The 55,584-nt window shown below is 73.3% G+C and carries 57 protein-coding genes (2 of these 57 only partly in view); 14 read left to right on the top strand and 43 right to left on the bottom strand.

What is annotated here, in order from left to right; translation table 11 throughout:
- The 8 genes in view from hisF to hisD are tightly spaced (at most 43 nt apart) and all read right to left on the bottom strand, a layout consistent with a single transcriptional unit that may run on beyond the window.
- Positions 1–134 carry the 5' end (the start) of an imidazole glycerol phosphate synthase subunit HisF gene (hisF, locus tag AB0N04_RS04810; protein WP_360207203.1) on the bottom strand. 637 nt of this gene lie to the left of the window's left edge, so only the first 134 of its 771 coding nucleotides appear in the window; its start codon is at positions 132–134; the stop codon falls past the left edge of the window.
- On the bottom strand, positions 131–562 hold the full coding sequence (locus AB0N04_RS04805) for a RidA family protein (protein WP_360207206.1): 432 nt from the start codon (positions 560–562) through the stop codon (positions 131–133). The genes hisF and AB0N04_RS04805 overlap by 4 nt, the downstream gene beginning before the upstream one ends.
- A complete protein-coding gene (gene priA / locus AB0N04_RS04800) occupies positions 559–1,281 on the bottom strand; it encodes a bifunctional 1-(5-phosphoribosyl)-5-((5-phosphoribosylamino)methylideneamino)imidazole-4-carboxamide isomerase/phosphoribosylanthranilate isomerase PriA (protein ID WP_360207208.1) in 723 nt (240 codons plus the stop codon). Before priA ends, AB0N04_RS04805 begins: the two co-directional genes overlap by 4 nt.
- A 30-nt stretch (positions 1,282–1,311) precedes the next feature.
- Entirely contained in the window at positions 1,312–1,947 is a 636-nt protein-coding gene (gene hisH, locus AB0N04_RS04795) for an imidazole glycerol phosphate synthase subunit HisH (RefSeq protein WP_360207210.1), read from the bottom strand.
- Positions 1,948–1,990: 43 nt separating this feature from the next.
- Entirely contained in the window at positions 1,991–2,143 is a 153-nt protein-coding gene (locus AB0N04_RS04790) for a hypothetical protein (protein ID WP_360207213.1), read from the bottom strand.
- Positions 2,140–2,733: an imidazoleglycerol-phosphate dehydratase HisB gene (gene hisB, locus AB0N04_RS04785; protein ID WP_360207215.1), complete on the bottom strand. Its 594-nt coding sequence runs from the start codon at positions 2,731–2,733 to the stop codon at positions 2,140–2,142. The genes AB0N04_RS04790 and hisB overlap by 4 nt, the downstream gene beginning before the upstream one ends.
- A gap of 6 nt (positions 2,734–2,739) precedes the next feature.
- Positions 2,740–3,891, bottom strand: coding sequence for a histidinol-phosphate transaminase (locus tag AB0N04_RS04780; protein WP_360207218.1), 1,152 nt, complete (start codon positions 3,889–3,891; stop codon positions 2,740–2,742).
- Positions 3,888–5,195, bottom strand: a complete 1,308-nt coding sequence (gene hisD, locus AB0N04_RS04775) for a histidinol dehydrogenase (RefSeq protein WP_360207221.1) — start codon at positions 5,193–5,195, stop codon at positions 3,888–3,890. The genes AB0N04_RS04780 and hisD overlap by 4 nt, the downstream gene beginning before the upstream one ends.
- A 91-nt stretch (positions 5,196–5,286) precedes the next feature.
- Between hisD and AB0N04_RS04770 the strand changes: the two genes are divergently transcribed.
- The 3 genes from AB0N04_RS04770 to ybaK all read left to right on the top strand — a co-directional run bounded on the left by AB0N04_RS04770 (position 5,287) and on the right by ybaK (position 8,223).
- Positions 5,287–6,864, top strand: a complete 1,578-nt coding sequence (locus AB0N04_RS04770) for an oxidoreductase (protein ID WP_360207224.1) — start codon at positions 5,287–5,289, stop codon at positions 6,862–6,864.
- A gap of 106 nt (positions 6,865–6,970) precedes the next feature.
- Complete coding sequence (locus tag AB0N04_RS04765; RefSeq protein WP_360207226.1) at positions 6,971–7,699, top strand: LON peptidase substrate-binding domain-containing protein; 729 nt, start codon at positions 6,971–6,973, stop codon at positions 7,697–7,699.
- A gap of 29 nt (positions 7,700–7,728) precedes the next feature.
- Entirely contained in the window at positions 7,729–8,223 is a 495-nt protein-coding gene (gene ybaK / locus AB0N04_RS04760) for a Cys-tRNA(Pro) deacylase (RefSeq protein WP_360207229.1), read from the top strand.
- 54 nt (positions 8,224–8,277) lie between these two features.
- On the opposite strand, the gene AB0N04_RS04755 is transcribed toward ybaK, so the two are convergent.
- From AB0N04_RS04755 to AB0N04_RS04730, 6 genes are all read right to left on the bottom strand, one after another.
- A complete protein-coding gene (locus AB0N04_RS04755) occupies positions 8,278–9,111 on the bottom strand; it encodes a hypothetical protein (RefSeq protein ID WP_360207232.1) in 834 nt (277 codons plus the stop codon).
- A 97-nt stretch (positions 9,112–9,208) separates the two neighbouring features.
- The gene (locus tag AB0N04_RS04750) at positions 9,209–10,024 is read right to left on the bottom strand and encodes an ABC transporter permease (protein ID WP_360207235.1); all 816 of its coding nucleotides are present in this window, start codon (positions 10,022–10,024) and stop codon (positions 9,209–9,211) included.
- A complete protein-coding gene (locus AB0N04_RS04745) occupies positions 10,021–11,019 on the bottom strand; it encodes an ABC transporter ATP-binding protein (protein WP_360207238.1) in 999 nt (332 codons plus the stop codon). Before AB0N04_RS04745 ends, AB0N04_RS04750 begins: the two co-directional genes overlap by 4 nt.
- Positions 11,020–11,192: 173 nt before the next feature.
- Positions 11,193–12,548 carry an NYN domain-containing protein gene (locus tag AB0N04_RS04740; RefSeq protein ID WP_360207241.1) on the bottom strand — a complete coding sequence of 452 codons (1,356 nt, stop codon included), beginning with the start codon at positions 12,546–12,548 and terminating at the stop codon, positions 11,193–11,195.
- Between the two features lie 330 nt (positions 12,549–12,878).
- The gene (locus tag AB0N04_RS04735) at positions 12,879–13,925 is read right to left on the bottom strand and encodes an aspartate-semialdehyde dehydrogenase (RefSeq protein WP_360207244.1); all 1,047 of its coding nucleotides are present in this window, start codon (positions 13,923–13,925) and stop codon (positions 12,879–12,881) included.
- Positions 13,926–14,038: 113 nt separating this feature from the next.
- The gene (locus tag AB0N04_RS04730; RefSeq protein ID WP_360207246.1) at positions 14,039–14,929 is read right to left on the bottom strand and encodes a dihydrodipicolinate synthase family protein; all 891 of its coding nucleotides are present in this window, start codon (positions 14,927–14,929) and stop codon (positions 14,039–14,041) included.
- A gap of 72 nt (positions 14,930–15,001) precedes the next feature.
- Between AB0N04_RS04730 and AB0N04_RS04725 the strand changes: the two genes are divergently transcribed.
- The gene (locus tag AB0N04_RS04725) at positions 15,002–15,889 is read left to right on the top strand and encodes a LysR family transcriptional regulator (protein ID WP_360207249.1); all 888 of its coding nucleotides are present in this window, start codon (positions 15,002–15,004) and stop codon (positions 15,887–15,889) included.
- Positions 15,890–15,968: 79 nt separating this feature from the next.
- Here the strand turns inward: AB0N04_RS04725 and dnaE are convergent, their stop codons facing one another.
- The 5 genes from dnaE to AB0N04_RS04700 all read right to left on the bottom strand — a co-directional run bounded on the left by dnaE (position 15,969) and on the right by AB0N04_RS04700 (position 21,654).
- A complete protein-coding gene (gene dnaE, locus AB0N04_RS04720; RefSeq protein ID WP_360207251.1) occupies positions 15,969–19,502 on the bottom strand; it encodes a DNA polymerase III subunit alpha in 3,534 nt (1,177 codons plus the stop codon).
- A 157-nt stretch (positions 19,503–19,659) separates the two neighbouring features.
- On the bottom strand, positions 19,660–20,889 hold the full coding sequence (locus tag AB0N04_RS04715; RefSeq protein ID WP_360207254.1) for a hypothetical protein: 1,230 nt from the start codon (positions 20,887–20,889) through the stop codon (positions 19,660–19,662).
- A gap of 14 nt (positions 20,890–20,903) precedes the next feature.
- Positions 20,904–21,026 carry a hypothetical protein gene (locus tag AB0N04_RS04710; RefSeq protein ID WP_360207257.1) on the bottom strand — a complete coding sequence of 41 codons (123 nt, stop codon included), beginning with the start codon at positions 21,024–21,026 and terminating at the stop codon, positions 20,904–20,906.
- The gene (locus AB0N04_RS04705; protein ID WP_360207259.1) at positions 21,014–21,295 is read right to left on the bottom strand and encodes a hypothetical protein; all 282 of its coding nucleotides are present in this window, start codon (positions 21,293–21,295) and stop codon (positions 21,014–21,016) included. Before AB0N04_RS04705 ends, AB0N04_RS04710 begins: the two co-directional genes overlap by 13 nt.
- Positions 21,292–21,654 carry an ATP-binding protein gene (locus tag AB0N04_RS04700; RefSeq protein WP_360207261.1) on the bottom strand — a complete coding sequence of 121 codons (363 nt, stop codon included), beginning with the start codon at positions 21,652–21,654 and terminating at the stop codon, positions 21,292–21,294. Before AB0N04_RS04700 ends, AB0N04_RS04705 begins: the two co-directional genes overlap by 4 nt.
- 193 nt (positions 21,655–21,847) lie before the next feature.
- On the opposite strand from AB0N04_RS04700, the gene AB0N04_RS04695 reads away from it, so the two are divergent.
- The 4 genes from AB0N04_RS04695 (at position 21,848) to AB0N04_RS04680 (ending at position 23,399) form a co-directional block, all read left to right on the top strand.
- Entirely contained in the window at positions 21,848–22,696 is an 849-nt protein-coding gene (locus tag AB0N04_RS04695; protein ID WP_360207264.1) for a helix-turn-helix transcriptional regulator, read from the top strand.
- Positions 22,697–22,706: 10 nt separating this feature from the next.
- Positions 22,707–22,895: a DUF397 domain-containing protein gene (locus AB0N04_RS04690; RefSeq protein ID WP_360207266.1), complete on the top strand. Its 189-nt coding sequence runs from the start codon at positions 22,707–22,709 to the stop codon at positions 22,893–22,895.
- 56 nt (positions 22,896–22,951) lie between these two features.
- Positions 22,952–23,140 (top strand): DUF397 domain-containing protein, encoded by a 189-nt coding sequence (locus AB0N04_RS04685; RefSeq protein ID WP_360207268.1) that lies wholly within the window; start codon positions 22,952–22,954, stop codon positions 23,138–23,140.
- A gap of 70 nt (positions 23,141–23,210) precedes the next feature.
- Positions 23,211–23,399 (top strand): DUF397 domain-containing protein, encoded by a 189-nt coding sequence (locus AB0N04_RS04680; protein ID WP_360207271.1) that lies wholly within the window; start codon positions 23,211–23,213, stop codon positions 23,397–23,399.
- Between the two features lie 70 nt (positions 23,400–23,469).
- Here the strand turns inward: AB0N04_RS04680 and AB0N04_RS04675 are convergent, their stop codons facing one another.
- The gene (locus tag AB0N04_RS04675) at positions 23,470–25,554 is read right to left on the bottom strand and encodes a transglycosylase domain-containing protein (RefSeq protein ID WP_360207274.1); all 2,085 of its coding nucleotides are present in this window, start codon (positions 25,552–25,554) and stop codon (positions 23,470–23,472) included.
- 585 nt (positions 25,555–26,139) lie between these two features.
- Between AB0N04_RS04675 and AB0N04_RS04670 the strand changes: the two genes are divergently transcribed.
- A complete protein-coding gene (locus AB0N04_RS04670; RefSeq protein ID WP_360207276.1) occupies positions 26,140–26,352 on the top strand; it encodes a cold-shock protein in 213 nt (70 codons plus the stop codon).
- A gap of 80 nt (positions 26,353–26,432) precedes the next feature.
- Here AB0N04_RS04670 and AB0N04_RS04665 read toward each other — a convergent pair whose 3' ends face one another.
- The 3 genes from AB0N04_RS04665 to AB0N04_RS04655 all read right to left on the bottom strand — a co-directional run bounded on the left by AB0N04_RS04665 (position 26,433) and on the right by AB0N04_RS04655 (position 28,302).
- Positions 26,433–27,242, bottom strand: coding sequence for a DUF6193 family natural product biosynthesis protein (locus tag AB0N04_RS04665; protein ID WP_360207279.1), 810 nt, complete (start codon positions 27,240–27,242; stop codon positions 26,433–26,435).
- A gap of 77 nt (positions 27,243–27,319) precedes the next feature.
- Positions 27,320–27,799, bottom strand: coding sequence for a hypothetical protein (locus AB0N04_RS04660; protein ID WP_360207282.1), 480 nt, complete (start codon positions 27,797–27,799; stop codon positions 27,320–27,322).
- Complete coding sequence (locus AB0N04_RS04655; RefSeq protein WP_360207285.1) at positions 27,796–28,302, bottom strand: RNA polymerase sigma factor; 507 nt, start codon at positions 28,300–28,302, stop codon at positions 27,796–27,798. Before AB0N04_RS04655 ends, AB0N04_RS04660 begins: the two co-directional genes overlap by 4 nt.
- Positions 28,303–28,557: 255 nt before the next feature.
- Here AB0N04_RS04655 and AB0N04_RS04650 point away from each other — a divergent pair, with 255 nt between their 5' ends.
- Positions 28,558–29,025: a DUF3995 domain-containing protein gene (locus AB0N04_RS04650; protein WP_360207287.1), complete on the top strand. Its 468-nt coding sequence runs from the start codon at positions 28,558–28,560 to the stop codon at positions 29,023–29,025.
- A 113-nt stretch (positions 29,026–29,138) separates the two neighbouring features.
- Here AB0N04_RS04650 and AB0N04_RS04645 read toward each other — a convergent pair whose 3' ends face one another.
- Positions 29,139–29,528 (bottom strand): RidA family protein, encoded by a 390-nt coding sequence (locus AB0N04_RS04645; protein ID WP_360207290.1) that lies wholly within the window; start codon positions 29,526–29,528, stop codon positions 29,139–29,141.
- 72 nt (positions 29,529–29,600) lie between these two features.
- Between AB0N04_RS04645 and AB0N04_RS04640 the strand changes: the two genes are divergently transcribed.
- Positions 29,601–30,509 (top strand): LysR substrate-binding domain-containing protein, encoded by a 909-nt coding sequence (locus AB0N04_RS04640; protein ID WP_360207293.1) that lies wholly within the window; start codon positions 29,601–29,603, stop codon positions 30,507–30,509.
- Positions 30,510–30,820: 311 nt separating this feature from the next.
- Positions 30,821–31,906 (top strand): serine hydrolase domain-containing protein, encoded by a 1,086-nt coding sequence (locus AB0N04_RS04635; RefSeq protein WP_360207662.1) that lies wholly within the window; start codon positions 30,821–30,823, stop codon positions 31,904–31,906.
- Positions 31,907–31,979: 73 nt separating this feature from the next.
- Here the strand turns inward: AB0N04_RS04635 and AB0N04_RS04630 are convergent, their stop codons facing one another.
- The 4 genes from AB0N04_RS04630 to AB0N04_RS04615 form a co-directional block, all read right to left on the bottom strand.
- Positions 31,980–32,621 (bottom strand): response regulator transcription factor, encoded by a 642-nt coding sequence (locus tag AB0N04_RS04630; RefSeq protein WP_360207665.1) that lies wholly within the window; start codon positions 32,619–32,621, stop codon positions 31,980–31,982.
- Positions 32,622–32,749: 128 nt separating this feature from the next.
- Positions 32,750–34,027, bottom strand: a complete 1,278-nt coding sequence (locus tag AB0N04_RS04625) for a histidine kinase (RefSeq protein ID WP_360207296.1) — start codon at positions 34,025–34,027, stop codon at positions 32,750–32,752.
- 87 nt (positions 34,028–34,114) lie between these two features.
- Positions 34,115–34,510, bottom strand: a complete 396-nt coding sequence (locus tag AB0N04_RS04620) for a DUF3052 domain-containing protein (RefSeq protein ID WP_360207299.1) — start codon at positions 34,508–34,510, stop codon at positions 34,115–34,117.
- A 43-nt stretch (positions 34,511–34,553) separates the two neighbouring features.
- Complete coding sequence (locus AB0N04_RS04615; protein ID WP_360207302.1) at positions 34,554–35,132, bottom strand: dienelactone hydrolase family protein; 579 nt, start codon at positions 35,130–35,132, stop codon at positions 34,554–34,556.
- A gap of 266 nt (positions 35,133–35,398) precedes the next feature.
- Here AB0N04_RS04615 and AB0N04_RS04610 point away from each other — a divergent pair, with 266 nt between their 5' ends.
- Entirely contained in the window at positions 35,399–37,096 is a 1,698-nt protein-coding gene (locus AB0N04_RS04610; RefSeq protein ID WP_360207668.1) for an alkaline phosphatase D family protein, read from the top strand.
- A gap of 143 nt (positions 37,097–37,239) precedes the next feature.
- Here the strand turns inward: AB0N04_RS04610 and AB0N04_RS04605 are convergent, their stop codons facing one another.
- The 6 genes from AB0N04_RS04605 to AB0N04_RS04580 form a co-directional block, all read right to left on the bottom strand.
- Complete coding sequence (locus AB0N04_RS04605) at positions 37,240–38,022, bottom strand: ABC transporter permease (protein ID WP_360207671.1); 783 nt, start codon at positions 38,020–38,022, stop codon at positions 37,240–37,242.
- An 89-nt stretch (positions 38,023–38,111) separates the two neighbouring features.
- On the bottom strand, positions 38,112–40,928 hold the full coding sequence (locus AB0N04_RS04600; protein WP_360207304.1) for an alpha/beta fold hydrolase: 2,817 nt from the start codon (positions 40,926–40,928) through the stop codon (positions 38,112–38,114).
- Positions 40,929–41,091: 163 nt separating this feature from the next.
- The gene (locus AB0N04_RS04595) at positions 41,092–41,553 is read right to left on the bottom strand and encodes a GNAT family N-acetyltransferase (protein WP_360207306.1); all 462 of its coding nucleotides are present in this window, start codon (positions 41,551–41,553) and stop codon (positions 41,092–41,094) included.
- 1 nt (position 41,554) lies between these two features.
- Positions 41,555–42,493, bottom strand: coding sequence for an RluA family pseudouridine synthase (locus AB0N04_RS04590; RefSeq protein WP_360207309.1), 939 nt, complete (start codon positions 42,491–42,493; stop codon positions 41,555–41,557).
- Between the two features lie 72 nt (positions 42,494–42,565).
- On the bottom strand, positions 42,566–43,135 hold the full coding sequence (lspA, locus tag AB0N04_RS04585; RefSeq protein ID WP_360207311.1) for a signal peptidase II: 570 nt from the start codon (positions 43,133–43,135) through the stop codon (positions 42,566–42,568).
- A gap of 237 nt (positions 43,136–43,372) precedes the next feature.
- Entirely contained in the window at positions 43,373–43,840 is a 468-nt protein-coding gene (locus AB0N04_RS04580; RefSeq protein WP_360207314.1) for a TraR/DksA family transcriptional regulator, read from the bottom strand.
- Positions 43,841–44,462: 622 nt separating this feature from the next.
- Between AB0N04_RS04580 and ileS the strand changes: the two genes are divergently transcribed.
- Entirely contained in the window at positions 44,463–47,591 is a 3,129-nt protein-coding gene (gene ileS / locus AB0N04_RS04575) for an isoleucine--tRNA ligase (RefSeq protein WP_360207317.1), read from the top strand.
- A gap of 145 nt (positions 47,592–47,736) precedes the next feature.
- Here the strand turns inward: ileS and AB0N04_RS04570 are convergent, their stop codons facing one another.
- From AB0N04_RS04570 to ftsW, 9 genes are all read right to left on the bottom strand, one after another.
- The gene (locus AB0N04_RS04570) at positions 47,737–49,065 is read right to left on the bottom strand and encodes a DivIVA domain-containing protein (protein WP_360207320.1); all 1,329 of its coding nucleotides are present in this window, start codon (positions 49,063–49,065) and stop codon (positions 47,737–47,739) included.
- A gap of 59 nt (positions 49,066–49,124) precedes the next feature.
- Positions 49,125–49,406 (bottom strand): YggT family protein, encoded by a 282-nt coding sequence (locus AB0N04_RS04565; RefSeq protein WP_360207322.1) that lies wholly within the window; start codon positions 49,404–49,406, stop codon positions 49,125–49,127.
- Positions 49,407–49,504: 98 nt separating this feature from the next.
- Positions 49,505–50,107, bottom strand: coding sequence for a cell division protein SepF (gene sepF, locus AB0N04_RS04560; protein ID WP_360207325.1), 603 nt, complete (start codon positions 50,105–50,107; stop codon positions 49,505–49,507).
- A 295-nt stretch (positions 50,108–50,402) separates the two neighbouring features.
- On the bottom strand, positions 50,403–51,191 hold the full coding sequence (locus AB0N04_RS04555) for a YggS family pyridoxal phosphate-dependent enzyme (RefSeq protein WP_360207328.1): 789 nt from the start codon (positions 51,189–51,191) through the stop codon (positions 50,403–50,405).
- The gene (pgeF, locus tag AB0N04_RS04550) at positions 51,191–51,922 is read right to left on the bottom strand and encodes a peptidoglycan editing factor PgeF (RefSeq protein WP_360207331.1); all 732 of its coding nucleotides are present in this window, start codon (positions 51,920–51,922) and stop codon (positions 51,191–51,193) included. The genes AB0N04_RS04555 and pgeF overlap by 1 nt, the downstream gene beginning before the upstream one ends.
- Positions 51,919–53,142 carry a cell division protein FtsZ gene (gene ftsZ / locus AB0N04_RS04545; RefSeq protein WP_360207333.1) on the bottom strand — a complete coding sequence of 408 codons (1,224 nt, stop codon included), beginning with the start codon at positions 53,140–53,142 and terminating at the stop codon, positions 51,919–51,921. Before ftsZ ends, pgeF begins: the two co-directional genes overlap by 4 nt.
- Positions 53,143–53,503: 361 nt before the next feature.
- Positions 53,504–54,280 (bottom strand): FtsQ-type POTRA domain-containing protein, encoded by a 777-nt coding sequence (locus AB0N04_RS04540; RefSeq protein ID WP_360207336.1) that lies wholly within the window; start codon positions 54,278–54,280, stop codon positions 53,504–53,506.
- A complete protein-coding gene (gene murG, locus AB0N04_RS04535; protein ID WP_360207338.1) occupies positions 54,273–55,379 on the bottom strand; it encodes an undecaprenyldiphospho-muramoylpentapeptide beta-N-acetylglucosaminyltransferase in 1,107 nt (368 codons plus the stop codon). Before murG ends, AB0N04_RS04540 begins: the two co-directional genes overlap by 8 nt.
- Before the next feature lie 6 nt (positions 55,380–55,385).
- Positions 55,386–55,584 carry the 3' end of a putative lipid II flippase FtsW gene (gene ftsW, locus AB0N04_RS04530; RefSeq protein ID WP_360207674.1) on the bottom strand. The gene runs 1,067 nt beyond the window's last position, so the window shows 199 of its 1,266 coding nt (coding positions 1,068–1,266); the start codon falls outside the window, past its right edge; its stop codon occupies positions 55,386–55,388.

Genomic DNA, 55,584 nt, shown 5'->3' with positions numbered 1-55,584 from the left:
GCGCCCTCGGCGTCGTAGAGCTTGGCCATCTCCACCGGGTCACCGGCGTCGCGCAGGTTCTGGAAGTTGACGCCCTTGACCACCCGCCCGGCGTCGACGTCCAGGCAGGGGATGACACGTACGGCGAGGGTCACGGCTGTTTGCCTTCCAGGGTCTTTGCCAGCCCGGTACGGTGGGCGTCGAGCTCGACCTCGACCATCATCCGGGAGTCGATCAGGCCCTCGACCACCACCATGGTGGCCACCGGGCGGGCGGCGTCGAAGAGTTCGCGGTGGGCGCGGCCCACCTCGTCGGCGTCGCGGACGTGGGTGATGTACATCCGGGTGCGGACCACGTCGTCCGCCGTCAGACCGTACGCGGCGAGGGCCTGCAGCCCGACGCCGAACGCGGCGAGGGTCTGCCGGTACGGGTCGCCCTCGTGCTCGATCCGGCCGTCCACCCAGGCGGTGGTGCCGGCCACGTGCACGTAATCCCCGGCGGCGACGGCCCGCGAGTAGCCGAAGGCGTCCTCCCAGGGGGAGCATCCGGCGACCCTGCCGCGTACGATCCGACGTTCCGTCATCCTGAAACCGCCTCCAGGGCCTCTTCGAGGGTGAACTTCTGCTCGTAGAGTGCCTTGCCCACGATGGCGCCCTCGACACCCTCGCCGACCAGGCCGGCGATGGCGCGCAGGTCGTCCAGGGAGGAGACGCCGCCGGAGGCGACGACCGGGCGGTCGGTGGCGGCGCAGACGTCGCGCAGCAGCTGCAGGTTGGGGCCGGTCAGGGTGCCGTCCCGGTTGACGTCGGTGACGACGTAGCGGGCGCAGCCCTCCTGGTCGAGCCGGGCGAGGACGTCGAAGAGCTCGCCGCCGTCGCGGGTCCAGCCGCGGCCGCGCAGGGTGGTGCCGACGACGTCCAGGCCGACGGCGATCTTGTCGCCGTGCTCGGCGATGGCCTTGGCGACCCACTCGGGGGCCTCCAGGGCGGCGGTGCCGAGGTTGACGCGGGTACAGCCGGTGGCGAGCGCGTTGGCGAGCGACTCGTCGTCGCGGATGCCGCCGGACAGCTCGACCTTGATGTCGAGGCGGCCGGTGACCTCCTTGAGCAGCGCGTAGTTGGTGCCGGTGCCGAAGGCGGCGTCGAGGTCCACCAGGTGCAGCCACTCGGCGCCGGCGTTCTGCCAGGCGAGGGCGGCGGCCAGCGGCTCGCCGAAGGAGGTCTCGGTGCCGGAGGCGCCCTTGACCAGGCGGACGGCCTGGCCGTCGCGGACGTCGACGGCGGGAAGCAGTTCGAGGCTCATTGTCAGGACTCTTCTGTCGTCAGAGGGTCGTCAGAGGGTGTCGACCCAGTTGGTCAGGAGGGCGGCGCCGGCGTCGCCGGACTTCTCGGGGTGGAACTGGGTGGCCCAGAGCGGGCCGTTCTCGACGGCCGCGACGAACGGCTGTCCGTGCGTGGCCCAGGTGACGAGCGGGGCGTTGATCCGCTCGCTGTGGATCTCCAGCTCCCAGTGCCGCACCCCGTAGGAGTGGACGAAGTAGAAGCGGGTCTGCGGGTCCAGGCCGGCGAACATCCGGCTGCCGGCGGGCGCGTCCACGGTGTTCCAGCCCATGTGCGGGACGACGGGGGCGTCCAGCGGCTCGACGGTGCCGGGCCACTCGTCGCAGCCGGCGGTCTCGACGCCGTGTTCGACGCCCCGCTCGAAGAGGATCTGCATGCCGACGCAGATGCCCATGACGGGGCGGCCCCCGGCGAGGCGGCGCCCGACGATCCAGTCGCCGCGGACGGACTTCAGGCCGCGCATGCAGGCCTCGAAGGCGCCGACGCCGGGGACGAGCAGGCCGTCCGCGTTCATCGCGGCGTCGTAGTCGGAGGTGACGGTGACGTCCGCTCCGGTCCGTTCGAGCGCGCGCTGCGCCGAGCGGAGGTTGCCCGATCCGTAGTCGAGGACGACGACGTTCTTGCCCATGTTCAGGTGTCCAGTCTCTCTGCGTGTCCGGAGGGCGGCGTGCCTACAGGCGCATGGCGCCGGCGGCCAGGCACATCACCGAGCCGAGCGCGAGCACCAGGATGACGCCCTTGGGCAGCTTCTGCTTCCAGAACGAGATCACGCCGCCGGCCAGGAAGAGGCCGACGAACAGGAGGGCGACGGCGGTCTTGCTCACAGGGCCCCCTTGGTGGACGGGAGGATGCCGGCCGCGCGCACGTCGCGCTCGGAGGCGTAGCGCAGGGCCCGGGCCAGGGCCTTGAACTGGCACTCCACGATGTGGTGGGCGTTGCGCCCGTACGGGACGTGGACGTGCAGGGCTATCTGCGCCTGGGCGACGAAGGACTCCAGGATGTGGCGGGTCATCGTGGTGTCGTAGCTGCCGATCATCGGCGCCATGTTCTCGGGCTCGGTGTGCACCAGGTAGGGCCGGCCGGACAGGTCGACGGTGACCTGGGCGAGCGACTCGTCCAGCGGCACCGTGCAGTTGCCGAAGCGGTAGATGCCGACCTTGTCGCCGAGGGCCTGCTTGAAGGCGGCACCGAGCGCGAGGGCGGTGTCCTCGATGGTGTGGTGGGTGTCGATGTGCAGGTCGCCGTCGGTCTTGACGGTGAGGTCGAACAGACCGTGGCGGCCGAGCTGGTCGAGCATGTGGTCGTAGAACCCGACGCCCGTCGAGATGTCGGTCCTTCCGGTGCCGTCGAGATCGATCTCGACCAGGACCGAGGTCTCCTTCGTGGTGCGCTCAACGCGTCCGATGCGGGACATTCGGGGTTACAGCTCCTGACTGGCTGCGCGCGCGGAGCGCGCACGATCAAGGGTGGGGGCGGGAGACTGGACGGCCTTGGCGACGGCCTCCAGGAAGGCGTCGTTCTCGGCCGGGGTGCCGGCGGTGACGCGCAGCCACCCGGGAACGCCGTTGTCGCGGACCAGGACGCCCTGGTCGAGGATGGCCTGCCAGACCGCGTGGGTGTCGGCGAAGCGGCCGAACTGGACGAAGTTGGCGTCCGAGTCGGTGACCTCCAGGCCGAGGCCGCGCAGCGCGTCCACCAGCCGGTCGCGTTCGGCCTTGAGCCGGCCGACGTAGCCGAGCAGGGTGTCGGTGTGTTCCAGGCAGGCCAGCGCGGTGGCCTGGGTGACGGCCGACAGGTGGTAGGGCAGGCGGACCAGCTGGACGGCGTCCACCACCGCGGCGTCGGCGGCCAGGTAGCCCAGGCGCAGCCCGGCCGCGCCGAAGGCCTTGGACATGGTGCGGGTGACGACCAGGTTGGGGCGGCCCTCGATCAGAGGCAGCAGCGAGGCCCGGTGCGAGAACTCGACGTACGCCTCGTCGACGACGACCAGGCTGGGCCGGGCGGCCTGCGCGGCCTCGTAGAGCCGCAGCACGGTGTCGGCGGCGACGGCGGTGCCGGTCGGGTTGTTCGGCGAGCAGACGAAGACCACGTTGGGCCGGTGCTCGGCGATCGCGGCGACGGCGGCGTCCACGTCGATGGTGAAGTCGTCGTTGCGCGGGCCGGAGGTCCAGGCGGTGCCGGTGCCCCGGGAGATCAGCGCGTGCATCGAGTAGGAGGGCTCGAAGCCGAGTGCGCTGCGGCCGGGGCCGCCGAAGGTCTGCAGCAGCTGCTGGAGCACCTCGTTGGAGCCGTTGGCGGCCCAGACCTGCTCGCGGGCGACGGTGAACCCGGTGGTGCGGCCGAGGTAGGCGGCGAGCCCTTCGCGCAGTTCGACCGCGTCCCGGTCGGGGTAGCGGTTGAGGTCGCGGGCGGCCTCGGCGACGCGCTCGGCGATCCGGGCGACCAGCTCCTCGGGCAGCCGGTACGGGTTCTCGTTGGTGTTCAGCTGGACGGGCACGTCGAGCTGCGGTGCGCCGTACGGGGACTGTCCGCGCAGTTCGTCGCGGATGGGGAGGTCGTCGATGGCGGTCACGAGCCGGGTACCGTCCAATCGAAGCGGGCCTTGATGGCGTCGCCGTGACCGGGCAGGTCCTCGGCGTCGGCGAGGTTGACGACGTGCGCGGCGACGTCCGCGAGCGCGTCCCGGTCGTACTCGACGACCTGGACGCCGCGCAGGAAGGTCTGGACGGACAGGCCGGCCGAGTGGCAGGCGCAGCCGCCGGTGGGCAGCACGTGGTTGGAGCCGGCCGCGTAGTCGCCCAGCGAGACCGGGGTCCAGCGGCCGATGAAGACGGCGCCGGCGTTGACGACCCGGTCGGCGACCGCGTGCGGGTCCCGGGTCTGGATCTCCAGGTGCTCGGCCGCGTAGGCGTTGACGACGGCGAGGCCCTGGTCCAGGTCGTCGACCAGGATGATGCCGGACTGCTTGCCGCCGAGCGCCTCGGCGACCCGCTCGGCGTGCTTGGTCCGGGCGACCTGCTCGGCCAGCTCGGCCTCGACCGCGTCGGCCAGCGCCACCGAGTCGGTGACCAGCACCGAGCCGGAGGTCGGGCCGTGCTCGGCCTGGCTGATCAGGTCGGCGGCCACGTCGGAGGCCAGCGCGCTGTCGTCGGCGAGGACGGCGATCTCGGTCGGGCCGGCCTCCGAGTCGATGCCGATCCGGCCGGCGAAGAGGCGCTTGGCGGCGGCCACGTAGATGTTGCCGGGGCCGGTGACCATGGTGACGGGGGCGCACTCCTCGGTGCCCAGCGCGAACATCGCGACGGCCTGGGCGCCGCCGACCGCGTAGACCTCGTCCACGCCGAGCAGCGCGCAGGCCGCCAGGATCGTCGGGTGCACCCGGCCGCCGAACTCGCGCTGCGGCGGGGAGGTGACGGCGATGGCGCGCACGCCGGCCTCCTGGGCCGGGACGACGTTCATCACCACGGAGGACGGGTAGACCGCCAGGCCGCCCGGCACGTACAGGCCGACCCGCTCCACCGGCACCCACCGCTGGGTGACGGTGCCACCGGGCACCACCTGCGTGGTGTGCCCGGTGCGGCGCTGGTCGGCGTGCACGGTGCGGGCCCGGCGGATGGACTCCTCCAGGGCGGCCCGCACCTTCGGGTCCAGCGTCTCCAGGGCCTCGGCCAGCTGCCCGGCCGGGACGCGGGTGGACTCCAGCCGGACGCCGTCGAAGCGTTCGGTGATCTCGATGACGGCCGCGACCCCGCGATGGCGTACGTCCTCGGCGATCGGTCGCACCTTCTCCAGGGCGGCCGCGACGTCGAACTCGGCACGGGGCAGCAGGTCACGCGGGTCGTCCAGCGAGCCGCGGAGGTCGATTCGAGAGATCACGCCACCCAGTGTAAGGAGTGGCCGGAATCGCTGGTCCCGTATTTCAGTCCGTGATACGAAAGGCGAGACGACCGGGGGGACGGGGGAAACCATGGCGGAGCACGCTCCGGAGGGCTGGACCGACACCGAGCAGGAGCTCTGGGAGGCCTTCCGCCAGGGTGACGTGTACGACCGGCGGTGCGGGGTCCACGCCACCGACGACCCCTTCGGCGACGCCGTCTGGGGCGCCGGGCGCACCGTCCGGGCCGAGGTCCTCGCCCACCTGCTGCTGGCCGGCCCGGCCGCCGCGCCGGGCCGGGTGTCCTCGCTGCGGATGACGGGCGTGCGGGTGACCGGGGCGCTCAACCTGGCGGGCGGCGCCATCCGCCAGTACGTCGAGCTGCGCGAGTGCCGCTTCGAGCAGAAGATCCTGATCTCCGAGGCGGAGGCCAGCACCCTGCGCTTCGTCGACTGCCTGGCCCCGCGGATGGAGGCCTCCCGGCTGGCCACCACCGGGGACCTCCACCTGGCCCGGTGCCGAATACGCGAGGGCGTCCGGCTGACGGACGCCAGGATCGGCACCGACCTGCTGCTCAACCAGACGTGGCTCGGCTGCGACCGCTTCGGCCGCGCGCTCTCCGCCGACGGCATGACCGTCCACCAGGACTTCGAGGCCGACCGGATCGAGGTCCACGGCGAGCTGAGCCTGCGCACCGCCCGGATCGGCGGCCGGCTCTCGCTGCGCGGCGCCCAGCTGCACGCCGTCCCGGACAACCGCATCTGCCTCAACGCCGTCCGCATCACCGTCGGCCACACCTGCTACCTGACCAGCTCCCTCGACGGCGGCTGGTTCGGCTCCCGCAGCTACTACGGCTCCGGCTACGGGCAGACGCCGCCGCCCGACGCACCGGGCCTGCCGTTCCGCGCCCACGGCCAGGTCCGGCTCTCCGACGCCCGCTTCGACGGCGCCTGCCTGATCTCCGGGGAATTCCACCTGGAGGGTGACGACGAGCTGTCGCTGCGCCGCATCCACACCCCCGAGTTGCGGTTCACCTGCCGGATGCGCCCCACCGGCACCGTCTCGCTCTCCCGGGCCCGGGTCGGCAACCTGGTCGACGACCCGGACGCCTGGCCGCTCGGCCGGCACCTCGGCCTCAACGGTTTCGTCTACGAGAACCTGCGCCCGGCCGCGCCCTTCACCGTCCAGCAGCGGATCGCCTGGCTGGAGGGGTCCACCACCGAGTTCCAGCCGGAGTCCTACGAGCAGCTCGCCGCCGCGCTGCGCCGCGACGGCGCCGACGACGACGCCCGCGAGGTGCTCTACGCCAAGCAGCGCCGCCGCCGCCGGACCCTGCCGCTGCCGGCCCGGATCTGGGGCCTGGTCCAGGACGTCGGCGTCGGCTACGGTTACCGGCCCGGCCGGGCGGGCCTGTGGCTGCTGCTCGCCTGGGCGCTCGGCAGCGTCTGGTTCGCCACCCACCGGTTGGCCCCGCTGAAGGCCGACGAGAGCCCGCACTGGAACCCGGTGCTGTACACGCTGAGCCAGCTGGTCCCCGTCGTCGACCTCGGCCAGCAGGGCTGGAACCCGGGCGGCCTCAGCCAGTACGTCTCGGCGGGGCTGGTCATCGTGGGCTGGTTGCTGGCCACCACGGTCGTCGCCGGCGCCTCGCGGATGCTCCAGCGGGGATAGCGGGTGCTCGGGCGGGGGTGGCGGACGCTCCGACGGGGGGTGGCGGACGCTCCGGCGGGGCCGACCGCGGGGCGCCGGGGGCGTGCGGGGAACTACGCTGTCCGCCGTGACAGAACGGCTGCCGCTCTTCCCGCTGAACAACGTGCTCTACCCGGGCCTCGTGCTGCCCCTGAACGTCTTCGAGGAGCGCTACCGCCGTCTCGTCGCCGACCTGCTCGAACTCCCGGCCGACACCCCGCGCCGCTTCGGCGTGCTCGCCATCAAGGACGGCCGGGAGGTCGCCCCGGTCCGCCCGGGGGACGGCCCGGCGGGGCCGCTGGACGGCCTGGGCACCGTCACCGGGGATCCGCTGGAAGCGGTCTTCCCCGTCGGCTGCGTCGCCGACGTCGCCTCCGTCCAGGAGCAGCCGGACGGCCGGTACGAGCTGCTGGTCACCGGCACGACCCGGTTCCGGCTCCGCTCGGTGGACGTCTCCGGCCCGTACCTGACCGGCGAGGCCGAGCTGGTCGAGGAGGCCCCCGGCGAGGGCTCCGGCGCGCTCGCGGCCGAGGTGGAGCGGGCCTTCCGGGTCTACCAGAAGCGCCTCGCCGGCGCCCGCGAGGCGAGCACCGTCGGCCGCCAGGAGCTCCCCGACGACCCGCAGGTGCTGTCCTACCTGGTCGCCGCGGCCTCGGTGTTCGAGACCCCGGTCAAGCAGCAGCTGCTGGCCTGCCCGGACACCGCCCAGCGGCTGCGCGCCGAACTCGACCTGCTGCGCCGGGAGACCTCGGTGCTCAGCTGGCTGCCGTCGCTGCCCGCGGTCGACCTCACCCGCCAGTCCTTCAGCCCCAACTAGCACAGCCCCGACGACCCAGGGATCCCGTGATGGCGAGGAAAGCGAAGAAGGGCGGGCAGGGAACGCCCGCGACCGTGGCCCTGGAGGGCGCCGCGGTCCCGTTCACCGTGCACGCCTACGAGCACGACCCGGCCGCAGCCTCCTACGGCGGCGAGGCCGCCGAGGCGCTGGGCGTGACCGCCGAGCGGGTCTTCAAGACCCTGGTCGCCGACGTGGACGGCGTGCTCACCGTCGGCGTGGTCCCGGTGGCCGGGCAGCTCGACCTCAAGGCCCTGGCCGCCGCCGTCGGCGGCAAGCGCGCCGCGATGGCCGATCCGGCGGCCGCCGAGCGCAGCAGCGGCTACGTCCGCGGCGGCATCTCCCCGCTGGGCCAGCGCCGCCCGCTGCGCACCGTGGTCGACGACAGCGCCCTCGCCCACCCGACCGTCTACGTCTCGGCGGGCCGCCGCGGTCTGGAGGTCGAGCTCGCCCCCGCCGACCTGGTGGCACTGACGGGGGCCGCCACCGCCGCGATCGCCCGCTGAGCCCGGCGGGAACCCCCCCCCCCGGGCCGCCGCGGCCCGGCGTCGACGCAAGCCCTACGCCCGGTCCTCCGGCCCCGTGGTGCCGCCGCCCGGGAAACCGCCCGCCGGCCCCTGCGGCTGCCCGTAGGACTGCCCGTACGGCTGTCCCTGCGGCTGCCCGGGGTACGGCTCCGGGTGCTGCCCCTGCGGCTGCTGTCCGTGCGGGGCCGGCCCGGCCCAGTACGGCGGCGGGTCCTCCTCCCGCTTCCCGAAGGCCGCCGAGAGCGCCAGCAGCACCACCATGGCCGCCATCGGCCAGGCCAGCAGCGCCCCCATCGCCCCCAGGTCGATGCCCGCGTCGAAGTGTCCGCCGTTGCCGACCCGGCGGGCCTCGCCGATCAGGTTGTCGCTGGGCCCGAGCCACCGCCCCAGCCGCCAGGCGCCGACGGAGCCGAGCAGTCCGCCGATCACGAGCCCGAGGGTGACCCCGATGCCGCCGCCGCGCCGCCGGGTGACGAGGAAGGCCCCGAGCGCGGTGAGGATGCCGGCGCCGAGCCCGGCGAGCACGAAGACGGCGTCGGCGCCGGCCCGCTGCTCGCCCTCGGGGTCGGCGTAGAGGATCCGGTCACCGTCCACGACCAGCGGCACCTTGGGCGCCAGCCAGGCCCACACGCCGGCCATGACCAGCCCGACCAGGATGCAGACGAGCACGGTGCCCGCGCCGATCCGCAGTTCCGGCAGCAGCCGTTCCATGAGCCGGGGCCCCGCGGGGGGCTCCGCGGCCGGTCCGGCCGGGGGCTCCTGGGTCCCGGCGTCCGGGGCCGGCGGCGCGAACGGGTCGGGGGTGGCGCCCGGCACCGCGTCCACGTCGGCGCGGGTGGGATCCGGAGGTGTGTTCGGTACGGTCACGGGCCCCATCGTTTCACGACGGCTGCTCCGGCGGGCCCTGCACCCGCTCCCCCGGGGCCGGGGAGGGCCAGGCGGGGCGGCCGGTGCCCGGCGGTGTTCAGCGGGCGACGGCGCGCCGGTAGGCCCAGGTGGCGACCGCCAGGGAGACCACGCCGACGCCCGCGCAGACCGCCAGGTCGCCCGCGACCAGCGCCCAGTCGGGGTCCGGGGTGAAGGTCCGGGCGAAGGCCTCGACGCCGTACGTGGACGGCAGCAGGTCGCGCAGCCACAGCACCGGCTGCGGCAGGTGGTCGACGGGCAGCACGCCGAGCAGCAGCGCCGCCGACATGCCCAGCTGCCCGAGCATGGTGGCGATCTCCTGCCGGGGCGCGAGCAGCCCGCAGGCGGCGCCGAGCCCGGACAGGGCGGCCCCGGCGAGCGGGACGACGGCGAGCAGCACCCAGATCTGCCCGAGCGGCAGCCCGAACATCACCGCGCCGACGACGGCGGTGGCGACGGTCCCGGGCAGCGTGAAGGAGGCGTAGGCGGCGGCCGCGCCGAGGACCACGGAGGCGGCGGGCACCGGCAGGGTGGCGTAGTGGTCGAGGCCGCCGGTGGCCCGCAGCCGGCCGAAGTACTGGGCGAGCAGGTTGAGCGCGACGAAGGCGACGACGAGCACGCTGGAGCCGGCCACCACGGACCGCGCCTCGGAGGTCTGCCCGGCGTCCACCACGCCGCGCATCATCACCAGGATGCCGACGGACTGGAAGGTGGCGACGAACAGCAGCGGGATCCGCGCGACCTTGGCCCGGGCGAGCTGGGCCCGGTAGACGGCGGCGAGGGCGGGCAGCAGGCGGGCCGGCGGGGCGAGCGGGGCGGGGGTGCCGTCCGCGGCGGGGGCGGCGGCCTGGGGCGGCACGGAGAGCAGGGTCACTTGGCCAGTCCTCCGTGGCGGCCGCCGAGCTCGAGGTAGGCGTCCTCGAGGCTCGGGGTGGCGAGGGTGAAGTCGTCGAGGGCGGCGAAGGCCGGGCCGGTGGTGACGGCGGCGACCAGTTCGCGGGCCTGTTCGGGGGTGGTGCGGATGGTCCAGCGGCGGCCCGCGCGTTCGGCCCGGCCGGCGAGTTCGGCGACGGCGGGGACGGCGAGCGGCGCCTCGTCCCGCCAGACCAGGTCGAGCCGGACGTGCCCGTCGACGAGGGCCTTGAGGCCGCCGGGGGTGTCGCAGGCGATGATCCGTCCGTCGTCGACGACGGCGACCCGGTCGAGCACGGTCTCCGCCTCGATGACGTTGTGGGTGACGAGCAGCACGGTCGCACCGCGTTCGCCGCGGCGCCGGTCGACGGCGCTCCAGACGGCCCGCCGGGCGACGGGGTCCATGCCGGTGGTGGGTTCGTCGAGGACGAGCAGCGGCCGGTCGCCGACGAGGGCGGCGGCGAAGCAGGCGAGCCGGCGCTGGCCGCCGGAGAGCTTGGCGAGCGGGCGCCGGGCGATCGGTTCGAGGCCGAGTTCGGTGAGCACGTCGGCGGCCTCGGCGCGGGCCCGGCTCCGGGTGAGGCCGCGCAGGCGCCCGGTGGTCTCGGCGGCGAGGGCGACGGTCAGCTCGTCGAGGGCGCTGGACTCCTGGCCGAGGTAGCCGAGCAGCCGGGCGGCCCGTTCGGGGTGGCGGACGACGTCGTGGCCGAGGAGTTCGATGCTGCCGGAGTCGGGGCGCAGCAGTCCGGTGAGCTGCCGGACGAGGGTGGACTTGCCGGCGCCGTTGGGCCCGAGCAGTCCGAAGATCTCGCCCTGCCGGACGGTGAGGCTGATCCCGTCGTTGGCCCGGATCTCGGTGGCGGCGTCGCCGCGGCCGGTGCGGTAGGTCCTGACCAGGTCGCGCACGGCGACGCACGGCGGGGTGTCGTGGGGTGCTCGCCCGGCCGTCTCGTTCACGACCGGAGACTCTACGCGCTCACACGGGCGAACCGGACAAGGGGGCCGGATCACCACGGCCCCGGAAGGGCCCCGGGAGCCGGGTCCGGCTGCCGCGGGAACCTCCCCGGACCCGGCGGGCACGCGCAGGACGGGCCCGCCGGACGGACCTGCCGGGGCTCCCTGGACGCTCCCTAGTCGTCCACGACCATCGATCCGCCGGGGACCCGGGCGGCGAGCTCCTTCCAGAACCCGGCCCGGATGGCGTAGCGGTCGTGTTCGTCGATCTGGTCGTCCTTGTGCGCGAGCAGGCCGAAGCGGGCGGCGTAGCGGAGCAGTTCGCCGTCCACCCGGTGCGGGATGCGCGGGTAGTCGGGCCACAGCACGGTGAGCCGTTCGACGTCGCCGAGGCGGTCGCTCCAGCGGCGGGCGAAGACCTGGCCGACTTCGTGGGCGTCGCCCCCGATGGTGGTGATGTCCTCCTCGCGGTCGGCCCAGCGCTGTTCGGAGGTGGTGAGCTGGGCGAGGGTGGGGAGGCTGTCGCCGGCGGTGACGGCGGGTTCCGGGGTGGGCCGGTCGACCCACCCGCGGTCGGAGGACCAGCGCAGGACGGGCCCGGTCGGCCCGTGCGCGTGCCCGTTGGCGTGCCCGTTGGCCGGGCCGTTGGCCACCGCGGGCGCGTGCCCGTTGGCCGGGCCGTGGGCGGCCGGGTGCCCGAGCGGGCCGTGCCCGTTGACGGCGTGGGCGCCGGGGGTGGCGGCGACGCGCCCGGCGAGGTCCTTGGGGGTGGGGACGACCTTGAGCGCCGCGGGGGGCTGGGGCCGCCCGTCGGCGGCCGGGGCTCCGGCGGGGGTGCCGGCCGGGCCGGCGGTGGCGGAGGCCGGGGCGGCGGGGGCCACCGCTGCGGGCAGCGGGGCCGGCAGGGGCGCGGCGGCGGGCGGGGCGGCGAGGATCTTGGCGATCTCCTGCCGGGCACCGGGCGCGGGGAAGACGGTGGCACTCTCGCGGAGGCTGAAGGAGCCCTCGATCCACTCCCGGTCGAGGACGCGCCGTTCGTCGGCCTCGCCGACCAGGTCCTCGGACTGGTTGAAGTCGCCGTCGGCGGCCTGCAGGGCCCACAGGTGGACGACCACGCCGTGTTCCTTGGCGGACATCATGCCGGGCAGCAGGTCGCCGTCGCCGGTGATCAGCACGACGTCGGCGCAGGCCCGGTTGCGGGCGAGTTCGGAGAGTTCGGCGTGCATGGCGGCGTCGACGCCCTTCTGCACCCAGCGGCCCTCGGCCCGGGTGAGGGCGCCGAGCCGGACGGTGACCCGGGGCAGGACGCGCAGCCGGCGGTGTTCGGGCATCGGGCGGCGGTCGGGGGCGGCGTCGAACCAGTAGATCCGCAGCAGCGGCAGCCCGGTCTCGGCCTCGGCGCGTTCGCGCAGCGCGGTGATCAGCGCGGTGTGGTCGACGGTGACCCGGGAGCGGGACGGGTCGCCGGCGAGCAGGCTGGCCGCGGCACCCAGCAGGTATCCCGCGTCCACCAGGACGACACAGCGGTCCATCGCACACCTCTTTCCGCTCGCCCTCGGGGTCAGGCCGGGTGGGCGCGGTCCGCCCGGGGTGCGGGCGCGGGGTGAGGGGCCCCCGATGGCCGCCCGATCGTTGGGTCACCTTTTCCCCCCGGTCGGCGCGCCGAACCTCGGAGGATGTCGCGGTACCGCAACAGCCGCCGACGGAAACGCGAGGGCGGGCCCCGTTCAACGACGGGGCCCGCCCGAGGTCACTCCGCGGGGCGAGGCCGGGCCCGGCACGCCGGCCGGTGCGCGGCCCGGTGCGGGCCCGGCACCCGGGCCCGGCGCCCGGGTTTCGGCGCCCGGGTTTCGGCGGCGGGGTCAGGCCTTGAGCTCGGCGGCGACCAGCTCGGCGATCTGGACGGCGTTGAGGGCCGCGCCCTTGCGCAGGTTGTCGTTGGACAGGAACAGCGAGAGGCCGTGGTCGACGGTCTCGTCGGCCCGGATGCGGCCGACGTAGCTCGGGTCCTTGCCGGCGGCCTGGAGCGGGGTGGGGATCTCGGAGAGCTCGACGCCGGGGGCGCCGGTGAGCAGCTCGACGGCGCGCTCGGGGCTGATCGGGCGCTCGAAGCGGGCGTTGATCTGCAGCGAGTGGCCCGAGAAGACGGGGACGCGCACGCAGGTGCCGGCGACCTTGAGGTCCGGGATGCCGAGGATCTTGCGGCTCTCGTGGCGGAGCTTCTGCTCCTCGTCGGTCTCGTTGGAGCCGTCCTCGACGATGGAGCCGGCCAGCGGCACCACGTTGAAGGCGATCGGGCGCCGGTAGACCTTGGGCTCGGGGAACTCGACCGCGCTGCCGTCGTGGGCGAGGGCGGCGGCGCCGTCGACGACCTTGGCGGCCTGGTCCTGCAGCTCGGCGACGCCGGCCACGCCGCTGCCGGAGACGGCCTGGTAGGTGGAGACGACGAGCGCGGCGAGGCCGGCCTCCTCGTGCAGCGGGCGCAGCACGGGCATGGCGGCCATGGTGGTGCAGTTCGGGTTGGCGATGATGCCCTTGGGGCGGTCGGCGACGGCCTGCGGGTTGACCTCGGAGACGACCAGCGGGACGTCGGGGTCGCGGCGCCAGGCGGAGGAGTTGTCGATGACGACGGCGCCGGAGGCGGCGACCTTGGGGGCGAGGGCCTTGGAGGTGGCGCCGCCGGCGGAGAAGATCACGATGTCCAGGCCGGTGTAGTCGGCCGTGGCGGCGTCCTCGACGGTGACCTCGGTGCCCTGCCACGGCAGGGTGCGTCCGGCCGAGCGGGCCGAGGCGAACAGCCGCAGCTGCTCCACCGGGCCGATTCCGCCCGGGCGCCCCGCGCGCTCCGCAAGGATCTCGCGGACCACGCCGCCGACCTGGCCGGTGGCTCCGACAATGCCGATCTTCATTCCGACTACTCCTCTGGATGGTGCTGTTCACAGCCGCACTCCGCCCATCATGCCTTGTCATGCGGGTGGGGCCACCTGGTATTCCACGGTGTGAGAGGGGACGGTCCGACCGATCAGTGGTCCAGACCACTGACCAGTGCCAGCGCCGTGTCCACCTCCGCCCGCCCGGCCGGCAGCAGCGGCAGCCGGACGTCCGGGGTGGGGATCCGGCCCTGGGCGTGCAGCACGCCCTTGGTCACCGCCGGGTTGGGTGCGGCGAAGGCCGCCAGCGCCAGCCCGGTGAGCCGGTGCCCGAGCTCCCGGGCCCGGGCGGCGTCCCCGGCCCGCCAGGCGGCCGCCAGCTCGACGAACCGGGCGGTGGCCAGGTGGGCCGAGGCGAGGATGCCGCCCGCCGCGCCGAGCGCCAGCAGCGGCGAGAGGAAGGCGTCCTCCCCCGTCAGCACGGCGAAGCCGTCCGGGGCGGCGGCGAGCAGCTGCACGGCCGCCTCGTCCAGCCCGCCGGTCGCGTACTTGACCCCGACCACGCCGTCGATCGCCGCGATCTCCAGCAGGGCCGCGCCGGACAGCTGCTGCCCGGTGCGGTACGGGATGTGGTAGACGACCAGCGGCAGCGGGCTGCCCGCGGCCAGCGCGCGGAAGTGCGCGACGGTGCCGGCCTCGCCGGCCCGCACGAAGCCGGGGACGGTGACCAGCGCGGCCGCCGCCTGCGGCACCCGCTCGCGGATGGCGGCCACCGCCTCGGCGGTGGCACGGGTGTCGCCGCCGTGCGCGCCGACGGTCAGCGTCGCCCCGTGCGCGGCGCAGGCGGCCGCGGCCACGTCGATCACCGCCCAGCGCTCCTCCTCGGTCAGCGCGGCGGGCTCGCCGGTGGTGCCGAGGGCGACGAGGCCGGCCGCGCCGGCGGTCAGCAGCTCGTCCGCGAGTGCGGCCAGCGCGTCCAGCGCGACCGAGCCGTCCGCGGCGAAGGGCGTGATCAGGGGGACGTGGATGCCGGTGAGTTCCATGGTCACGATCCTGCGGCCGGCCGATCGCCCGGGTCCAGTTCACGTTCGTGATGCTTCTCGTAAGCTGAGCCGATGCTCGACGTCCGACGCCTGCGCCTGCTGCGCGAACTCGCCCACCTCGGCACCATCGCCGCCGTCGCCGAGGCGCTGTCCTTCAGCCCGTCGGCGGTGTCCCAGCAGCTGTCCGTGCTGGAGCGGGAGGCGGGTGTCCCCCTGCTGGAGCGCACCGGGCGGCGGGTCACCCTCACCCCGGCGGGGCGCAACCTCGTCCGGCACGCCGAGGCGGTGCTCGCCCTGCTGGAGCAGGCCGGTGCCGAACTCGCGCACGCCCGGCAGGGGTTGGCCGGGCCGCTGCGGATCGGCACCTACCCGTCGGCGGCCCGGGCGGTCATCCCCGGTGTCCTCGCCGAACTGGCCGGCTGGCACCCCGGCCTGGAGCCGATGGTCACCGAGGTGGATCCGGCGGCCGTCGGGGCGGCGCTGCGCGCCGGCGAGCTGGACGTCGCCCTGGTCCACGAGTACGACCTCGTCCCGGCCGATCCGGAGCCGGGCCTGGCGGTGACCCGCCCGGTGTTCACCGAGCCGATGTACCTGGCGGCCCGGGCGCCCGGCACGGTCGCCGAGCAGCGCGGCGCGCCCTGGATCGTGTCCCCGCCGGGCACGCTCTGCCACAGCATGGCGGTGCGGGCCTGCGAGTCCGCCGGGTTCGCGCCCAGGATCCGGCACCGGATCGACGACTTCGCGACGGTCCTGGCCCTGGTGGCGGCCGGCCAGGGCGTCGCCCTGGTGCCGCACCTGGGCACCGCGCAGCCCCCGCCCGGGGTGGTCCTCACCCGGCTGCCGATGTACCGGCGCACCCGCGCCGCCTTCCGGGCGGGCGCCGGCTCCCACCCGGCGATCTCGGCCTTCGTCTCGGCCCTGCACGCGGCCGTCCCGGCGGGCCTGGGCGGCTGGTCCTGAGCCGGGCCCGTCCCACCCGCGGAACGGGCCCGGGGCACCCGTGGGCACCCCGGGCCCGGCGGAGATCCGGGAGCCGGCCCTAGACGACCAGGCAGCTCGGGCCGAGCAGCTGCTTGAGGTCGCCGAACAGCGCCGGGTCGGACTTCACCCGGTGCCGGTCCAGGCGCAGCACGGTGGTCTTGGTGCGGCTCTCCAGCCGCACCCGCACCTCGGTGGTGCCCCGGTGGCTCCCCAGTACCTCGCCGAGCCGGGCGACCAGCGGCGGGGTGATCTTCCCGCTCGGGATGTTGATGATGATCGGCGCGTCGGCGTGCGCGTTCGACAGGTCGGGGACGGACAGCTCCATGCCCATCAGCCGCGGCACGTCCTCCCGTTTGTCCAGCTTGCCGCGGACGAACACCACGGCGTCCTCGACGAGTTGGGAGGAGACCAGCTGGTAGCTGGCGGGGAAGAACATGCAGTCGATCGAGCCCGCCAGGTCCTCGACGGTGGCGATCGCCCAGGCGTTGCCCTGCTTGGTCATCTTCCGCTGCAGGCCGGAGATGATGCCGCCGATGGTGATGATCGTCCCGTCCGGCCGCTCCGCGAGGTCGGCGACGGCGCAGTCCGCCTTGTCGGCGAGCACGTGCTCGATGCCGTGCAGCGGGTGCGAGGAGACGTACAGGCCGAGCATCTCCCGCTCCTGGGTGAGCAGGAAGGACTTCTCCCACTCGTCCTCGGAGAAGACCACGTCCAGGCCGAAGCTCGGCTCGTCGGAGGTGGCGTCGCCGCCGAACAGGTCGAACTGGCCCTCGGCCTCCTTGCGCTTGACGCCGACGACGTTGTCGATCATCGGCTCGAACTGCGCGCTGAGGCCCTTGCGGGTGTGCCCGAGCGAGTCGAACGAGCCCGCCTTGATCAGCGATTCGACGGTCCGCTTGTTGCAGACCACCGACTCCACCTTCTCCAGGAAGTCCGGGAAGGAGCTGAACTTCCCCTTCGCCTTCCGGGTGCGGATCATCGACTCGACCACCGGCCCGCCGACGTTGCGGATGGCGGTGAGGCCGAACCGGACGGTGTCGCTGCCGTGCGGGGTGAAGTCCGAGTCCGACTCGTTGACGTCCGGCGGCAGCACCTGGATGCCCATCTTGCGGCACTCGTTCAGGTAGACCGCGGACTTGTCCTTGTCGTCCTTGACGGAGGTCAGCAGGCCGGACATGTACTCGGCCGGGTAGTTGGCCTTGAGGTAGGCCGTCCAGTACGAGACCAGCCCGTACCCGGCGGTGTGCGCTTTGTTGAACGCGTAGCCGGAGAAGGGCACCAGGACGTCCCACACGGCCTGGATCGCCGCGTCCGAGTAGCCGCGCTCGCGGCAGCCCTTCTGGAACGGGACGAACTCGGCCTCCAGGATCTCCTTCTTCTTCTTGCCCATGGCGCGGCGCAGCAGGTCGGCCTGGCCGAGCGAGTAGCCGGCGAGGATCTGCGCGGCCTTCTGCACCTGCTCCTGGTAGACGATCAGGCCGTAGGTGGGCCGCAGCACCTCCTCCAGGGGCTTCTCCAGCTCCGGGTGGATCGGGGTGATCTCCTGCTGGCCGTTCTTGCGCAGCGCGTAGTTGGTGTGCGAGTTGACGCCCATCGGGCCGGGTCGGTACAGCGCGAGGACGGCGGAGATGTCCTCGAAGTTGTCGGGCTTCATCAGGCGCAGCAGGGAGCGCATGGGCCCGCCGTCGAGCTGGAAGACGCCGAGCGTGTCGCCGCGGGCGAGGAGTTCGTAGGTCGGCTTGTCGTCGAGCGGCAGCTTGAGCAGCTCGATCTTCTCGCCCTTGTTCTTCTCGATCGCCTTGACGGCGTCGTCCATGATCGTCAGGTTGCGCAGGCCGAGGAAGTCCATCTTCAGAAGGCCGAGGCCCTCGCAGGTGGGGTAGTCGAACTGCGTGATGGTGACGCCGTCGGTGTGCCGGGTCCAGACCGGGATGTGGTCGGTCAGCGGCTCGGCGGACATGATGACGCCGGCCGCGTGGACGCCGGGCTGGCGGATCAGGCCCTCGATGCCACGGGCGGTGTCGATGACCTTCTTGACGTCCGGGTCGGTCTCGTACAACCCGCGGATCTCGCCGGCCTCGCCGTAGCGCGGGTGCGAGGGGTCGGTGATGCCGGACAGCGGGATGCCCTTGCCCATGACGTCCGGCGGCATCGCCTTGGTGATCCGGTCGCCCATCGCGTACGGGTAGCCCAGGACGCGCGAGGAGTCCTTGATGGCGGCCTTCGCCTTGATGGTGCCGTACGTGACGATCATGGCGACCTTGTCGGAGCCCCACTTCTCCGTCACGTACCGGATCACGTCACCGCGCCGGCGCTCGTCGAAGTCGATGTCGACGTCGGGCATGGAGATGCGCTCGGGGTTGAGGAAGCGCTCGAAGATCAGGCCGTGCGGGATGGGGTCGAGGTCGGTGATGCCCATGGCGTACGCGACCAGCGAGCCGGCCGCCGAACCACGGCCGGGGCCCACCGCGATGCCCTGGCTCTTCGCCCACATGATGAAGTCGGCGACCACGAGGAAGTACGCCGGGAACCCCATCTGGATGATGGTGTCCATCTCGTACTCGGCGAGCTTCTTGTGCTCCTCGTCGTACCCCTCCGGGAAGCGCCAGTCCATGCCCTCCCAGACCTTGGACTTGAAGAAGTCCGCCTCGGACTCGAAGCCCTCCGGGATCGGGAAGCGCGGCATGAGGTTCTTGAACTTGAACATGCCCTCGGTGTCGACCCGGGAGGCGACGAGGAGCTGGCTGTTGCGGCAGCCCTCCTGCCAGGCGTCCGAGGAGTCGAGGGCGTACATCTCGGCGGCCGACTTGATGTAGTAGCCGGTGCCGTCGAAGCGGAAGCGGTCCGGGTCCGAGAGGTTCTTGCCGGTCTGCACGCAGAGCAGCAGGTCGTGCGCGCCCGCGTCGGCCTCGGTGGTGTAGTGCGAGTCGTTGGTGACGACCGGCGGGATGTTCAGCTTCTTGCTGATCTCCAGCAGCCCGTCGCGGACCCGCTTCTCGATGTCCAGGCCGTGGTCCATCAGCTCCAGGAAGTAGTTCTCCTTGCCGAAGATGTCCTGGTAGTCGGCCGCGGACTTCACCGCCTCGTCGAACTGCCCGAGGCGCAGCCGGGTCTGCACCTCGCCGGACGGGCAGCCGGTGGTGGCCATCAGGCCGCCGGACAGCTCGGAGATCAGCTCCTTGTCCATCCGGGGCCACTTGACCAGCCAGCCCTCGGCGTAGGAGCGCGAGGTCAGCTTGAAGAGGTTGTGCAGGCCCTCCTTGTTCCGGGCCCAGATCGTCTTGTGGGTGTACGCGCCGGACGCGGAGACGTCGTCCCGCTTCTGGTGCGGCTGGCCCCACAGGATGCGCTTGGTGTTGGAGCGGGCCTCGGGCGCCACGTACGCCTCGATCCCGATGACGGGGGTGATGCCGGCGTCGGTGGCCTGCCGGTGGAACTCGGCGGCGCCGTACATGTTCCCGTGGTCGGTCATCGCGACGTGGGTCTGGCCCAGCCGCTCGACCTCCTTGAACATCTGCTTCAGCCGGGCGGCACCGTCCAGCATCGAGTACTCGGTGTGGACGTGCAGATGCGCGAACGGCTGGTCGCTCAAGGCGGGGCCTCCGGAGGCTCGTGCTGGTCTGGTGGGCCGGCGAACGCGCAGGTCACAGGGGATGCCCTGGAAACAGATGTGGTCCGAACCACCTCACGGGGTCCGGACCATCACTCACACGTTCACCCGTCTACTCTAGCCCCCGCCGAGCGGCCCGCTACTCCCGGTCGAAGGCTTCGGAGGTCAGCCCGGCGAGTCGCGCCCCGGCCGCGTTCGCGACCTCGGTCGCCTCCATCGGGTCGTCCCGCAGGGCGGCCAGCCGCTCCCGCACGTGCGGGCGGTCGGGGGCGTGGGCGACGCCCAGGAGACGGGCGTCACGCTCGCAGTCCCAGAGCGACTCGGTGTACGCCTCGGCCGTCCCGGCCGGGCTGATCGCCGCCAGCGCGGCCAGGTAGGCGGGGCGCTCGTAGGAGTGCGGCGTCTGCAGCCAGAAGCGGCGCAGCAGGGACACCGCGTCCGCGGCGGCCGGGCCGAGCCGGGCCAGGCCCCGGGCCGTGTGCATCGGGCCGCACCAGGTCCGCTCCACCCAGTCCCGCTCCAGGTCGGCGACCAGGGCCGGGGCGTCCTGCTCCTCGCCATGGCGGGTGAGGACCTCGTGGCCGAGCCGCGCCAGCCAGGGCGTGCCGGAGGCGGCCCAGTCACGGGCGGCGGGCATGGCCCGGGGGCCGAGGTCCCGGACCACTGCTGGCAGCAGCGGCAGCGGGAACTCGCCGTCGGCGGTCCCGAGGGCGGGTACCAGGGGGACGAGTGCGGGCTCCGGGTCGCGCCCGTGGAGCACTGCCAGCGTGTCGGTCTTCTTCGCGTCGGGCTCGGCCGGGTCGGCCAGCAGCTCCAGCAGGGCGGCGCCGGACAGCCCGGTCAGCGGGTCGGGCCGCTCGGGCCCGCGCGCGGCGGTGGGCACCTCGATGCCCCAGTGGGCCCAGACCTTCGCCCAGGGCGTCGGCTCCCCGCCCCGGGCCAGCCGGGCGCGGGCGGTGTCCGCCAGGTCGTCCCACCACTCGGCGGGCCAGCGGTCGGCGACCGATTCGAGGACGGCCAGCCAGTGCTCACCGTCGGCGACGTGGGAGCGCAGGGCCTCGCGGGCCTCGGCCGAGCCGGAGAGCGCCAGCAGTTCCAGGACGCGGGTGGCGCGCTCGCAGGCGTCCTCGTCGGCGGAGAGGAGGTCGACGACGGGCCGGAGCGGCAGGTCGAGGTCGCGGACGAGGCGGGCCAGGTAGCGGTGGCGCTCGTCGACGGTGGTGTCCCAGCGCCACTCCCAGCGGATGCAGCCGTGGACCAGCTCCGCGGCCGAGGACGGGTCCTCGGCCGCCATCAGCGCGCCGAGGCCGCGGCCGCGCTGCAGGAGCCCCGGCAGGGTGTTCGCCGGGGCGTATGCGTGTCTCCTCACGCCCCCATCCTCCCTCAGGGGCGGGGGCCGTCCTCGTCGGGTGGGTGTGCTCGCAGCGCGGTGACGACCCCGAGGGCGACGGTGGCGAAGGCGAGGGCGAGCAGGACGGCGAAGGCGGCGCCGATCAGGAACCGCACGGCGTGCCCGCGTCGCGTTCGGTTTCGCGTCGGGCGTCGCGATCAGCGTCGAGGAGGAGGGTGAGGAGGTTGAGGAGGGTGGAGACGGGGGCGGTGCCGAAGCGGACGAGGACGCGGCCGTCGAGGGTCCGGTCGGTGGAGGAGGAGGGCCACAGGAGACCGAACTTCCGTCCGCGCTCGTGGAGTTCGGCGAGCAGGGCGCGGACGTGGTCGTCGGTGTAGTGACGGATCCGGGGGTCGGCGGGGAGCATCGGTCGGCGGCCGTTCACGCGGCGGCGTCCAGCTCGAACCAGACCGACTTGCCGCGCTGCTGGGGGTCGACGCCCCAGCGGTGGGTGAGGCCCTCGACCAGTTGGAGCCCCCGGCCGGATTCGCCGAGGAGGGCCGGCGTCTGCGGCAGGGGAGGAAGCGGGCTCTCGTCCGAGACGGAGACCCGGAGGGTGCGGTCGATCGCAAGGATGAGCACGACCGGCGCGGGCGTCCCACCGTGCCGCCAGGCGTTCACGAGGAGTTCCGTGAGGGCCAGTTCGGCGTCCGCGATGACGGAGGACGGCCAGCCGGAGCGGCTCATGGCGTCGCGCAGCGACTGCCGGGCGATGGCGAGCGAGGGCGTGTTGAGGTGGCGCATGGGACTTCTCCCGGGGCGTGAAGGAGTAATCGGCTTGCCCAGAAGCCGACTTGACGACCCATCGGATCGACGTGTCACCGACCATACCGCAGCGACATCACATGTGATCCCAAATCCGGATAGGTTCATCCTCAAGTGGACCCCGCGCACGGCAGCGCGGCAGACTTGGCCCACATCGGCAAGGAAGGAACCAATGCCGCCCCGACTCAACCCGACGCTCCGTCAACGCCGCATCGGCACCGAGCTTCGGAAGATGCGCGAGGCCGCCGGCCTGTCGGTCTCCACCCTGAGCAGAGCTCTCGGCATCGACAGGACCCAGGTCAGCCAGATGGAGGCGGCCAAGGTCGGCATCAGCCCTGAGCGACTCCGTTCCTTCGCATCGGCGTGCCAGTGCGTGAACCAGCCCCTGATCGACGCTCTCGAAGCCATGGTTCAGGACCGCTCAAAGGGATGGTGGGAGGAGTACCGCGGCACCGTCCCAGATGGCATCGTCGAGAACGCCGAGTTGGAGAAGACCTCCCGCGAACTCATGCTTTGGGTCCTCACCCACATGCCTGGTCCTTGCCAGACCCTCAACTACGCCTCGGCGGTATTCGGCCGGGTCTTCCCGCCGCTCCCCCGGCATGAGCTGGAGGCACGCACAGCCTTCAGAATGCAGCGCAAAGCTGACCTGCGCCGAAATCCGAAGTCGGTGACGGCGTTCATCTACGAGTCCGCGCTCTGGACTCGGTTCGGTGGAGCCGAGATCCTGAAGGAGCAACTCGCTTCGCTGCTCGAAGACTCCGAGCTGCCCTGGATGACGATCCGAGTCGTGCCGTTCGACATCGAGACCTTCCCGGGCGCAGTCGAGAACCTCACCTATGCATTCGGTGCGATCCCGGAGCTCGACACGGTCGAACGGGAGTCCTCTTCCGACTCCGTGCACCTCGATGCGATCAGCGCGCTGAGCAGCTACCGGTCCATCTTCGAGCAGACCGAATCAGTCGCGCTGGGTGAGAGTGCTTCCCGTGATCTGATTCGCAAGATCGCACGAGACCTATGAAAGGCCCACGATGACCGACAACGAGTGGCAGAAGTCCACCTTCAGCGGATCCACCGAGAACTGCGTGGAGGTCCGTGCAGCCGACGAGGCCATCGAACTCCGCGAATCCGACGAAGCCCACACCATCCTCCGCACCACCCCCACCACCTTCGCCGCCCTCCTCCAAGCCATCAAAAGCGGCGAGCACCACCACCCCTAACGACTCCCTTCGCGCATCCCAAGCAGGAGACCCGCCACCGACACTGCTGAGGCCAAATGCTCAACACCACATGGCAGAAGTCCAGCTACAGCGCCGCGAACAACGAGTGCGTCGAGGTGCGTGCAAGAGGCGCGATCATCGAACTCCGCGAATCCGACGAAGCCCACACCATCCTCCACACCACCCCCACCACCTTCGCCGCCCTCCTCCGCGCCATCAAAAACAGCGAATACCACCACCCCTAACCACAACACGCTGCGGCCTCTCACGCCGACGCGCGCGAGGGGCCTCCCAGCGCGATGCCACGGAGGCCAGATGACCGACACCAGGTGGCAGAAGTCCAGCTTCAGCGGAGCATCCAACGAGTGCGTGGAGGTCCGTCCAGCCTGCGGGATAGTCGAACTCCGCGAATCCGACGAGGCCCACACCATCCTCCGCACCACTCCCACCACCTTCGCCGCGCTCCTGCACGCCATCAAGAACGGCGAATACCAGCGCCCCTAACGACAACACCCCTGCGCAGGAAGTCGGCCCGGCCGACTTCCTGCGCGGCAAAAACGGGGTGCGGCCGCGGTCAGTGCTGCGGGTCGGTGGGGGTGCCGGCCGGCGAGCCCGTTCCGCTCGGGGTGCTGCTCGGGTCGGGCTTGGGCGCCGGGTCGGGGATGTCGGCCAGCGGCAGCCGCTGCTTGGGTGTGCCCCGCAGGGCGCCGTTCATGGCGTCCCGCCAGATCGGCCCGGGGCCGTCGGCGCCGAACACCTCGGTGTGGTACTCCCCGTTGATCCTGATGTTGCGCATCTCGACGCCGCCGTCGGGGCCGCCGAGCCAGACCGAGGTGGCCAGCTGCGGGGTGTAGCCGCTGAACCAGGCGGCCCGCTTCTTGTCCGAGGTGCCGGTCTTCCCCGCGATCTGCCGGCCGTCGTCCAGGCCGAGGTCCTTGCCGGTGCCGTTCTCGGTCACGCCGTTCAGGACGGTGTTCAGCGCCCGCGCCGTGTCCTCGGAGAAGGCCTTCTCGCACTGGCCGGCCGGGGCGGGGACGTCCTTGCCCTCCACGGTGGTGATCCTGGTGATGGCGATCGGGGCGCAGTGCGTGCCCTGGGCGGCGAAGGTCGCGTAGACGTTGGCCATCGTCAGCGGGCTCATCTCCTCGACGCCGAGGGCCATCGCCGGGACCTCCTCCAGCGGCTTGCCGCTGGCCTTGGTGGTGATCCCGAGCTTGTTGGCCATCTGCTTGACCTCGCAGAGGCCGATCTCCTGCTCCATCTGCACGAAGTAGGTGTTGACCGAGAGGGCCATCGCCATCTTCAGCTGGTAGGGGCCCTTCTCGCCGGAGGATTCGTTGGGGACGACCGCCTTGGGCCGGGAGTCGTTCTTCCAGGTGCCGCCGCAGGTCTTCATCGTGGGGTACTCCAGCTTGTTCGGAGCCGAGTACTCCTGGGTCGGCGGCAGGCCGGCCTCCAGCGCCGCCGCGGCGACGATCGGCTTGAAGGTGGAGCCGGGCTGGAAGCCGTTGCCACCGCCCATCGCCGCGTCGACGTTGAGGTTGACGACGGTCTGGTTCTTGTCCTTCGCCAGGCCGTAGGGGCGGGTCTGGGCCATGGCGAGGATCTTGCCGGTACCGGGCTCGACCATGGTGGCGGCGGCGGAGACGCTGTCGGTGACCCGCACGTTGCTGCTGACGGCGTTCTGGGCGGCGGCCTGCTTGTCCGGGTCCAGCGTCGTGTAGATGTTCAGGCCGCCGGTGTCCCAGAACTTCTTGCGGTCCGCGGCGTTCTTCCCGAACACCGGGTCCTGCTTCACGACGTGGCGCACGTAGTCGCAGAAGAAGCCCATGCCGGCCTTCGCGGTGATGCAGCCGTTCTGCGGGTCCTTGAAGTTCAGGCCGAGCGGGGCGGCCTTCGCCTCCTTGGCCTGCTCGGCGGTGATGTGCTTGTTCTCGACCATCTTGTCGAGCACGACGTTGCGGCGGTTCTGCGCGGCCACCGGGTGCAGTTTCGGGTCGTACTGGGAGGGGTTCTGCACCAGCCCGGCGAGGGTGGCGGCCTCGGCGACGGTGAGGTCCTTGTTGCTCTTGCCGAAGTAGCGCTGGGAGGCGGCCTCGACCCCGTAGGCGCCGTTCCCGTAGTAGGTGATGTTGAGGTAGTTGGTGAGGATCTGGTCCTTGGGCAGCTCCTCCTCCAGTTTGATCGCGACCTTGAGCTCCTGGATCTTGCGGCCCAGGGTCTTGCGCTGGGCCTCCAGGACGGCGGCCTGGTCGTCGCCGGCCTTCTCGACGTTGACGTTCTTCACGTACTGCTGGGTCAGCGTCGAGGCGCCCTGGGAGGCGGTGCCGCTCTCGGCGTTCTTGCTGATGGCGCGCAGCACGCCCTTGAGGTCGACGGCGCCGTGCTCGTAGAACCGGGCGTCCTCGATGTCGACCTGGGCCTGTCGCATGAACGGCGACATCTGGTCGGCGGTGATGACGGTGCGGTCGCGCTCGTAGACCTTGGCGATCAGCCCGCCCTTGGCGTCGAAGATCTGGGTCGCCTGGGTGAGCGGCGGGGTCTTGAAGTCGTCGGGGATGTCCTCGAATCCCTCCGCCGTGCCCTTGGCGGTCAGCCCGATGCCGCCGACGGCGGGCAGGGCCAGGCCTGCCAGCAGCACGCCGGACACGACGCTCACGCCGATGAAGGTCGCACCGAAACGGGCCAGCCGGAGCGGAGTGTTCCGGGGCGAGCGGGAGTCCTCACCGTCGAGGGAATTCCCTATCGGGGATTCGTTCGATTCCATTGCGAAATGCTAACTCCCGAACCTCTCCGGTCGAACGGTTTTTCGCGGGCGACTGTCACAGCCGTGCTACAGACTCCGAACCCGACCCCAACAGGACACATCGCATACGAACTCGACAATCGGGAGGAATTCGGAATTCTGCACCGGTGACACCCGCCCCGCGCGACGCCCTCCCCTCCCGCGCCCCTCCCCCTTCGCACCCCCTCTCCCCATTGACGCCGCGAGGAGGGCAAAACGTTGCTCGCACGCGGCCACGTCGCCCCGACGCGGGGGTCGCGACCTCCGGGCACCCGCACGCCAGCACGGGAAGTCGGGCGGGCCGACTTCCTGTGCCGGGTGCGCACGCCGGTCGGGCCGGTGCGGCGGCAGCTCCCCGGTGACTCTCCGCCGATTCGCCACCACTCAGCGCTCACGCGTGCCATGATCGGCTCAGCTTTCGCAGGAACCGACAGTCGACAGATCGTGATGGGGACAGCCATGGCCGAACGCCAGAACGGCACCGTGAAGTGGTTCAACGATGAGAAGGGGTACGGCTTCATCACCCCGGAGAGCGGCCCCGACCTGTTCGTCCATTTCCGGGCGATCGAGGGCGCCGGCTTCAAGTCCCTGGTGGAGGGCCAGAAGGTCACCTTCGAGGCCGTCCAGGGCCAGAAGGGCATGCAGGCCGACAAGGTCCAGGTCGTGAGCTAGGGCCGCGGCGTTCTCGCCGTCCCCGGCCCCGGCGGCACCCGCAGGGGCCGGGGACGGCGCCGTTCCCGGCGGCACCCCGCTCAGCGCGCCGGGCCGAGGCCCTCCGGCAGCGCGGCCACCACCAGGGCGACGGCCTCCTCCGCGGTCTCGGTGCGGGCGATCAACTCCCCGCCGGTGTGCACCCCGTACGCCCCCTCCTCCGATCCGTACGCCCCCTCCTCGTACGGGAGGAGGACGTACCCGGTCCGGTCCGTCCAGGGCCGCTCGACCGCGGTGGAGAACCACAGGTTGAAGTGGCTGTGGACCGGCATCAGCCCCCGCAGCACCGGCTGCGCGTACGCCGCGGCCACCAGCGCGTGGACCCGGGGGTGCCGGTCGTACGGCGGCGTGTGGACGCGGTCGAGCTTGATCCGCCACTCCAGTTCGACCGGGCCGAGCCGCTCCCGTTCGTGGGCGAGGGCCCAGTCCCGGTACCGGACGAACGGCGCGGCGGCCCCGGTCTCCGCCAGCCCCGCGCCGCCCGTCCACGCCGCCGTCGCCCGGGCCACCTCGGCCACGTCCGCGGTCAACCCCCCTGCCAGCGGCGCGCCGTGGCCCTGGATCCGCACCTGGTAGGGGTGCTCACCCTCGGGCTGGTACACGACCACCCGCCGCCCCGTCCCGGCGTCGGCGTACTCCACGATGCGCTTCCACGCCCCGGCCGGCTCGGGCAGCCGGAGGCCGAGTCCCTCCGCCGTCCGCTCCAACAGCTCCGCGAGCCAGCCGTCGTCGCGCTCGTCGTCCTCGCAGTTCTCGCAGCCCTCGCACCCCTCGACGACCTCCACGCTCCCGCCGTTCCCGTCGCTCCCGTCGTTCCCGTCACCATCGAGCCCCACCCCAGAGTCCGTCATTCCCCCAGTCTGCCCGGAGGCCACCCTCCCGCAGCACCGGAAGTCGGCCGGGCCGACTTCCCACTCCCGGCCCGGCCTCACCCCTCCCCCACCAGCGCCGCGAAGCGCGCCAACGGGTCCCCCGTGAACGGCCGCAGCGCAGGTGCGAGCAGCCGCGCGCCGCGGAAGCGCAGGCCGCCGAGGAAGGCGAAGCGGGTGGTGCCCTCGCTCTCAGGGCGGGCCGCCATGCCGCCGAGCACCAGGCGGCTCTGCATCAGGCACCAGCCGGGGGCCAGGTCGATGTCGAAGGTGGCCCGCAGCCGGGTGTGGCCGTGGATCCGCGCCCGCAGCGAGCCGTCCGGCGCGGGGGCGCCGAGGTGGACGGTGCGCACGTCCGGGATCCACAGCGGCATCGTGCGCTCCAGGTCCCGGGCGAGCGCCCAGACCCGCTCGAAGGGCGCGTCGATGACGGCCTCGCCGATCCGGGCCGCGCCGGGCGCGGTGGCGGCGATCACGTGCAGGCGCCGCACCGGGTCGAACTCGGCGACGGGCCACGGCGGTGTCGGGTGCTCGGTCACTGCTGCCACGCCTTTCGGAAGCTGAGTCGGGCCCGGGAGAGCCGGGACTTGACCGTCCCGGGTGCGACGGCCAGCAACGCCGCGGTCTGCCGTTCGTCCAACCCCTCGAGGTCGCGCAGCAGCAGCACGGCGCGGTGCTCGGGCGAGAGCCTGGAGAGCACGTCGCGGACGTCCGCGGCGAGTTGGGGGTCGCCGGGAGCCGGCAGGTCGCCGAGCTCGGCGGGCCGGGTGCGCGCCGAGCGGGTGGCGTGCCGGACGGCCTCGCGCACCGCGATGGCCCTCACCCAGCCGAACAGCGCCTCCGGCTCGCGGAGTTGGCGCAGCTTGCGGAGGACGACGATGAGCGCCTCCTGCGTCGCGTCCGCGCCGTCGTCCAGCGCGATCGGGCCGCAGAGCCGGCGGACGTACGGGGTGACCAGGTCCAGCAGCCGGCCGGCGGCGATCTGGTCGCCGGCCTGGGCGGCCCGGACCAGCTCCGCGAGGCCGGGTGGCGGCTCCTGCATGGCGTGCTCTCCGTCGGTCGGCGACAGGGGTCCGAGGAGGGAGGGCCCGAACGGGCGGAACGTTCCCTGCGTCCTCGGTCCGGCCGCAGTGTTCCTCGTCACAGGAACGGACCGGCGGGCGGGGCGCTCCTCCGGATGTCCGAACGTCCTGGCAATCCGCCTGACACTCCGCGAGGTGACGACATGAAGCAGCGTGCGGCACGAAGGATCCTGCGACCTGAGGGAACACCCCGCCCCAAGGACCGTGCACATCCGGTGCGGACGGGAGCGGGGGCCGCCGCCGTGGGGACGGTGCTGGCGGTGGACGGCCTGGTCCACCTGTACTGGGCCACCGGCCGGACCTGGCCGGCCTCCGACACCGCCCGGCTCTCCCAGCTGGTGCTCAACCTCCAGGTGCCCTTCACCCCGCAGGTGCTGGTCCCGCTCGCCGGGGTGCTGCTGTCCGGGGCGGCGCTGGTGGTGGCCCACGGCGGACGGCTGCCGGCCGTGGCCCGCCGGCTGCCCCCGGTGCTGCCGCGCCTGGCGACCGGGGTGGTGGCGGGCGGCCTGCTGGCCCGGGGTGCGGTCGGGCTGGTGTGGGCGACGGGAGCGGGCGCCGACCCGGGGGACACCTTCTACTGGCTCAACCTGCTGCTCTACACCCCGCTCTGCCTGGTGCTGGGCCGCACGGCGTGGCGGCTGTCCGCCGCACCGGCACCCGCACCCGCACCCGCTGCACAGTAGGCAGCCGGGCCCCAGCAGTCGCCTGGTCCCCTTCAGTCGCCCGGGCACAGGGAAGCACCCGGGCACAGGACGTCGGCCAGGCGCAGGAAGTCGGCCGGTCCGACTTCCTGCGCTCAGGCACCCGGCCGCCGGGCCTCCACCTCGATCTCGATCCGCATCCGCGGGTCGGCGAGGCCGCAGACCATCATGGTGGCGGCCGGGCGGACGTCGCCGAAGTAGCGGCGCAGCACGGGCCAGCAGGGCTCGAAGTCCGCACGCTCCGGCAGCAGGTAGCGCACCCGCACCACGTCGGCGAAGCCGCAGCCGGCCTCGGCCAGCGCGGCCCCGATGGTGCGCAGGCACTGCTCGGCCTGCTCCACCACGTCGTCGGAGATGGTCATGGTGGCGTAGTCGAAGCCGGTCGTCCCGGACACGTGCACCCGGTCGCCGTCAACGACGGCACGGGCGTAGCCGATCCGTTCCTCGAAGGTCGAACCGCCGAGGACCGCGCGTCGCTCTGTCATGCGCCGCACGCTAGGCGGGCGACACCGATACGTCCAATACTCCGGAGGCCTTCTCCTGATATCCCTGGGCGTATGGAGCGCCCCGAGATCCCCCTCCCCCAGCTGCACGCCTTCGTCGTCCTCGCCGAGGAGCTGCACTTCGGCCACGCGGCCGCCCGGCTCGGCGTCGCCCAGCCGCCGCTGAGCCAGCAGATCCGGCGGCTGGAGGAGAAGGTGGGCCATCCGCTGTTCACCCGCGAGCCGGGGCGGGTGGCGCTCACCCCGGTCGGCCGGGAGCTGCTGCCCGCGGCCAGGGCGGCCCTCACCGGCCTGGCCGACGGCCTGGCGGCGGCCCGCGCCGTCGGCACCGGCGAGGCCGGCCGGCTGCGGATCGGGTTCTCCGCCTCGCTGGCCCTGACCGTCCTGCCCGGCCTGCTGCACACCTTCCGGCAACGCTTCCCTGCCGTGGAGCTGGACATCCGCGAGATGACCACCGCACCGCAGCTCGCCGCGCTGCGCGAGGGCGCCGTCGACGTCGGCCTGCTGCGCGAACCGCCCGCCGCCGAGCCGGGGCTGGACTTCCGGACGGTGCTCAGCGAGCCCTTCGTCGCCGTGCTGCCGAAGGCCCACCCGCTGGCCGCCCGGCGCACCCTGCCGGTCGGGGAACTGGCGGACTCGCCGTTCGTCCTGCTGCCCCGGGAGGTCGGCCCGCAGCTGTACGACCGGATCACCGGCCTGTGCACCGCGGCCGGATTCACCCCGCGGATCGTCCAGCACGCGGTGGAGTGGCAGACGGTCTGCGCGCTCGTCGGGGCCGGGCTCGGCGTCTCGCTGGCGCCGGCGAGCATCCGGCGCATCCGCCTCCGGGGCGTCGCCTTCCGCGGGATCTCCCCGGCCGGCGCCCGCACCCGCGTCGCGGTGGCCTGGCGCGGCGCCGACCGCAACCCCCTGGTCGCCCAGCTGCTGACCGCCGTCACCCAGGACCGGCCGACCGCGTCCTGACGCTCCCGCCCGGGCCCGGAGGAGGGAGGAGCCGCTCCCCCGATCGAGGGAGGTCCGCCGCGGACCGCCCGACCATACTGACGGCACGTGATCAGCCGGGACACGGCCACCGCCGCGCCGCCGCCACCGCCGATCAGCGCCCGCCGGCGTGCAGGTCAGCACGCGGCCACCGACCTCCCGATTCCCTTCGGCGACCCCTCAGGAGCACGTTCGTGCGTAAGCAAACCACTGGTCTCGCCCCCGCGCCCCGGCCACGGACCACCCGAACCGGCCCGACCGGGCGGCGCGCGGTCCGGTCCGTCGCGGCCGCGCTGGCCGTCGCCGCCGTCACCGCGGGGGTCCTCGCACCGCCCGCCGCCACCGCGGCCCCCGGGCCGGACACGATCCAACGGGGCCTGAACGCCCTGGTGCGCACCGACGGCCTGCCCGCCGCGCTGGCGAGCGTCAGGAGCCCGGACGGCCGCACCCGCAGCTACACCGCGGGCGTCGGCGACGTGGCCACCGGCGCGAAGGTCCCGGTCGACGGGCAGATCAGGATCGGCAGCAACACCAAGACCTTCACCGCGGTCGTCGTCCTGCAGCTGGTCGCCGAGGGGAGGATCGGCCTCGACACCGACGTCGACACCTACCTGCCGGGCGTGGTCCGCGGCGAGGGCATCGACGGGCGCGGCATCACCGTCCGCCGGCTCCTCCAGCACACCAGCGGGCTGCCCGACTACGAGCAGGACCTCGACGAGCCCGGCCTCCGACACCGCTACTACGAACCCCGCGAGCTCCTCGACATCGCCCTCCGGCACAAGGCCGACCGCGCACCCGGCCAGGCGTTCGGCTACAGCAGCACCAACTACGTGCTGGCCGGCCTGATCGTCCAGCGGGTCACCGGCCGGCCCCTCGCCGAGGAGATCGACCGGCGCGTCGTCCAGCGCCTCGGGCTGCGCCACACGTCCTTCCCCGCCCCCGGCGACCGCACCATCCGGGAACCCCACCCTCACGGCTACCGCAAGGACCCGGCCGGCGGCCCGCTGCAGGACTTCACCGAGATGGACCCCTCGGCCGGCTGGGCGGCGGGCCAGATGATCTCCACCAACTCCGACCTCAACCGGTTCTTCACCGCACTCCTCAAGGGTGACCTGCTGGCCCGGCCGCAGCTCGACCAGATGCTCACCACCGTCGACATCCCGGGCACCGGGGCCAGGGCAGGGCTGGGGATCATCAGCCGGCCGCTGACCTGCGGCGGCGTCTACTGGGGCCACGGCGGCGACATCCCGGGCTACGAGACCCGGGGCGGGGTCACCGAGGACGGCCGCGCCGTGAACGTCGCGGTGACCATGGTCCCGCCCGACGACGCGGTCACCCCCCACGTCGAGTCCGTCATCGACCGGGCCCTCTGCGGCTGACGCACCGTCCGGGCCCGGCGCACCACGCGCCGGGCCCCACGGCCACCCTCACGACTTCCCGTTCCCCGCCCCCTCAGCCCGCCAGCCCCGGCACCACCAGACCGGACTCGTACGCGATCACCACCGCGTGGGTCCGGTTCTGCGCGCCCAGCTTCATCAGCACGTTCCCGACGTGCGTCTTCACCGTCTCCACGCGCACCGCGAGGGACTCCGCGATCTCCGGGTTGGACAACCCGGTGGCCATCGCCCGCAGCACCTCCTCCTCCCGCCCCGTCAGAGCCGCGGACGGCAGCGCCTCGGCCGAGGCCAGCGGGCGGGCGGTGACCATCCGGCCCAGCGCCGCCGGGAAGAGGACCGCCTCCCCGGCCGCCACCACCCGCACCGCCTCCGCGATCTGCCGGACCGGCAGCCGCTTGAGCACGAACCCGCTGGCGCCGGCGCTGAGCGCCGCGGTGACGTAGCCGTCGTTCTCGAAGGTGGTGATCACCACGACCTTCGGCGGCTCGACCGATCCGGCCAGCAGCTCCCGGGTCGCGTCGATCCCGTTGCGGCGCGGCATCCGCACGTCCATCAGGACGACGTCCGGCCGCAGCAGCCGGGCCCGCTCGACGGCCTCCACCCCGTCCGCGGCCTCCCCGACCACCGCGATCCCCGGCTGCGCGGCGAGCAGGGTGCGCAGACCGCTGCGGGTCACCTCGTCGTCGTCCGCGATCAGGAGGGTGACGGGCGCGCCGGACGGCCCGGCCTGCGCGGCCGGGCCGTCCGGGGAGTCCGGGGCCTCTGTGGAGCCCGGGGAGCCCGGGGAGCCCGGGAGGCCCGGAGCCTCCCGGGTGCCGGAGCCGGTCACGCCGCCCCCCGCACCGGCAGCCGGACCGCCAGCCGCCAGACCAGGGGCCCCTGCTGCGGCCCCTGCGGGCCCGCCTCGATCTCGCCGTTCAGCAGCCGCACCCGCTCGGCCAGCCCGGGCAGTCCGTGCCCGGACGTCGGGAAGGCCCCGCGCGGCGCACCCGCCCCGGTCGGGTTGACGACCGTCAGCGCCAGGGCGTCCGGCCCGACCGCCACCCCGACCCGGATCGGGCCGCCCGACCCGTGCCGCAGAGCGTTCGTCAGGCCCTCCTGCAGGATCCGGTAGGCCGCCCGGGAGAGCGTGCCCCGGACGTGGTCCAGGGCGCCGGACAGCTCGGGCTCGACCACCGCCCCCGCGTGCCGCAGCCGCTCCAGCAGATCGGGCAGGTCGGCCAGGGTCCGGGGCGGCGCCGTGCCGGCCTCCTCCTCGCGCAGCACGCCCAGCACGTAGTCCAGGTCCTCCAGTGCGGCCCGGGCCGACTCCTCGATGCTGCGCAGCGCGGCCCGCGCCGCCACCGGGTCGGCCGCGAGCACCTCGCCGGCCACCGCCGCCTGGATCGTCGCAGCCGTCAGCGTGTGGCCGATCGAGTCGTGCAGCTCGTGGGCGAGCCTGTTGCGCTCGGCCAGCCGCGACTCCCGCTCGGCCGCCAGCGCCAGCCGCTCGGCGGGCGAGGGCCCCAGCAGCCGCGGCGCCGCCCCGCGCAGGGCGGCCGTCGCGGCGGCGCACACGGCCGCCGCGAGCAGGACGCAGCCGAGCGCCAGCAGCCAGCTCCAGACGCCCGTCACCCGGAGCGTCCGTCCGAACAGGCTGAACCGTGCCTCCGTGCCGAGCCATCCGCCCGGCGCGGCCACCGCCAGGGCGAGCAGCAGGCCGGTCGCCAGCGCCGCCGCCCACCCCACGGCCGTGTGCAGCACCAGCCAGGCCGGCGTCCGCCAGCGGCCCCCGCCGGGCGGTGCGGCCGGGGCCGTCCCGACGCCCGGCGGGCCGGCGGCCCCGCGGCGGCCCACCGGATCCGGCAGCGGCACCCGCAGCATCCGGCGGGCGAGCCGGGTCAGCACCCGCCTCGTCGCGGGGGCCAGACCGAGCAGGCCGAGCAGCACCGCCCAGACGAACAGGACCAGCACGGCCTGCACCGCGTACGGGGCGGACCGCCACGCCGCCGCCGGCGCGAGGGCGAAGGGCAGCAGCGGCACGCTCGCCGCCGCGCCGCAGAAGGCGAACAGAACGCCCGAGTACGTGGAGCCGCTCAGCAGCGGCCGGATTCCCCTGATCATGATCGTCAGTATGGTCAGGCGCCCCGCCCGTCACCTCCCCCGATCGGGGGAGAGCCTCCACCGCCCCCGGGCGGGCGGCGGAGCGCCTCAGCCCCGCAGCTCCCGCCGGATCACCAACCGCAGCCCCGACCACACCGCGTCGATCGCGCACACCTTGTTGTCCACCAGCCCGGTGGGCAGCGCGGCCTCCCGCACCCCGTCCCCGTCGAGGTCGCTCACCACCCCCGAGGACTTCTTCGGCCAGGCCACCCAGAGCCCGGCCGCCGGCCGCATCAGCGCCCGCAGGTCGGCGAGCCCGGCCCGGTAGGCGGCGCGCCCGGCCGGGAACCACACGCAGACGTCGAACGGCCCCTCCGTCACCAGGCTGACGCCCGGGGGCAGTTCGGGCACGGTGAAGCCGTCCGGCGCACCGGCGAGCAGCAGCTCGTCGCCCGCCCGGATGCCGAGCTTGCGCGCCAGTGGCGTCCCCTGCTCACCGGCCACCGCTCCGCCTCCCTGCTCCGGAGATCCGGGCTGCGCCGGGCCCTCAGGCGTCCAGCTCGGCGAGGAAGTCCAGCGCGACGGCCCAGGCCCGCTCGGCGGCCTCGGCGTCGTAGTCGGCGAGGTCCTGGTCGGTGAACAGGTGCCCGGCGCCCCGGTAGCGGTGCACCTCGACGTCGGCCCCGGCCCGGCGCATGTTCAGGTACCAGGCGTTCAGCCAGTCCTCGGTCTCGAACGGGTCGGGCTCGGCGACGTGCAGCTGCACCGGGATCTCGGTGGCGGCGTCCTCGCGCAGGTCGGAGGTGCCGTGCAGGAGCAGCAGGCCGCGGGCCTTCTCGTCGGCGAGGGCGAGGTTCTGGGCGAGCGAGCCGCCGAGCGAGAACCCGGCGTACACCAGGCCGCCGTCGGAGTGCGGCGCCGCCGCGACGACGGCCCGCCGGAGCAGCTCCTCGCTGCCGCCGAGCTCGTCCTGGTGGGCGATCCCGGCCTCGATGTCGTCGAAGGTCCGCCCGTCGTAGAGGTCCGGGGTGTGGACGGTGTGCCCGGCCGCCCGCAGCCGGTCGGCGGCGGCGTGCACGGCGGGACGCAGCCCGAGGGCGGAGTGGAAGAGGACGATCTGGGCCACGGCGGGGTCCTTCGACGGCTGGGGGCGGGTACTCCTCCATGATCTCCCATGGACGGGCCGGACTCCTCCCGGCCCGAACGGCATCCGGACCGCGCCGGAACCACGCCCGGACCGCACCCGGACCGCGCCCGAACCGCACCCGCCCGATCCCGCCCGATCCCGCCCCCGGGCCGGATCCGGCCGATCCGCGACGGACCGTCAGGCCGTCGATTTACCAACGCTTTACCAACCGGTAGCCTTCGGCCGTGAACGATCTTGTCGATGCCATGACCCCCGCCCGCCCCGGCCGCCGCCGGCTGCTGAAGGCCGGGGCACTGGTCGCGGGCGGTGCCGCCCTCCCGCTGGCCCTCACCACCCCCGCCGAGGCCGCCGGGGCCACGCCGGCCGCCCCGGCCCCGACCCCCGCCACTGCCACCGGGTCAGACCCCGCGGCCCCCGCCCCGCGCTTCCTGCACGGCATAGCCTCCGGCGACCCCCTCCCCGACGGCGTCCTGCTCTGGACGAGGGTGACCCCCGCCCCCGAGGCCGTCCCCGGCTCCGGCCTCGGCCCCGACACCGAGGTCCGCTGGGAGCTGGCCGCCGACCAGGCCTTCACCCGCGTCACCGCCGGCGGCACGGTGACCGCCACCGCCGCCGCCGACCACACCGTCAAGGCCGACGTCCGCGGACTGGCCCCCGACACCACCTACTGGTACCGCTTCACCGTGGGCGCCACCGTCTCCCCCGTCGGCCGCACCCGCACCACCCCGGCCACCGACGCCACCCCCGCCCGGGTCCGCTTCGGCGTCGCCTCCTGCTCCAACTGGGAGGCGGGCTACTTCTCCGCCTACCGCCACCTCGCCGCCCGCGGCGACCTGGACGCCCTGCTCTTCCTCGGCGACTACGTCTACGAGTACCGGACGGGCGAGTACTGCGCCCGCGGCACGGTCGTGCGCCCGCACTCCCCCGCCCACGAGATCGTCACCCTGGCCGACTACCGCACCCGCCACGGCCAGTACAAGACCGACGAGGACCTTCGCTCCCTGCATGCGAGGATCCCCGTCATCGCGATCTGGGACGACCACGAGTTCGCCAACGACGCCTGGTCCGGCGGCGCCGAGAACCACACCCCGGGCACCGAGGGCGACTGGGCGGCCCGGATGGCCGCTGCCAAGCAGGCCTACTTCGAGTGGATGCCGGTGCGCCCGTCCGTCGCCGGGACGACGTACCGCCGGCTGCGCTACGGCCGGCTGGCCGACCTGCACCTGCTGGACCAGCGCTCGTTCCGCTCCCAGCAGGTCAAGGTGGGCGACGGCGCCGTCGACGCGGCCGACCGCACGATCACCGGCCGCGCCCAGATGGACTGGCTGAAGGCCGGGCTCGCCGCGTCCGACACCACCTGGCGGCTGGTCGGCAACGAGGTGATGATCTCCCCCGTCGCCTTCCTCTCGCTCCCGGACTACCTGCTGCGCCCGCTGGCGAAGCTGCTCGGCCTGCCCGGCGAGGGCGTGGCCGTCAACACCGACCAGTGGGACGGCTACACCCACGACCGCCGCGAGCTGCTCGGCCACCTCCGGGCGAACGGCATCACCAACACCGTCTTCCTGACCGGCGACATCCACTCCTCCTGGGCCGCCGACGTCCCGAACGAGGCCGCCACGTATCCGCTGTCCGGCAGCGTGGCCACCGAGTTCGTGGTCACCTCGACGACCTCGGACAACATCGACGACACCCTGAAGGTCGCGCCGCACACCGTCTCGCTGGCGGCGGCCACCGCGCTCAGGACGGCCAACCCGCACATCAAGTGGGTCGACCTCGACTCGCACGGCTACGGCGTCCTGGACGTCACGCCCGAGCGGGCCCAGATGGACTACTACGTCCTCTCCGACCGCACCCGCAAGGACGCCACGAGCAGCTGGGTCCGTTCCTACCGCACCCGCAGCGGCACCCAGCGGATCGAACGCGTCGACGCCCCGGTCGGCTGACACCCCGGTCGGCTGACGCCCCACCGGCCCCCGTCGGCCCGCGCCCCACCGGCCCCGGGCCCGCCGCACCCCGGCGGGCCCGGACGGCCCCGACCCGACGAGGCACTCCCCGAGGCGTGTCCGACGATCCCCGGGACACCTCCCTAGGACACCACGTCCTTGCGCGCGAACCCCCGGAACGCCAGCGCCAGCAGCACCACCGCGTACGAGAGCGACAGCGAGACCCCCTGCACCATCCCGCCCCACTCCAGCTGCGGCTGCAGCGCGTCCGCCCAGGCGTACTGCCAGTGCGCGGGCAGCCACTCCCGCAGGTCCCCGAGCGCCGTGACGGCGTCCAGCACCCCGGTGATGATCGAGGCGAACACCGCCCCGCCGACGGCCCCGAGCGGGGCGTCCGTCGCGGTGGACAGCCAGAACGCCAGCGCCGCGATCACGATCTCGCTGAGGAAGACGAAGGCCGCCGCGACGGCCAGCCGGGGCAACGCCTCGCCGGCCGACAGGCTCGCCCCGGTGGGCAGCCTGAGGTCCCCCCAGCCGTACGCGGCGGTGCCGACGAGCAGCCCGATCAGGGGCAGCAGGGCCACCGCGACCGCCGAGAACGCCAGCCCGACCGCGAACTTGCGGGCCAACAGCCTGGCCCGGGGCACCGGCGCGGCCAGCAGGTAGCGCAGCGAGGACCAGCTGGCCTCCGAGGCGACGGTGTCGCCGCAGAACAGCGCGACCGGGATGACCAGCATGAACCCGGTGCCCACGAACAGCATGGTGGCCGCGAAGTTGGGGCCCGAGGCGGTGGCCAGGTCGATGAAGGTGGTCCGGTCCGGGCGGCTCGGGGTGCCGCCGATCTGGAACGCGGCGAGGATGACCAGCGGCATCGCCGCCAGCACCGCGCCGATCACCAGCGTGCGGCGCCGCCGCAGCTGGCGCATGGCCTCCACCCGCAGCGGCAGCGTCCGGCCCGCCCGGTAGCCCTCGGCGTGGTCCGCCGACACGGTGTGCTCCGCCTGCGCGACGTCGCTCACGCCGCACCTCCGATCAACGACAGGAACGCGTCCTCGAGCCGGCGCTGCGGCCCCGCACTCTCCACCGGCACGCCCAGGCGCACCAGTTCGGCCAGCAGCTCGCTGGCCGCCAGCCCGTCCAGGCGCACCAGCAGCCCGCCCTCGACGGCCTCCGCCGAACCGACCCCGGCCAGCGCGCCGACCTTCTCGACGACCGACTCCGGGTCGTACGGGGCGGGCACGCCGATCAGCAGCAGCTCGCCGGCGCCGACGATCTCGCCGACCGCACCGGTGGTGACCAGTCGGCCGCGGTCCATCACGACCAGGTCGGTGCAGCTCTGCTCGACCTCGGCGAGCAGGTGGCTGGAGACGATGACGGTGCGCCCGGCCGCCGCGTACCGGATCATCACCTCGCGCATCTCGCGGATCTGCGGCGGGTCGAGCCCGTTGGTCGGCTCGTCCAGGATCAGCAGGTCCGGCATGCCGAGCATCGCCTGTGCGATCGCGAGCCGCTGCCGCATGCCCTGCGAGTAGGTCCGCACGGCGCGGTCGAGCGCCTCGCCGAGCCCGGCGATCGCCAGCGCCTCGTCGAGGTGGGCGTCCTGCTCCGGCCGCCCGGTGGCCTGCCAGTACAGCCGCAGGTTGGCCCGGCCGGTGAGGTGCGGCAGGAACCCGGCCCCCTCGACGAACGCGCCGACCCGGGAGAGCACCGGAGCGCCGGGGCGCACCAGGTGGCCGAAGATCCGGATCTCGCCCGCGTCGGGCCGGATCAGGCCCATCAGCATGCGCAGCGTGGTGGTCTTGCCGGCACCGTTGGGCCCGAGCAGGCCGAGCACCTGCCCCTGCTCGACGCGGAAGCCCAGCTCCTTGACGGCATAGCGGTCCTGGGAGCCCTTGTAGCGCTTGCTGAGGCCGCTGATCTGCAGCGGCACCGCGGCGAGCGCCGGGTCGTACGCCGGCCCGGCGCCCGGCGTCCGGCGGCGCCGCAGCCGGGGCAGCAGGACCAGGGCGAGGGCCACCGCGACGCCGACCAGCGGCAGCACCCAGGTGCGCGCGGGCAGCGGCGCGGCCTCGGTGACGAGCTGCTCGACGGTCGGCGCGGCGAGCGCCCCGGCGGGCGCGACCCGGTAGGTGGCCGGTTCGACGGGCGAGGCGTACGCGAGGTCGGTGGCGGCGACGACCAGCCGCAGCCGGTGCCCGGCCGGGAAGGTGTGGTCGACGGCGGGCAGCGCGACGGTGACGGTGCGGCCCGCGTCGGCGCCGGTGACCCGCAGCGGGGCGGCCAGCTGTTGGGGCAGCACGGCCTTGCCGTCCGGTCCGACGTCGTACAGCTTGGCGAAGAGCACCGCGTCGGGCCGGTCGGCCTGCACCCGCAGCGGCACGGTGGGCTGCCCGGTCAGGTGCAGCGGGCGGTCCAGCGGCGCGGAGTCGAAGGCGGCGTTCTGGCCGGGGAAGTCGAGCGCCAGCCCGGCTCCGAGCGAGGCGGCCTGGCTGAGCGCGCCGATCCCGGGCACGGTGGAGATCCCGGGCGGGGCGCCGCCGGGCGGGTTCGCGAAGGTCCGCTCGCCGTCGCCGCCACCGCCGGTGAGCTCGACGGACCGGCTGCCCGTGCCGCCCAGTCCGGGGTAGCGGTCGGCGCTGGCGCCGCGCAGCACGGCCTGGAAGCCGGTGGAGTCGACGCCGCCGGTGCGGGTGACCCGGAACGCCGGGCCGGTGTCGTTGCCGCGGCCGCGCAGGTAGTGGTCGAACCAGGCGGTCACCCGGTCGTCGACCCGGGCGCTGGTGTCGGTGCCGCCGTCGTGCCCGCCCGCGAACCAGTCCACCGAGACGGGCGCGCCGTTGGCGGCGACCGCCCGGGCGATCCGGTCGCCCTGGTCGAGCGGGAACAGCGAGTCCTGCTGCCCCTGGACGACCAGCGTGGGCGCCTTGAGCTGCCCGGCCACCGAGGACGGACTGGAGCGTTCCAGCAGGGCGACGGCCTCCGGGTCCGCGTGCCCGGCGGTGGCGACCCGGTCGTACATCTGGCACAGGGTGTCCAGGAACCGGCCGCAGCCGACCTCGGCGTCCTGGGACGGGCCGGCCTGCGGGGCACCGCCCGGCTGCGCCGCCGTCCCGCCGCCGCGCGGGGCGCCGCCCGAGGGTCCGAGGTCGCCGGCCGCGCCGGTGGTGAAGAAGATCCCGGCCCAGAGCTTCTTGAAGACGCCGTCCACCGCGCCGGATCCCTCGACGCCCTGCGGGAACAGCGCGTCGGCCAGGTTCCACCAGGTGATCTGGGTGGCGACGGCGTCGATCCGGTGGTCGTAGGCGGAGGCGAGCAGGGCGACGCCGCCGCCGTAGGAGGCTCCGGTGATGCCGACCCTCGGGTCGCCGGGCGCGTCGAGCTGCACCTCGGGCCGCTGGGCCAGCCAGTCCACCAGGTGCTTGACGTCCTCGACCTCGCGGTCGGGCGCGTTGAGGCCGATCTTGCCGCCGGAGCGTCCGAAGCCGCGCGCCGACCAGGTCAGCACCGCGTAGCCCTGCCGGGCCAGCTGCTGGGCGCGCTCCCGCTCGCCCTCCTTGGAGCCGCCGAAGCCGTGCGCGAGCAGCACGGCCGGCCTGGGGCCGGTGCCGGTGGTGAAGAAGGAGGTGTCCAGCTGGACCTGCCGGTCGCTGCCGGGGGTCTCGGGCATGCTCAGGAACCGGTCCTCCTGTTGGACCGCCTGCTCACCGCCGGACGCCACCGCGGCCGTACCGGCCCCGACCACCGCCACCAGGGCGACCGCACCGGCCACCAGTCTGCGCCGTACCGTCGTACCCCGGCCGCGCCACCGGCGCCACGCCCCACCGAACTCCATGGGGGCTGATCGTATCCGCCGCAGGGGTAGGCGTCCGATAAAGCCGGCCGCCCCGCCCGCCGGGGCCGCCCTCCGACTCCGCCCCGCACCGCCCGGAAAGCCGCGTTCCCCGTGCCCGGACCGGGCACGGGGAACCGTCTGACGGCCCTCCGGGGGGAGGCGGCTACAGCACCCGGGTCATCGTCCGGTGCGGGATCCCGCCGTCCTGGTACACCGGCCCCTCCGCCGCGTACCCGAGCCGCTCGTAGAACCCGAGCGCCTGCACCTGCGCGTGCAGCTCCACCTCACGGGCGCCGCGGGCCAGTGCGGCCGCCTCGATCGCCCGCACCAGGTCCGCGCCGAGCCCGGTCCCCCGGGCCGCCGCGACGACGGCGAGCCGCCCGAGCAGCACCCGCCCCTCGACGCCGCCGGTGAGCTTCAGGGCCTGCTCGCCGTGGATCAGCCGCGCCGTCCCCAGCGGGGTGCCGTCGGCGCCGACGGCCAGCAGGTGCTCCGAGGTGGGGTCGAGGTCGTCCCACTCCTCGTCCTCGGGGATCCCCTGTTCGACGATGAACACCGCGCGCCGGACACCGTGCACCAGCGCGAGGTCCGCCTCGCCCTCGGCGACCCGGACGGTCACCGCCATGTCAGCTCTCCGCCGAGATGATGTCGAGCGCCTTCCGCAGGTCGGCCGGGTACTCGCTCTTGAACTCGACCCACTGCCCGTCCGCCGGGTGCTCGAAGCCGAGCGAGACGGCGTGCAGCCACTGCCGGGTCAGCCCGAGGCGCTTGGCGAGCGTCGGGTCGGCGCCGTAGGTCAGGTCGCCCACGCAGGGGTGGCGCAGCGCGGACATGTGCACCCGGATCTGGTGGGTGCGGCCGGTCTCCAGCTTGATGTCGAGCAGCGAGGCCGCGCGGTACGCCTCGATGAGGTCGTAGTGGGTGATGGAGGCCTTGCCGTCGCGGGTGACGGCCCACTTCCAGTCGGAGCTGGGGTGGCGCCCGATCGGCGCGTCCACGGTGCCGCTCATCGGGTCCGGGTGCCCCTGGACGAGCGTGTGGTAGCGCTTCTCGGTGATCCGGTCGTGGAACTGCCGCTTGAGGTCGGTGTACGCGCGCTCGGACTTGGCGACCACCATCAGGCCCGAGGTGCCGACGTCGAGCCGGTGCACGATGCCTTGGCGCTCGGCCGCGCCGGAGGTGGAGATCCGGTAGCCGGCGGCGGCCAGACCGCCGATGACGGTGGTGCCGGTCCAGCCGGGGCTGGGGTGCGCGGCGACGCCGACCGGCTTGTCGACGAGCACGATGTCCTCGTCGTCGTGGACGATCCGCATGCCCTCGACGGGCTCGGCGACGATCTGCACCGGGGCGGCGGGGGCGGGGATCTCGACCTCCAGCCAGGAGCCGGCGGTCACCCGGTCCGACTTGCCGGCCACGGCGCCGTCGAGCGTCACCTTGCCGTCGGCGGCCAGCTCGGCGGCCTTCGTCCGGGAGAAGCCGAACATCCGGGCGAGGGCGGCGTCGAGGCGCTCGCCCTCCAGGCCGTCGGGTACGGGGAGGCTGCGGATCTGCGCTGCGGTACTCACCCGTACGAGTATGCCGGAAACCCGGGCCGCCCCCGTCCGCCGAGCTCCGCCCGCCCCTGGCGGGAGGGCCCGCTACTCGCCCTTGGCGCTCTGCTGGTGGACGGTGCCGTCCGGGTTGCTGCCCCGGAAGGAGAGCAGCACCACGAGGATGCCGCCGCAGACGATCGCCGAGTCGGCGAGGTTGAACACCGCGAAGTGCTGGACGGAGATGAAGTCGACGACGTGCCCGCGGAAGACGCCCGGCGCGCGGAACAGCCGGTCGGTGAGGTTGCCCAGGGCACCGCCGAGCAGCAGCCCGAGCGCGATCGCCCAGGGCAGGCTGTACAGCCGGCGGGCGATCCGCCAGATCACCACGATGACGGCCGAGGCGATCATCGTGAAGACGACGGTCAGCGCCTGGCCCATGCCGAAGGCGGCGCCGGAGTTGCGGATGACCTGGAAGGTGACGACGTCGCCGATCACCTTGATCGCCGAGTGGTTCTCCAGCCGGGCCACCACCAGCAGCTTGCTGCCGAAGTCGATCAGGAAGGCGAGCAGGGCGACGACCAGCAGCACGCCGATCCGCCGGGGGCCCTTCGGCGCCTCCGCCGCGACCGGAGCGGGCGCCTCGGTGGGCTCGGTGGGCTCGGTGGGCTCGGCCACGGCCACCTCCACGGCTTCGGCGGGGGTCGGGACGGCGTCGTCCCGGGTCTGGGGGGAACCTTGCGTACTGATGATCCGCTCCGCTGCCGATGGAGCTCCCCCGTCCGGAGCGGGGGAGGGTGGGCCCTGGTCGCCGGGCCCGGCGCATCCGGGCCGGATGCGCTGCAGGGGTCGGGCGACGTTACGGGGTCGAGCGTACGGCAAGCCCGACCCCCCGCGTCGCGCCGGTCGGTCGGTTCAGCGGCGTTCCTGCTTGGCCTTGCACTGCACGCAGAGCGTCGCCCGGGGGAAGGCCTGCATCCGGGCCTTGCCGATCGCCTTGCCGCAGGACTCGCAGGTGCCGAAGCCGACGCCCTCCAGCCGGGCCAGGGCGCGCTCGGTCTGGGCGAGGCTGTCCCGGGCGTTGTTGGCCAGCGCGAGCTCGCTCTCCCGGGAGATGTTCTTCGTACCGGCGTCCACCTGGTCGTCGCCGGCTCCGTCGTTGGAGTCGCGCATCAGGCCGGAGATGGCCGCCTCGGCGGCGTCGATCTCGTTGCGCAGGCGGTCCAGTTCGCTGATGAGCTCGGTGTGCAGCTCGTGCACCTCGCCGGTGGTCCACGGGTCCTCGCCGGGCCGGATCGGCAACGTGGCCGGGTCGACGGACTCCGCGCCGCGCGTCACGGTGACGGTGTCGGTGCTGCTGTTCTGCCGTGCGGTAGTGGTCACGGTCCCCTCCCCTGGATCGGCCGCCACGGCCTTGCGTGCCCGCTTGGTGGCGGTACCCGCGCCGGTTGCCTTCTCAGCCATGGCTTCGACCCCATCTACGAACGAATCGAGCCGCCGGTTCCCGGCGGCCTCCAGTGCCGGAACGATAATCCCGATCAAAACCGGTCACAACATGACATACCGACGCCTCACGATGATCCCACCCAGGCAGCCGCCCCAGCCGCCACGCCCCGCGCGCTGACCAGACTTGTGCCCAGATCACCCCCGCCTAACCGCCCCTTCCCACCCCCCCCCCGGACGGGCCCCCGGGAAACGGTTTGGACAAACGGGTTCGCCCGGCCGATACACTGGCCGTGCAAGGCGCAGATGGGACGAGTACCGACGTACGCAGCCACCAGCGACCCGGGGACGGTGCGAGCCCGGGGGTGTGCACGGCGGGAAGATCACCCCGGAGCCGCCGGAAGAACGGCCGCCCCCGGCGGCCCGGTAGACCCGGCAGCAAGCCCAAACAAGAGGGCCGCAGTCACCATCGCGGCCAAGGAGGGTGGTACCGCGGGACGGCACGCCGTCTCGTCCCTCCGGAGGATCCAGCCCACGCATCCGCCGGAGGTAGACGCCAGCGATGAGCACCTATAACCCCGTCCCCGCACAGGTCGACCTGCCTGCCCTCGAGCACCGGATCCTGTCCTTCTGGCAGGACGACAAGGTCTTCCAGCGCAGCCTGGAGCAGTCCGAGGGCCGCCCCGAGTGGGTCTTCTACGAGGGCCCGCCGACCGCGAACGGCATGCCCGGCGCCCACCACATCGAGGCCCGCGTCTTCAAGGACGTCTTCCCCCGCTACCGGACGATGAAGGGCTACCACGTCGCCCGCAAGGCCGGCTGGGACTGCCACGGCCTCCCGGTCGAGCTCGCCGTCGAGAAGGAGCTCGGCTTCTCCGGCAAGCAGGACATCGAGGCGTACGGCATCGCCGAGTTCAACGCCAAGTGCCGCGAGTCGGTGACCCGCCACACCGACGCCTTCGCCGAGCTGACCACCCGCATGGGGTACTGGGTCGACCTCGACGAGGCCTACCGCACGATGGACCCGTCGTACGTCCAGTCCGTCTGGTGGTCGCTCAAGCAGATCTTCGACAAGGGCCTGCTGGTCCAGGACCACCGGGTCGCCCCCTGGTGCCCGCGCTGCGGCACCGGCCTGTCCGACCACGAGCTGGCCCAGGGCTACGAGACCGTGGTCGACCCCTCGGTCTTCGTCCGCTTCCCGCTGACCGGCGGACCGCTGGCCGGCCGGGCCGCCCTGCTGGTGTGGACCACCACCCCGTGGACCCTGGTCTCCAACACCGCCGCCGCCGTCCACCCGGAGGTCACCTACGTGGTGGCCACCGACGGGACGGAACAGCTCGTCGTCGCCGAGCCGCTGCTCGCCAAGGCACTCGGCGAGGGGTGGGAGACCACCGGCGAGTCCTTCACCGGTGCCGAGATGGAGCGCTGGGCCTACCGCCGCCCCTTCGACCTGGTCGAGATCGAGGACGCGCACTACGTCCTCAACGCCGACTACGTCACCACCGAGGACGGCACCGGCATCGTCCACCAGTCGCCCGCCTTCGGCGCGGACGACCTCGCGACCTGCCGCAGGTACGGCCTGCCGGTGGTCAACCCGGTGCTGGCCGACGGCACCTTCGCCCCCGAGGTCCCGCTGGTCGGCGGCCAGTTCTTCAAGAAGGCCGACGAGGCCCTGGTCGCGGACCTCCAGGAGCGCGGCCTGCTCTTCCGCCACCTGCCGTACGAGCACAGCTACCCGCACTGCTGGCGCTGCCACACCGCGCTGCTCTACTATGCGCAGCCGTCCTGGTACATCCGGACCACCGCCGTCAAGGACGCGCTGATCCGCGAGAACGAGGCCACCAACTGGTTCCCCGGGACGGTCAAGCACGGCCGCTTCGGCGACTGGCTGAACAACAACATCGACTGGGCGCTCAGCCGCAACCGCTACTGGGGCACCCCGCTGCCGATCTGGCGCTGCGAGGAGGGCCACCTCACCTGCGTCGGCTCGCTGGCCGAGCTCTCCGAGCTCACCGGCACCGACCAGAGCGCCCTCGACCCGCACCGCCCGTACATCGACGACGTGACCTTCGGCTGCCGCGAGTGCGGCGGCACCTCCACCCGGGTGCCCGAGGTCATCGACGCCTGGTACGACTCGGGCTCGATGCCCTTCGCCCAGTACGGCTACCCGTACGAGAACAAGGAGCTGTTCGAGAAGCGCTACCCGGCGCAGTTCATCTCCGAGGCGATCGACCAGACCCGCGGCTGGTTCTACACGCTGATGGCCGTCGGCACCCTGGTGTTCGACAGGAACAGCTACGAGAACGTCGTCTGCCTGGGCCACATCCTGGCCGAGGACGGCCGCAAGATGTCCAAGCACCTGGGCAACATCCTGCAGCCGATCCCGCTGATGGACCAGCACGGCGCCGACGCCGTCCGCTGGTTCATGGCGGCCGGCGGCTCGCCCTGGTCGGCCCGCCGGGTCGGCCACGGCACCATCCAGGAGGTGGTCCGCAAGACCCTCCTCACCTACTGGAACACCGTCGCCTTCCAGGCCCTGTACGCGCGCACCGCCGGCTGGTCCCCCTCCGCCGCCGACCCGGCCCCGGCCGACCGCCCGCAGCTGGACCGCTGGGTGCTCTCCGAGCTCAACACCCTGGTCCGCGAGGTCGACGCGGCCTTCGAGGCGTACGACACCCAGCGCGCCGGCAAGCTGCTCTCCGGCTTCGTCGACGACCTGTCCAACTGGTACGTCCGCCGCGGCCGCCGCCGCTTCTGGCAGGGCGACGCCGCCGCGCTCGCGACCCTGCACGAGGCGCTGGAGACGGTCACCCGCCTGATGGCGCCGCTGACCCCGTTCATCACCGAGCAGGTCTGGCAGGACCTGGTCGTCCCGGTCGTCCCGGACGCCCCGGCCTCGGTGCACCTGTCCGCCTGGCCGGTGGCCGACGAGTCGCTCGTCGACGCCGACCTCTCCCGCCACATGGCGCTGGTCCGCCGCCTGGTCGAGCTCGGCCGGGCGACCCGCGCCGAGTCGGGCGTCAAGACCCGCCAGCCGCTGTCCCGCGCGCTGGTCGCCGCCCAGGGCTGGGACGAGCTGCCCGCCGACCTGCGCGCGCAGATCGCCGAGGAGCTCAACGTCTCCGCCCTGGAGTCCCTGGCGGAGGTGGGGGGCTCGCTGGTCGACACCAGCGCCAAGGCCAACTTCCGTGCGCTGGGCAAGCGCTTCGGCAAGGGCGTGCAGGACGTCGCCAAGGCGGTCGCCGCCACCGACGCCGCCCGCCTGGCCGCCGAGCTGCGTGCCGACGGCGAGACCTCGGTCGAGCTGGACGGCGAGACGGTCACGCTCTCCCCGGACGAGGTGATCATCACCGAGACCCCGCGCGAGGGCTGGGCCGTCGCCAACGAGTCCGGTGCCACCGTCGCGCTCGACCTGGCGATCACCCCGGAGCTCAAGCGGCTCGGCATCGCCCGCGACGCCATCCGCCAGATCCAGGAGGCCCGGAAGAACTCCGGCCTGGACGTCGCCGACCGCATCGTCCTGCGCTGGCGGGCGACCGCCGAGGAGACCGCCGAGGCCATCGCCGAGCACGGCCCCCTGGTCGCCGAGGAGGTCCTCGCCACCGACTTCGCCGCGGGCGCGGCGGACTGGGACTCCGAGACCTTCTCCGACGACTCCCTCGGCCTCGCCTTCCAGCTCCGCAAGGCCTGACCGACACCCGGAGCCGCCGTCACCCCTCCCCGGGGTGGCGGCGGCTCCGCCGTTTCCGTCCGGCCGCCCCCTCGAACGACGGGAGCGCCCCCCGCCCGACCCTGGGGGTCGGGCGGGGGGCGCTCCGGAAGGTCGGGCTAGGACCTCAGTTGTCGCCGTCCTCGTCGATGAGGAAGCCGCGCATCGGCGCCGGGGCCTGCTGCATCGGCTGCGGCGGCTGCGGACGGACCGCGGCCATCGGCTGGGTCATCCCGGCCGGCTGCATCTGCGGCGCACCGGTGTTGCCACCGGGGGCCGGCACACCGAAGCTCGGCGCCGGGGCGTTGCCGCCGAAGGAGCTCTGACCGCCGAACGACGGCGTGCTGCCACCGAAGGACGGCTGGTTGCCGCCGAAGGACGGCGCGCCGCCCATCGAACCGGCACCGGCCGGAGCCATCGACGAGGCCGCCGGCGGCAGCGACGCGGTGGCGGGGATCCGCGGCGGGGCGAGCGAGTCGTCGGCCTGCGACTCCAGCTGGCGCAGCTGGGTCTCCAGGTACGACTTCAGACGCGTGCGGTACTCGCGCTCGAAGGCCCGCAGGTCCTCGACCTTGCGCTCCAGCGTGGCGCGGGCGGACTCCAGGGAGCCCATCGCGACGCGGTGCTTCTCCTGCGCGTCCCGCTCCAGGGCGTCGGCCTTGGCACGGGCGTCGCGCTCCAGGCCCTCGGCCCGGCTGCGCGCCTCGCCGACGATCTTGTTGGCCTCGGAGCGGGCCTCGGAGATCGCCTGGTCGGCGGTCTGCTGAGCGAGCGCCAGGACGCGGGCGGCGCTGTCGCCACCGGGGCCCTGCTGCTGCATGGGGCCGCCCATCGGGCCGCCCATCTGCTGCGGCGGGCCGCCCATGGGGCCGCCCATCGGCTGCATCTGCTGCTGGCCTATGCCCTGGCCCATCGGGTTGCCCATCTGCTGCGGGCCACCGGGGCCGCCCATGGGCTGCAGCATCTGACCGCCCATCGGCTGGACCAGCTGCTGCTGGCCGCCCATGGTCTGGTTCATCTGCTGCTGCGGGCCGCCCATCTGCTGGGGGCCGGCGGGGAGCTGCGGGGCACCGGAGGGCAGGCCGAGGGGCTGGTTGCCCATCTGCTGCTGCGGGCCGCCCATCTGCTGCTGCTGGGGGCCACCGGGGCCGCCCATCTGCTGCGGGCCGCCCGGGCCCTGCTGGCCGGGGACCGGCGGGCCGGATATGGCGGCCGGGACGGGGGCGCCGGGACGGCTGTCCTGCGGCGGCTCCTTCCGCATGTTGGCCTGGTTCTGGGCGGCGGCACGGGTGGCGGCCGCCAGCTTGGCGCGCAGGTCCTCGTTCTCGCGGAGCAGGCGGGTCAGCTCCGCCTCGACCTCGTCGAGGAAGGCATCGACCTCGTCCTCGTCATAGCCTTCGCGCAGGCGGACGGTCGTGAACTGCTTGTTCCGAACGTCCTCGGGGGTCAATGGCATCTCTTCACCTCAACGTGATCGTCGGCACACCGGCATCCTGTCGCATCGCTCACCTACGACTAGGGCCGCACAAGCGAGATCAGGACATACACAATGATCATCAGTACGAAGAAGGACAGGTCGAGCGCCACGCCCCCGAAACGCAACGGCGGGATGAACCGCCGAAGAAGCTTGAGCGGCGGATCCGTGACAGTGTACGTGGCCTCCAGGACCAGGACCATGGCCTTGCCCGGCCGCCACGAACGCGCGAACTGGAAGACCCAGTCCATGACCAGCCGTGCAAGCAGGAACACCAGGAAGACGGTCAGGGCGTAGTAGAGCACCGCCCACACGATGTCCATCGCGTTTTCCCTCTCCCCGGTCCGGCCCTGGGGCCTGCCGCTCGTCGCCTGTCGCTAACCCACTGTTGATCGGATCCACACGTAAAGTCGTGGCCGGGTCAGCTCTGGTTGAAGAACCCACCCTCGGCGATCCGAGCCTTGTCCTCCGCCGTGACATCGACGTTAGCAGGCGACAGCAGGAACACCTTCTGTGTCACGCGCTCGATACTGCCGTGCAGACCGAAGACGAGTCCAGCGGCGAAGTCTACGAGCCGCTTGGCGTCCGTGTCGTCCATCTCGGTGAGATTCATGATCACAGGGGTCCCGCCGCGGAACTGTTCCCCGATGGTACGGGCCTCGTTGTAGGTCCGGGGGTGCAGCGTGGTGATGCGGTAGGGCTCTCGTTCGTTCACTACCTTGGGCATGATCACCGGGGCGCTCTTCTCCAGGTTGTGGCGGCGTTCGGGTGTGATGGACGACACTGGTGCCATCCTCGGGGTCTCCTGCCGGATCGGGACCGCCGCCGGCACCGGCTGCGGGGTGATCGAGGAGACCGGGGCGGGCGCGGGGGCCGGCCGGGGAATGTCCTCGGTCCGCTGTCCCGTGCGAATCGGCTCGGGGTCCGCGTCGTAGTCGTCGTCGGGGTCGTACCCCTGGCCGTCGTACGTCTCGTCCTCCACGAGGCCGAGGTAGACCGCCATCTTGCGCATTGCGCCGGCCATGCTCCTGTCTCCTCCGCTCATGGCCACCGCGCAGGCGCCCGGTGGCTGCTTCGCGAAACGCGCACCTTCCGGTGGTCGCTCGCTCCGTGCGGACCGACTCCGTCCCGGCGGCCAGGCCGTTACGGCCCTGCCCGCGGATTCCGCGGTCCACCCACGACGGCGCGTCAGGCCGACGGCCGCTCAGAGTTCGTGGGGTGGGGGCCGCGGAGCTGCGATCCACGGTTCGCTAGCGCTCCGGGGAGCTGCTAGATTCTGTCCTATTTTGTCCTGCAGTCTGATCTACTACCCGGTGACGTTACCTGAGGGGTGACCTCACTCCGAGTACCGCCGTTCCGACGCGCACATGTGTCGCCCCGGCGGCAATCGCCTGCTCGAGGTCACCGCTCATCCCTGCGGAGACCATGGTGGCAGCAGGATGGTCCGTCCGTACGGCGGTTGCGATTTCCGCCAGCCGCGCGAAGGCCCGGGCCGGGTCCCCGGCCAACGGTCCGGCCAGCGGGGCGACGGTCATCACACCGTCCAGCCGGAGCCCGGGCGTGTCGGCGATCGCGTCGGTGAGCTCCGCGACGTCCTCCGGGGCGACCCCGGCCCGGTGCCCGCCCTCGCCGTGCTCCTTGTCCAGGGCCACCTGCACCAGACAGCCGAGTTCGGGGCGCTCCGCCTTCAGCACCGCGGCCGAGAGCGACTCCACGAGCCGCAGCCGGTCCACCGAGTGCACGTGGTTGGCGTAGCCGACGACCGAGCGGACCTTGTTGGTCTGCAGCTGTCCGACGAAGTGCCAGTCAAGAGGAAGGTTTCTGCACTGCACTGCCTTGGGTGCGGCGTCCTGGTCGCGGTTCTCCGCGACGTCGGTCACCCCCAGGCCGGCCAGCAGCGCGCTGTCCTCGGCGGGGTAGGTCTTGGTCACGACGATCAGGGTGACCTCGTCGCGCGGCCGTCCGGCGGCCGCGCAGGCGTCGGCGATCCGCCGCTCCACCACGTCGAGGTTGGTCCCCAGCTCCTCGTACCGGGCCCGCTGGCCCTCCGTCAGCGCGTCCAGGAAGTCCGCGCTCCCCGGGAACGGTCCGTAGATGTCGTTCGTCATCAGTGATCAGGGCCCAACCAGACGTAGCTCGCGAGCCGGCCGGTGCGCTGCTCGCGGCGGTAGGAGTAGTGATCGGCGGACTCCAGGGTGCAGACCGGTGACCGCACCGGTCCCGTGACCCCGGCCGCGGCCAGCTGGGCCGCGACCCCCTCCGGCACGTCCAGTGCCGGCGTCCCCCAGGAGGTCTCGGCGAACGCGGCGGGCACCGCCGCGGCGACCTCGGCCCGCAGCGCGGCCGGCACCTCGTAGCAGCGGCCGCAGACCGCGGGGCCGGTCGCGGCGGCGATCCGGCCCGGCTCGGCCCCCAGTTCGACCATCGCCCGCACCACCGCGGGCACCACCCCGGCCGCCAGGCCCGGGCGGCCGGCGTGGGCCGCGCCCACCACCCCCGCCACCGGGTCGGCCAGCAGCACCGGGGTGCAGTCGGCGGTCAGCACGGCGAGCGCGAGCGGCCGGTCGGTGACCACCGCGTCGACCGTCGGGGCCTCCCCGAGTGGCTGGCGCTCTGTCACCACGGCGACGTCCGCGCCGTGCACCTGGTTCATCCACACCACGTCGGCCGGGTCCAGTCCGAGCTCCCGGGCGGCTATCGCCCGGTTCTCGCGGACGGCCGCCGGGTCGTCGCCCACCGCGCCGCCGAGGTTGAGCTCCCCGTACGGCGAAGTGCTCACCCCGCCCCACCGGTCGGTGAAGGCGAAGTGAGCACCCGCGCGTACCGCGTGATCGATCACTTAAGGAAGTCCGGGACGTCGAGCTCCTCCGCCGGGCTCTCCACGTACGGCTGGCGGGCCGGCTGCACCTGCGGGGGCACCGGGGCGGCGGTGGCGGTGGCCGGGGCCTCCGCGGCGCGCGGGGCGGCCGGGGCCTCGCCCTCCGAGCGGGAGGTCACCGAACCGATGCTCCCGTAGGACGGCCGGGCGGCCGGGCGCTCCGGGGCGGCGGACGGGGTGGTCGCGGCGGCCGGGGTGGACTTGACCACCGGGTCGCGGACGATCGCCGGCGGCTGCCCGCCGTCGAAGCCGGCCGCGATGACGGTGACGCGCACCTCGTCGCCGAGCGCGTCGTCGATGACCGCACCGAAGATGATGTTGGCCTCGGGGTGGGCGGCCTCGCTGACCAGCTGGGCCGACTCGTTGATCTCGAACAGACCGAGGTCGGAGCCGCCCGAGATGGACAGCAGCACGCCGCGGGCGCCGTCGATCGAGGCCTCCAGCAGCGGCGAGGAGATCGCCATCACGGCGGCCGCCTTGGCGCGGTCCTCACCGCGGGCCGAGCCGATGCCCATGAGCGCCGAACCGGCGTCCGACATGACGGACTTGACGTCCGCGAAGTCGAGGTTGATCAGACCGGGGGTGGTGATCAGGTCGGTGATGCCCTGGACACCGGAGAGCAGGACCTGGTCGGCCGAGCGGAACGCGTCGAGCACGCTGACCTGGCGGTCCGAGATCGACAGCAGCCGGTCGTTCGGGATCACGATGAGGGTGTCGACCTCCTCGCGCAGGCTCGCGATGCCGTCCTCGGCCTGGTTGGCACGGCGCCGGCCCTCGAAGGTGAAGGGGCGGGTGACCACGCCGATGGTCAGGGCGCCGAGCGAACGGGCGATGTTGGCGACGACGGGCGCGCCGCCCGTGCCCGTGCCACCACCCTCGCCCGCGGTGACGAAGACCATGTCGGCCCCCTTGAGGACCTCCTCGATCTCCTCGCGGTGGTCCTCGGCCGCCTTGCGGCCGACCTCGGGGTTGGCGCCGGCGCCGAGGCCCCGGGTGAGTTCACGGCCCACATCGAGCTTGACGTCGGCGTCGCTCATCAGGAGGGCCTGCGCATCGGTGTTGATCGCGATGAACTCGACGCCCTTGAGACCGACCTCGATCATCCGGTTGATGGCGTTGACACCACCGCCGCCGATTCCGACGACCTTGATGACTGCGAGGTAGTTCTGCGGTGCTGCCACGTCGAAGGCCTCTCGCCTCGAATTTCCGGGTCGGCCCGGCCCGACGGGGCCGTTCCGACGGATGTCGATGGGTAGGGAGCCTGGTTTCTGACTGAATGTCCGAAATGCCGACCGCCGACCCCAACCCTAAACTTGACCTTTAGGGTTAGTCCTGTGCCTCCGTCACATCACCAGGGGGCACAGTCTGGTGACACAGGACACTAGGTGGCTCCGGGCACGCGTTTCAACGAACACGCCGAGCTTCCCTTTTTCTTTTGAGCCTATGTGATCATCGGCCGGCTAAGGAAACCGGGGTGACCACCAAGGGTCGGGCCGACACTTCGAGGCGTCAACCCCTCCCTCAGGCACAGAACCTACCGGATCATCCCGACACCGCCGGCGCCTCCGGCGCACTCACGTCAAAGTTCGTGCCCTTCTGACCCATCAACGCCACCAGGACCCGGGCCTTTCGATCGATCTGTTCCGGACTCCCCCAGCGCACCGTCACACCCCCGCTGAGCTGCAGCTGGATGTCGTCGTAGGAATGCACGAGAACCGCCCCGGCCCGCTTGGCCACCTCGGGCGGCAGACCGGCCGCCACCGAGACCGCGCCCTGCACCAGCTGCGCGCGGGAGATGACCCCGTCCGAGTCCTTCGCCTGCTGACTGAGCCGCAGTTCCACCACCGGGACCCCGGCCGGCGGGGCCGACTCGGTGGCGAAGCTCACGCCGGCGGCGTCCACCTGGGTGAACCGGCCGTCGTCCCCCTTGACGGCGGCCACCGGAGTGCGCTGGACGACCTTCACCTGGAGGGTGTGCGGCCAGCCACGCCAGACCTCGGCCTTGGCCACCCGCGGGATCGCCTCCACCCGGTGCTGCACGGCGTCCAGGTCCACCCGGGCCAGCGGGCCGTCGCCGACCCGGCCGATCGCCTCGCGGACCTGGTCCGCCGTCAGCTTGTCGTCCTTCGCCCCCTGCACGGCGACCTCGCGCACGTCCAGCACCGAGGAGAGGAAGACCACCCAGGCCAGCACGCCGAGCACCGCGGCACCGAGCACGCTCAGCACCACGACGCCCCGCCGGGAGAGCCGGAGGCGGGGAGCGGACTCCTCGTCCTCCAGCTCGTCCTCCAGCGGGTCGGCGAGCCGGCCGTCAGCCACGGCGGCGGCCGCCGCGGGAGGCCTCGATCGCCTCGTAGACCATGCCGACCAGCAGGTCGTCGGCGTCCCGGCGGCCGAACTCGGCGGCGGCCCGGCTCATGTCCCACAGCCGCTGCGGGTCGGTGAGCACCGGCAGCACGTTCTGCAGCACCCAGTCCGGGGTCAGCTCGGCGTCGTCCACCAGCAGGCCGCCGCCGGCCTTGACCATCGGCTGGGCGTTCAGCCGCTGCTCGCCGTTGCCGATCGGCAGCGGGACGAACGCGGCGGGCAGCCCGACGGCCGCCAGCTCGGCCACCGTCATGGCGCCGGCCCGGCAGAGCATCAGGTCGGCGGCCGCGTAGGCGAGGTCCATCCGGTCGACGTACGGCACCGCGCGGTACGGCGGCATCCCGGGGATGTCCTCCACCTGCGGCAGCTCGTTCTTCGGGCCGACCGCGTGCAGGATCTGCACGCCGTACTGCTGCAGCCGCGGGGCGATCGCGGTGACCGTCTCGTTCAGCCGGCGCGCGCCCTGGGAGCCGCCGGACACCAGCAGGGTGGGCAGCCGCTGGTCGAGGCCGAAGTAGTGCCGGGCCTCCGGACGGGCGGCGCCGCGGTCCAGGGTGGCGATGGTCCGGCGCAGCGGGATGCCGATGTACCGGGAGTCGCGCAGCTTGCTGTCCGGCGTGGACACCGCCACGAAGTCGCTGTAGCGGGCGCCGATCTTGTTGGCCAGACCCGGACGGGCGTTCGCCTCGTGCACCACGATCGGCACCCCGGCCCGCTTGGCGGCCAGGTAGGCGGGCATCGCGACGTAGCCGCCGAAGCCGACCACGGCGTCCGCCTTGACCCGCTCGATGATCTCCTGGGCGGCCCGCACCGTCCCGCGCAGCCGGCCCGGGACGGTGATCAGCTCCGGGGTGGGCTTGCGGGGCAGCGGGACGGCCGGGATGAGCTCCAGCTGGTAGCCGCGCTCGGGCACCAGCCGGGTCTCCAGACCGCGCTCCGTTCCCAGGGCGGTGATCCCGATCGACGGGTCGTGCCTGCGGAGGGCGTCCGCGAGGGCCATGGCCGGCTCGATGTGACCGGCGGTCCCCCCGCCGGCGAGTACGACATGCACCGAAATTCACCGCTCCCTGCGTGCCGGCACCGGGGCCGGGCGCGCTGTGGTTCGTCGTCGTGGCAGCACCCGGGCCAGTCGCTTCCTGATCCGGGAGTTCTTGCTCCGGGCGGCCAGCGCCGCCTTCGCGCCGGAGGTGCTGCGCGCCAGGCACAGCAGCACTCCGATCGCGGACATGGCCGACAGCATGGCGGAACCGCCGTAG

The sequence above is a fragment of the Kitasatospora sp. NPDC051702 genome, assembly GCF_040681575.1.
In the GTDB taxonomy this organism is placed as follows: Bacteria; Actinomycetota; Actinomycetes; order Streptomycetales; family Streptomycetaceae; genus Kitasatospora.
This window is presented reverse-complemented; position numbering and strand designations above follow the sequence as displayed.

What these genes read in the sequence shown, in the direction of transcription:
- AB0N04_RS04700 (WP_360207261.1), bottom strand. Translation starts at nt 21,654, where the DNA reads ATGCGCCACCTCAACACGCCCTCGCTCGCCATCGCCCGGCAGTCGCTG.
- AB0N04_RS04770 (WP_360207224.1), top strand. Translation starts at nt 5,287, where the DNA reads ATGGCGGAGCACGCTCCGGAGGGCTGGACCGACACCGAGCAGGAGCTC.
- sepF (WP_360207325.1), bottom strand. Translation starts at nt 50,107, where the DNA reads ATGGCCGGCGCAATGCGCAAGATGGCGGTCTACCTCGGCCTCGTGGAG.
- AB0N04_RS04730 (WP_360207246.1), bottom strand. Translation starts at nt 14,929, where the DNA reads ATGGAACTCACCGGCATCCACGTCCCCCTGATCACGCCCTTCGCCGCG.
- AB0N04_RS04565 (WP_360207322.1), bottom strand. Translation starts at nt 49,406, where the DNA reads ATGGACATCGTGTGGGCGGTGCTCTACTACGCCCTGACCGTCTTCCTG.
- AB0N04_RS04570 (WP_360207320.1), bottom strand. Translation starts at nt 49,065, where the DNA reads ATGCCATTGACCCCCGAGGACGTTCGGAACAAGCAGTTCACGACCGTC.
- AB0N04_RS04640 (WP_360207293.1), top strand. Translation starts at nt 29,601, where the DNA reads ATGGAGCGCCCCGAGATCCCCCTCCCCCAGCTGCACGCCTTCGTCGTC.
- AB0N04_RS04670 (WP_360207276.1), top strand. Translation starts at nt 26,140, where the DNA reads ATGGCCGAACGCCAGAACGGCACCGTGAAGTGGTTCAACGATGAGAAG.
- AB0N04_RS04610 (WP_360207668.1), top strand. Translation starts at nt 35,399, where the DNA reads ATGACCCCCGCCCGCCCCGGCCGCCGCCGGCTGCTGAAGGCCGGGGCA.
- AB0N04_RS04600 (WP_360207304.1), bottom strand. Translation starts at nt 40,928, where the DNA reads ATGGAGTTCGGTGGGGCGTGGCGCCGGTGGCGCGGCCGGGGTACGACG.
- AB0N04_RS04645 (WP_360207290.1), bottom strand. Translation starts at nt 29,528, where the DNA reads ATGACAGAGCGACGCGCGGTCCTCGGCGGTTCGACCTTCGAGGAACGG.
- AB0N04_RS04655 (WP_360207285.1), bottom strand. Translation starts at nt 28,302, where the DNA reads ATGCAGGAGCCGCCACCCGGCCTCGCGGAGCTGGTCCGGGCCGCCCAG.
- AB0N04_RS04665 (WP_360207279.1), bottom strand. Translation starts at nt 27,242, where the DNA reads ATGACGGACTCTGGGGTGGGGCTCGATGGTGACGGGAACGACGGGAGC.
- AB0N04_RS04725 (WP_360207249.1), top strand. Translation starts at nt 15,002, where the DNA reads ATGCTCGACGTCCGACGCCTGCGCCTGCTGCGCGAACTCGCCCACCTC.
- AB0N04_RS04680 (WP_360207271.1), top strand. Translation starts at nt 23,211, where the DNA reads ATGACCGACACCAGGTGGCAGAAGTCCAGCTTCAGCGGAGCATCCAAC.
- AB0N04_RS04605 (WP_360207671.1), bottom strand. Translation starts at nt 38,022, where the DNA reads ATGCGCCAGCTGCGGCGGCGCCGCACGCTGGTGATCGGCGCGGTGCTG.
- AB0N04_RS04805 (WP_360207206.1), bottom strand. Translation starts at nt 562, where the DNA reads ATGACGGAACGTCGGATCGTACGCGGCAGGGTCGCCGGATGCTCCCCC.
- AB0N04_RS04690 (WP_360207266.1), top strand. Translation starts at nt 22,707, where the DNA reads ATGACCGACAACGAGTGGCAGAAGTCCACCTTCAGCGGATCCACCGAG.
- AB0N04_RS04685 (WP_360207268.1), top strand. Translation starts at nt 22,952, where the DNA reads ATGCTCAACACCACATGGCAGAAGTCCAGCTACAGCGCCGCGAACAAC.
- priA (WP_360207208.1), bottom strand. Translation starts at nt 1,281, where the DNA reads ATGAGCCTCGAACTGCTTCCCGCCGTCGACGTCCGCGACGGCCAGGCC.
- AB0N04_RS04740 (WP_360207241.1), bottom strand. Translation starts at nt 12,548, where the DNA reads ATGGACCGCTGTGTCGTCCTGGTGGACGCGGGATACCTGCTGGGTGCC.
- AB0N04_RS04595 (WP_360207306.1), bottom strand. Translation starts at nt 41,553, where the DNA reads ATGGCGGTGACCGTCCGGGTCGCCGAGGGCGAGGCGGACCTCGCGCTG.
- hisH (WP_360207210.1), bottom strand. Translation starts at nt 1,947, where the DNA reads ATGGGCAAGAACGTCGTCGTCCTCGACTACGGATCGGGCAACCTCCGC.
- AB0N04_RS04555 (WP_360207328.1), bottom strand. Translation starts at nt 51,191, where the DNA reads ATGACGAACGACATCTACGGACCGTTCCCGGGGAGCGCGGACTTCCTG.
- ybaK (WP_360207229.1), top strand. Translation starts at nt 7,729, where the DNA reads ATGGCGAGGAAAGCGAAGAAGGGCGGGCAGGGAACGCCCGCGACCGTG.
- ileS (WP_360207317.1), top strand. Translation starts at nt 44,463, where the DNA reads ATGAGCACCTATAACCCCGTCCCCGCACAGGTCGACCTGCCTGCCCTC.
- AB0N04_RS04625 (WP_360207296.1), bottom strand. Translation starts at nt 34,027, where the DNA reads ATGATCAGGGGAATCCGGCCGCTGCTGAGCGGCTCCACGTACTCGGGC.
- AB0N04_RS04695 (WP_360207264.1), top strand. Translation starts at nt 21,848, where the DNA reads ATGCCGCCCCGACTCAACCCGACGCTCCGTCAACGCCGCATCGGCACC.
- AB0N04_RS04735 (WP_360207244.1), bottom strand. Translation starts at nt 13,925, where the DNA reads ATGAAGATCGGCATTGTCGGAGCCACCGGCCAGGTCGGCGGCGTGGTC.
- hisB (WP_360207215.1), bottom strand. Translation starts at nt 2,733, where the DNA reads ATGTCCCGCATCGGACGCGTTGAGCGCACCACGAAGGAGACCTCGGTC.